The 56991-nt window shown below is 71.9% G+C and carries 52 protein-coding genes (1 of these 52 only partly in view); 27 read left to right on the plus strand and 25 right to left on the minus strand.

Features of this window, described 5'->3' with window-relative positions; all coding sequences use genetic code 11:
* Window positions 1-133: 133 nt before the first annotated feature.
* Window positions 134-1585, minus strand: coding sequence for an aminotransferase class V-fold PLP-dependent enzyme (locus IE247_RS24435; protein ID WP_190125416.1), 1452 nt, complete (start codon window positions 1583-1585; stop codon window positions 134-136).
* Between the two features lie 168 nt (window positions 1586-1753).
* Here IE247_RS24435 and IE247_RS24440 point away from each other — a divergent pair, with 168 nt between their 5' ends.
* On the plus strand, window positions 1754-2770 hold the full coding sequence (locus IE247_RS24440; RefSeq protein ID WP_229869324.1) for a zinc-binding dehydrogenase: 1017 nt from the start codon (window positions 1754-1756) through the stop codon (window positions 2768-2770).
* 41 nt (window positions 2771-2811) lie between these two features.
* Here the strand turns inward: IE247_RS24440 and IE247_RS24445 are convergent, their stop codons facing one another.
* Together IE247_RS24445 and IE247_RS24450 are read right to left on the minus strand one after the other, a co-directional pair.
* A complete protein-coding gene (locus IE247_RS24445; protein ID WP_229869325.1) occupies window positions 2812-4158 on the minus strand; it encodes a cytochrome P450 in 1347 nt (448 codons plus the stop codon).
* A gap of 249 nt (window positions 4159-4407) precedes the next feature.
* Window positions 4408-5802 (minus strand): cytochrome P450, encoded by a 1395-nt coding sequence (locus IE247_RS24450; RefSeq protein ID WP_190125417.1) that lies wholly within the window; start codon window positions 5800-5802, stop codon window positions 4408-4410.
* A 256-nt stretch (window positions 5803-6058) separates the two neighbouring features.
* Between IE247_RS24450 and IE247_RS24455 the strand changes: the two genes are divergently transcribed.
* On the plus strand, window positions 6059-6817 hold the full coding sequence (locus IE247_RS24455; protein ID WP_190125418.1) for a DUF4111 domain-containing protein: 759 nt from the start codon (window positions 6059-6061) through the stop codon (window positions 6815-6817).
* A 70-nt stretch (window positions 6818-6887) separates the two neighbouring features.
* On the opposite strand, the gene IE247_RS24460 is transcribed toward IE247_RS24455, so the two are convergent.
* From IE247_RS24460 to IE247_RS24470, 3 genes are read right to left on the minus strand one after another with little or no spacing between them, the layout of a single operon-like run.
* A complete protein-coding gene (locus IE247_RS24460) occupies window positions 6888-7160 on the minus strand; it encodes a hypothetical protein (RefSeq protein ID WP_190125419.1) in 273 nt (90 codons plus the stop codon).
* On the minus strand, window positions 7157-7780 hold the full coding sequence (locus tag IE247_RS24465) for a sigma-70 family RNA polymerase sigma factor (protein WP_190125420.1): 624 nt from the start codon (window positions 7778-7780) through the stop codon (window positions 7157-7159). Before IE247_RS24465 ends, IE247_RS24460 begins: the two co-directional genes overlap by 4 nt.
* The gene (locus tag IE247_RS24470) at window positions 7777-9342 is read right to left on the minus strand and encodes a sodium:solute symporter family protein (RefSeq protein ID WP_190125421.1); all 1566 of its coding nucleotides are present in this window, start codon (window positions 9340-9342) and stop codon (window positions 7777-7779) included. Before IE247_RS24470 ends, IE247_RS24465 begins: the two co-directional genes overlap by 4 nt.
* A gap of 173 nt (window positions 9343-9515) precedes the next feature.
* On the opposite strand from IE247_RS24470, the gene IE247_RS24475 reads away from it, so the two are divergent.
* The 3 genes from IE247_RS24475 (at window position 9516) to IE247_RS24485 (ending at window position 12281) form a co-directional block, all read left to right on the plus strand.
* On the plus strand, window positions 9516-9785 hold the full coding sequence (locus IE247_RS24475) for a DUF3311 domain-containing protein (protein WP_190125422.1): 270 nt from the start codon (window positions 9516-9518) through the stop codon (window positions 9783-9785).
* 148 nt (window positions 9786-9933) lie between these two features.
* On the plus strand, window positions 9934-12069 hold the full coding sequence (locus tag IE247_RS24480; RefSeq protein ID WP_190125423.1) for a carbon starvation CstA family protein: 2136 nt from the start codon (window positions 9934-9936) through the stop codon (window positions 12067-12069).
* Entirely contained in the window at window positions 12066-12281 is a 216-nt protein-coding gene (locus IE247_RS24485) for a YbdD/YjiX family protein (RefSeq protein WP_190125424.1), read from the plus strand. The genes IE247_RS24480 and IE247_RS24485 overlap by 4 nt, the downstream gene beginning before the upstream one ends.
* A gap of 72 nt (window positions 12282-12353) precedes the next feature.
* Here the strand turns inward: IE247_RS24485 and IE247_RS24490 are convergent, their stop codons facing one another.
* The 3 genes from IE247_RS24490 to tgmA form a co-directional block, all read right to left on the minus strand.
* The gene (locus IE247_RS24490; RefSeq protein WP_190125425.1) at window positions 12354-12809 is read right to left on the minus strand and encodes a lamin tail domain-containing protein; all 456 of its coding nucleotides are present in this window, start codon (window positions 12807-12809) and stop codon (window positions 12354-12356) included.
* Window positions 12810-13000: 191 nt separating this feature from the next.
* Window positions 13001-13936 carry an ATP-grasp ribosomal peptide maturase gene (gene tgmB / locus IE247_RS24495; RefSeq protein ID WP_190125426.1) on the minus strand — a complete coding sequence of 312 codons (936 nt, stop codon included), beginning with the start codon at window positions 13934-13936 and terminating at the stop codon, window positions 13001-13003.
* A gap of 13 nt (window positions 13937-13949) precedes the next feature.
* Window positions 13950-14141 carry a putative ATP-grasp-modified RiPP gene (tgmA, locus tag IE247_RS24500; protein WP_190125427.1) on the minus strand — a complete coding sequence of 64 codons (192 nt, stop codon included), beginning with the start codon at window positions 14139-14141 and terminating at the stop codon, window positions 13950-13952.
* Between the two features lie 483 nt (window positions 14142-14624).
* Here tgmA and IE247_RS24505 point away from each other — a divergent pair, with 483 nt between their 5' ends.
* The gene (locus IE247_RS24505) at window positions 14625-15272 is read left to right on the plus strand and encodes an HD domain-containing protein (protein WP_190125428.1); all 648 of its coding nucleotides are present in this window, start codon (window positions 14625-14627) and stop codon (window positions 15270-15272) included.
* A gap of 55 nt (window positions 15273-15327) precedes the next feature.
* On the opposite strand, the gene IE247_RS24510 is transcribed toward IE247_RS24505, so the two are convergent.
* Genes IE247_RS24510 through IE247_RS24535 form a run of 6 tightly spaced genes read right to left on the minus strand, consistent with a single transcriptional unit; the run spans window position 15328 to window position 23000 of the window.
* The gene (locus tag IE247_RS24510; protein WP_190125429.1) at window positions 15328-16299 is read right to left on the minus strand and encodes a phosphotransferase; all 972 of its coding nucleotides are present in this window, start codon (window positions 16297-16299) and stop codon (window positions 15328-15330) included.
* A 10-nt stretch (window positions 16300-16309) separates the two neighbouring features.
* A complete protein-coding gene (locus IE247_RS24515; RefSeq protein WP_190125430.1) occupies window positions 16310-17011 on the minus strand; it encodes a YoaK family protein in 702 nt (233 codons plus the stop codon).
* Window positions 17012-17069: 58 nt separating this feature from the next.
* On the minus strand, window positions 17070-18338 hold the full coding sequence (locus IE247_RS24520; protein ID WP_190125431.1) for a type III PLP-dependent enzyme: 1269 nt from the start codon (window positions 18336-18338) through the stop codon (window positions 17070-17072).
* Entirely contained in the window at window positions 18335-20083 is a 1749-nt protein-coding gene (locus tag IE247_RS24525; RefSeq protein ID WP_190125432.1) for an IucA/IucC family protein, read from the minus strand. The genes IE247_RS24520 and IE247_RS24525 overlap by 4 nt, the downstream gene beginning before the upstream one ends.
* A complete protein-coding gene (locus IE247_RS24530; protein WP_229869326.1) occupies window positions 20080-21810 on the minus strand; it encodes an IucA/IucC family protein in 1731 nt (576 codons plus the stop codon). Before IE247_RS24530 ends, IE247_RS24525 begins: the two co-directional genes overlap by 4 nt.
* Window positions 21807-23000: an ATP-grasp domain-containing protein gene (locus IE247_RS24535; RefSeq protein ID WP_190125433.1), complete on the minus strand. Its 1194-nt coding sequence runs from the start codon at window positions 22998-23000 to the stop codon at window positions 21807-21809. The genes IE247_RS24530 and IE247_RS24535 overlap by 4 nt, the downstream gene beginning before the upstream one ends.
* Before the next feature lie 308 nt (window positions 23001-23308).
* On the opposite strand from IE247_RS24535, the gene IE247_RS24540 reads away from it, so the two are divergent.
* The 3 genes from IE247_RS24540 to IE247_RS24550 all read left to right on the plus strand — a co-directional run bounded on the left by IE247_RS24540 (window position 23309) and on the right by IE247_RS24550 (window position 25518).
* Entirely contained in the window at window positions 23309-24169 is an 861-nt protein-coding gene (locus IE247_RS24540; RefSeq protein WP_190125434.1) for a (2Fe-2S)-binding protein, read from the plus strand.
* 213 nt (window positions 24170-24382) lie between these two features.
* Entirely contained in the window at window positions 24383-24649 is a 267-nt protein-coding gene (locus IE247_RS24545; protein ID WP_190125435.1) for a DUF6296 family protein, read from the plus strand.
* 137 nt (window positions 24650-24786) lie between these two features.
* Window positions 24787-25518: a DUF2470 domain-containing protein gene (locus tag IE247_RS24550; RefSeq protein ID WP_229869327.1), complete on the plus strand. Its 732-nt coding sequence runs from the start codon at window positions 24787-24789 to the stop codon at window positions 25516-25518.
* 18 nt (window positions 25519-25536) lie between these two features.
* Here IE247_RS24550 and IE247_RS24555 read toward each other — a convergent pair whose 3' ends face one another.
* Window positions 25537-25977, minus strand: coding sequence for an SPW repeat protein (locus IE247_RS24555; protein WP_190125437.1), 441 nt, complete (start codon window positions 25975-25977; stop codon window positions 25537-25539).
* Between the two features lie 461 nt (window positions 25978-26438).
* Between IE247_RS24555 and IE247_RS24560 the strand changes: the two genes are divergently transcribed.
* Entirely contained in the window at window positions 26439-26951 is a 513-nt protein-coding gene (locus IE247_RS24560; RefSeq protein ID WP_190125438.1) for an SRPBCC family protein, read from the plus strand.
* 40 nt (window positions 26952-26991) lie between these two features.
* Window positions 26992-29112, plus strand: coding sequence for an ATP-binding protein (locus IE247_RS24565; RefSeq protein WP_190125439.1), 2121 nt, complete (start codon window positions 26992-26994; stop codon window positions 29110-29112).
* Between the two features lie 64 nt (window positions 29113-29176).
* Here the strand turns inward: IE247_RS24565 and IE247_RS24570 are convergent, their stop codons facing one another.
* From IE247_RS24570 to tdh, 3 genes are read right to left on the minus strand one after another with little or no spacing between them, the layout of a single operon-like run.
* Window positions 29177-30091: a LysR family transcriptional regulator gene (locus IE247_RS24570; protein ID WP_190125440.1), complete on the minus strand. Its 915-nt coding sequence runs from the start codon at window positions 30089-30091 to the stop codon at window positions 29177-29179.
* Between the two features lie 44 nt (window positions 30092-30135).
* Window positions 30136-31317 (minus strand): glycine C-acetyltransferase, encoded by a 1182-nt coding sequence (locus IE247_RS24575; protein WP_190125441.1) that lies wholly within the window; start codon window positions 31315-31317, stop codon window positions 30136-30138.
* A gap of 51 nt (window positions 31318-31368) precedes the next feature.
* A complete protein-coding gene (gene tdh, locus IE247_RS24580; RefSeq protein ID WP_190125442.1) occupies window positions 31369-32397 on the minus strand; it encodes an L-threonine 3-dehydrogenase in 1029 nt (342 codons plus the stop codon).
* A 295-nt stretch (window positions 32398-32692) separates the two neighbouring features.
* Here tdh and IE247_RS24585 point away from each other — a divergent pair, with 295 nt between their 5' ends.
* On the plus strand, window positions 32693-32983 hold the full coding sequence (locus IE247_RS24585) for a hypothetical protein (protein ID WP_190125443.1): 291 nt from the start codon (window positions 32693-32695) through the stop codon (window positions 32981-32983).
* A 5-nt stretch (window positions 32984-32988) separates the two neighbouring features.
* Here IE247_RS24585 and IE247_RS24590 read toward each other — a convergent pair whose 3' ends face one another.
* The 4 genes from IE247_RS24590 to IE247_RS24605 form a co-directional block, all read right to left on the minus strand.
* Window positions 32989-33999, minus strand: a complete 1011-nt coding sequence (locus tag IE247_RS24590) for a DUF6397 family protein (RefSeq protein WP_190125444.1) — start codon at window positions 33997-33999, stop codon at window positions 32989-32991.
* A 132-nt stretch (window positions 34000-34131) separates the two neighbouring features.
* The gene (locus IE247_RS24595; RefSeq protein ID WP_190125445.1) at window positions 34132-34536 is read right to left on the minus strand and encodes a roadblock/LC7 domain-containing protein; all 405 of its coding nucleotides are present in this window, start codon (window positions 34534-34536) and stop codon (window positions 34132-34134) included.
* A gap of 203 nt (window positions 34537-34739) precedes the next feature.
* Window positions 34740-34922, minus strand: a complete 183-nt coding sequence (locus IE247_RS24600) for a tail-anchor membrane protein (RefSeq protein ID WP_190125446.1) — start codon at window positions 34920-34922, stop codon at window positions 34740-34742.
* Window positions 34923-35018: 96 nt separating this feature from the next.
* A complete protein-coding gene (locus IE247_RS24605; protein WP_190125447.1) occupies window positions 35019-36182 on the minus strand; it encodes a fatty acid desaturase family protein in 1164 nt (387 codons plus the stop codon).
* A gap of 278 nt (window positions 36183-36460) precedes the next feature.
* Here IE247_RS24605 and IE247_RS24610 point away from each other — a divergent pair, with 278 nt between their 5' ends.
* From IE247_RS24610 to IE247_RS24680, 15 genes are all read left to right on the plus strand, one after another.
* Window positions 36461-39391 (plus strand): SCO1167/SCO6262 family helicase, encoded by a 2931-nt coding sequence (locus tag IE247_RS24610; RefSeq protein ID WP_190125448.1) that lies wholly within the window; start codon window positions 36461-36463, stop codon window positions 39389-39391.
* Window positions 39388-40740 carry an SWIM zinc finger family protein gene (locus IE247_RS24615; protein ID WP_190125449.1) on the plus strand — a complete coding sequence of 451 codons (1353 nt, stop codon included), beginning with the start codon at window positions 39388-39390 and terminating at the stop codon, window positions 40738-40740. Before IE247_RS24610 ends, IE247_RS24615 begins: the two co-directional genes overlap by 4 nt.
* Before the next feature lie 368 nt (window positions 40741-41108).
* Window positions 41109-42470: an esterase-like activity of phytase family protein gene (locus IE247_RS24620; protein ID WP_190125450.1), complete on the plus strand. Its 1362-nt coding sequence runs from the start codon at window positions 41109-41111 to the stop codon at window positions 42468-42470.
* 368 nt (window positions 42471-42838) lie between these two features.
* Window positions 42839-43441, plus strand: coding sequence for an N-acetylmuramoyl-L-alanine amidase (locus tag IE247_RS24625; RefSeq protein WP_190125451.1), 603 nt, complete (start codon window positions 42839-42841; stop codon window positions 43439-43441).
* A gap of 129 nt (window positions 43442-43570) precedes the next feature.
* Window positions 43571-44827, plus strand: a complete 1257-nt coding sequence (locus tag IE247_RS24630) for a GAF domain-containing protein (protein ID WP_229869328.1) — start codon at window positions 43571-43573, stop codon at window positions 44825-44827.
* A 110-nt stretch (window positions 44828-44937) separates the two neighbouring features.
* The gene (gene exaC, locus IE247_RS24635) at window positions 44938-46461 is read left to right on the plus strand and encodes an acetaldehyde dehydrogenase ExaC (protein ID WP_190125453.1); all 1524 of its coding nucleotides are present in this window, start codon (window positions 44938-44940) and stop codon (window positions 46459-46461) included.
* Window positions 46462-47192: 731 nt separating this feature from the next.
* Complete coding sequence (locus IE247_RS24640; RefSeq protein WP_190125454.1) at window positions 47193-47363, plus strand: hypothetical protein; 171 nt, start codon at window positions 47193-47195, stop codon at window positions 47361-47363.
* Window positions 47360-47746 carry a hypothetical protein gene (locus IE247_RS24645; RefSeq protein WP_190125455.1) on the plus strand — a complete coding sequence of 129 codons (387 nt, stop codon included), beginning with the start codon at window positions 47360-47362 and terminating at the stop codon, window positions 47744-47746. Before IE247_RS24640 ends, IE247_RS24645 begins: the two co-directional genes overlap by 4 nt.
* Window positions 47747-47782: 36 nt before the next feature.
* Window positions 47783-48106, plus strand: a complete 324-nt coding sequence (locus IE247_RS24650; RefSeq protein ID WP_190125456.1) for a hypothetical protein — start codon at window positions 47783-47785, stop codon at window positions 48104-48106.
* A 425-nt stretch (window positions 48107-48531) separates the two neighbouring features.
* Entirely contained in the window at window positions 48532-50547 is a 2016-nt protein-coding gene (locus IE247_RS24655) for an ABC transporter ATP-binding protein (protein WP_190125457.1), read from the plus strand.
* A gap of 123 nt (window positions 50548-50670) precedes the next feature.
* Window positions 50671-50874, plus strand: a complete 204-nt coding sequence (locus tag IE247_RS24660; RefSeq protein ID WP_190125458.1) for a hypothetical protein — start codon at window positions 50671-50673, stop codon at window positions 50872-50874.
* A 357-nt stretch (window positions 50875-51231) separates the two neighbouring features.
* Complete coding sequence (locus IE247_RS24665; RefSeq protein WP_190125459.1) at window positions 51232-52143, plus strand: NUDIX hydrolase; 912 nt, start codon at window positions 51232-51234, stop codon at window positions 52141-52143.
* 57 nt (window positions 52144-52200) lie between these two features.
* A complete protein-coding gene (locus IE247_RS24670) occupies window positions 52201-53874 on the plus strand; it encodes an NUDIX domain-containing protein (protein ID WP_229869329.1) in 1674 nt (557 codons plus the stop codon).
* Between the two features lie 240 nt (window positions 53875-54114).
* Window positions 54115-54354, plus strand: a complete 240-nt coding sequence (locus IE247_RS34485) for a hypothetical protein (RefSeq protein WP_229869330.1) — start codon at window positions 54115-54117, stop codon at window positions 54352-54354.
* A gap of 515 nt (window positions 54355-54869) precedes the next feature.
* On the plus strand, window positions 54870-55187 hold the full coding sequence (locus IE247_RS24680) for a hypothetical protein (RefSeq protein WP_190125460.1): 318 nt from the start codon (window positions 54870-54872) through the stop codon (window positions 55185-55187).
* A gap of 1280 nt (window positions 55188-56467) precedes the next feature.
* On the opposite strand, the gene IE247_RS24685 is transcribed toward IE247_RS24680, so the two are convergent.
* Together IE247_RS24685 and IE247_RS34490 are read right to left on the minus strand one after the other, a co-directional pair.
* Window positions 56468-56788, minus strand: coding sequence for a hypothetical protein (locus IE247_RS24685; protein WP_229869331.1), 321 nt, complete (start codon window positions 56786-56788; stop codon window positions 56468-56470).
* A protein-coding gene (locus tag IE247_RS34490) for a hypothetical protein (RefSeq protein ID WP_229869332.1) crosses the window boundary here: on the minus strand, window positions 56748-56991 show its end. The gene runs 401 nt beyond the window's last position; 244 of the gene's 645 nt are visible here — the last part of the coding sequence; the start codon falls outside the window, past its right edge; the stop codon is at window positions 56748-56750. The genes IE247_RS24685 and IE247_RS34490 overlap by 41 nt, the downstream gene beginning before the upstream one ends.

The following is a 56991-nucleotide window of genomic DNA, read 5'->3' on the forward strand; positions in this document are numbered from 1 at the left end:
GGGTCTGGCGGGGTCTGGTGCGTGCGATCGCAAGGCGGAGGAGGGAGTCGACGCGGAGCGTCGGCGACCGACGACAACGCGGCGAGCGTGCGTGCCAGGGCACGACAGGCAGACGGGACTTTGAAGACACGACCTAGCAGCTGTCCCTCGGCGCGAGACCCTGCGGCGACGGTGTCCGGTCCCGGTAGGTCCGCTCCAGGAACCGCAGCAGGGCGTCCACGTCCCCGGTGTTGGAGGGCAGTCCGACCGAGACCCGGATCGCGCCGGCGGAGGGGAGTCCGAGCCGGGAGAGATAGTCCTCCATGGTCAGCGCCCCCCGGTCACGGCCGGTGCGGCGCAGCGCGTCCGCGCCGATCCCGAAGGCGGCCTCGCCCGCGCCCGGGTTGCAGAAGCAGCCCGTACGCAGGGAGATCCCGGCGGCCGAGCTGTCCCGGGCGACGATCCGCTCGTCCACGACGAGGCCGCGCGCGTCGAGGACGTTGAGGGCCACCGTGCCGCCGCGCCGGGCGGTGGTGCGGGGCCCGTACAGCCGGATCAGCGGCCGGCCGTCGCCGTGCCGGAGCCGGGCGAGGCCCGACAGCAGCCGGGCGGTGAGCCGGGCGACATGGTCGTGGACGGCTTCGACGCCGATGGACTCGATCCAGTCGAGCCCGGTGCGGACCTCCGGAATGGCGTGGAAGTCGAGTGTGCCGTCCTCGAACGCCGCCGCCCCCTCGGCGAGCCGGTGCCACCGGCCCAGGGCGCTGACGACCTGGATGGTGCCGCCGGAGAACCAGGGCCGCCGCAGCAGCGCCAGTGAGCTCTTGCGGGCGATCAGGCATCCGACCCCGGTGGGGTAGCCGAAGACCTTGTACCAGCTCAGTACGGTGAAGTCGGGTCCCCAGCGGCTCAGTCGGAGCGGGTTGGCGGCGGCGAAGGCCGCGGCGTCGAGCAGGACGTGCCAGCCGCGCTCCCGGGCGCGGGCGATCCACTCCGGTGGATGGCGGACCCCGCTGAAATTGCTCTGCGCGGGGAAGGCGAACAGCCCCCGGCCGCCGCGCCGTCCGCGCAGCGCGCGTCCCATCTCCTCCTCGTCGACTCTCATCTCCGCTCCCGCGAGCGGGATGTAGGTGGTCGGCGCGCGGCGGACGCGGGCGAACTCCCGCAGGCCGTTGACGGAGTTGTGGTTGTCGAGGGTGAGCAGCAGTTCGGCCCGGCGGCGGCGGAAGGGATAGCCCTCGCCGACGAGCCGGCAGGCGGCGGTGGCGTTCGCGGTGAAGACGACGGTGTACTCGGCGGGGTCGGCGTCCGCGAAGCTGAGCACCCGCTCCCGGGTCTCGTCGACGAGGGCCGTGGTGGGTGTGGAGGCCGGGCTGTGGGTGTGGGGGTTGCCGAAGACGCCGCCGGTGAGGCGCTCGGTCTGGGCGCGCAGCTGCCGGCGGGCCGGCAGTCCCGCGCCGGTGTGGTCGAGGTATATGTGGCGGGTCTCGTCCAGATAGCCGTACTCGACGGCTCGTATGTGCGCGAATCCGTCCCGGTCGCCGGTGCCTTCGGGGTGGTCCCACGGCAGATGTCGGCTGTCGGTCTCGGTGATGTTCTCGGTCATTCCGTCCCCTGTCCGGCTCCCCCGGTTCCCAGGATGCGGCCGGGCACGGCACCGCTGCAAGAACGCCGTGACACCTGACACCCATGGACCGGACGGTGGGATTCCACGGCGCGGGGCCGGGGTCTCACGCGCTCCCCGGCGCGCGCCGGGGGCGGGAGCGGGGTGAGGATGGCCTTCGGTGGAGAGGTGTCCAGGGAGGTCCGGGTGGAGCAGACCATGAGAGCCGTCGTCCTGTCGGAGCCGGGGCCGCCGGAGAGGCTGGAGGTGCGGGTGCTGCCGGTGCCCGAGCCGGGGCCGGGGTGGGTGCGGATCAAGGTGGAGGCGTTCGGGCTCAACCGTTCGGAGCTTCACACCCGGCTCGGTCTGGCCGAGGGCGTCACCCTTCCGAGGGTGCTGGGCATCGAGGCGGCCGGGACCGTGGACAGCGACCCGGACGGGGTACTGCCGCGGGGGCGGCAGGTCGTCGCGATGATGGGCGGGATGGGCCGTACCTACGACGGCGGGTACGCCGAGTACACGGTCGTGCCGCGTTCGCAGGTGATCCCCTTCGCGTCCGCGCTGCCCTGGGAGACGCTGGGGGCGCTGCCGGAGACCCTTCAGACCGCCTACGGTTCGCTGACCACCGGGCTGGACCTGGCGGCGGGGCAGACGCTGCTGATCCGGGGCGGGACCTCCGCGCTGGGGCTGGCCGCTGCCGCCCTCGCCGGGGATCTCGGCGCGACGGTGCTGGCGACCACCCGCTCCCCGGAGCGCACCGGGGCGCTCGCCGCCCATGGGGTCGACCATCCGCTGGTGGACGACGGCGCGATCGCCGCGAAGGTCCGGGAGATCGTCCCGGCGGGGGTGGACGCGGCGCTGGAGCTGGTGGGGACGCCCACCTTGCCGGACACCCTGGCGGCCACCCGGGTGCACGGCACGGTCTGCTTCACCGGGATGCTCTCCAACCAGTGGATCGTCCACGACTTCTACCCGATCGGGTATCTGCCCAGCGGGGTGCGGCTGACCGCGTACGCCGGGGAGGCGGCCGATCTGCCCGCCGGGGTTCTCCAGCGCACGCTGGACCGTATCGCCGCCGGAGAGCTGTCCCTGGGGCCGGTCCATGTGTACGGGCTGGACGGGATCAGGGACGCCCACCGGGATCTGGAGGAGGGGCGGAGAGCCGGAAAGCTCGTCGTACGTCTGTGAGTCCGCCCCGCGCCCCCGCCCCCGCCCCCGAACGCGCGGTGTCAGCCGGTCCGGCGGGCCTCGACCACCATCGGGACATGGTCGGGGTGGGCCATCGCGGAGGCCGCCTCACGGGTGATGTGGCCGTCGACCGGGCGCAGTCGCCAGCGCGCGAGGATCGTCGCCAGGGCGATGGTGGCCTCGGTCCAGGCGAAGGCGTCGCCGATGCATTTGCGGTTGCCCGCCCCGAAGGGGACGAATGCCTCGCGCGGGACGGCGGCGCGCCGTTCGGGCAGCCAGCGATCGGGTTCAAAACGTTCCGGGTCGCTGTAGAGGGCCGGGTCGCGGTGGACGGCGTAGAGGCTGAAGGCGATCTCGGTTCCGGCGGGGACGCCGAAGCCGCCGAGTTCGACGGGCTGGGTGGTGCGGCGCATCAGGAGGGTGACTCCGTGCAGCCGGATCGCCTCGTCCAGCACCCGGCGGACGGCGGTCAGCCGGGGCACGTGGTCCAGGGTCACCGGCCGCTCCCCCACCACCTCGTCGATCTCGGCGAGCACCTGGCGTTCGGCCTCGGGGTGGCGGGCCAGTTCGTGGAAGACCCAGCTGAGTGTGGAGGCGGTGGTCTCGGTGCCGGCGAAGAGGATGGTGACGAGTTCGTCGCCGACCTCCTCGTCCGTCAGCCCGGCGCCGGTCTCCTCGTCCCGCGCGTCGAGGAGTAACGAGACCAGATCGTGGCGTCCGCTCCAGCCCTCTCGGCGGGTGGCGGCCACCACCTCGTCGATGATGCCCCGCATGCTCTTCCTCGCGCGGTCGAAGTCCCGGTTCGGCCGGATCGGCAGGATGTCGAGGAAGCGCGGCGAGGCCGCCCGTACCAGCACGTTCTTGAGGATGACGGGCAGATCCCGGCGTACCGCCTCGATGGCGGGCCGGCCGAGGTCGCCGGAGAACATCGTCTCGCTCAGGGTGGCGATGGCGTAGTCGCTCATGACGCGTTCTACGGCGATGCGCCGGCCGTCGGTCCAGGATTCGGCGAGGGCGAGTGCGTGACGGCTCATGACCTCCGTGTATCCGGCGATCCGGGTCCGGTGGAACATCGGCTGGATGAGGCGGCGGTGGGTGCGGTGCTGCTCGCCGTTGGCGTTGGCGAGGCCGTTGCCGAAGATCGGGCGGACCCGGTCGTAGAGCCGGCCCTTCTCGAAGGAGCGGGCCTGGGCGACGGTGATCTGGTGGATCAGTTCGGCGGTGGTGGCGAAGTACACGGGCATGGTGCCGAGATCGACGCGGACCAGTGGGCCCGTTCTCCGCAGCGAGGCGAGAAAGCCGAGCGGATCGCGCCCGAGCCTCAGGGTGTGGCCGAGGAACGGCAGCGCACCGGGCGCTCGGGGGATCTGTAGCAGGCCAGCGGGCAACTCGCGTACTCCTCTTCTGCTCTTCCGTGTCGGCCCGTCCGCCCGGTCAACAGCTTCGCGTTCAGGGCGTGTTCAGCGTTCCGTACGGACGGTGACTGATCGAATACGCGGCATCGTACCCATGGGGCACGGCCGTTCCCGGGGTCACACGTTCCCCTCACGTCACCGTCACCGAAGGCCCAAACGCCGCGCGCCGACGGGAGTGGATCTCTCGTCGGCGCGCTGTGGACCGAGGGGGTACGGGTGGGCTCAGCCGAGGAGCGACTTCCACCAGGAGCGCCGCCGGGGCGGCGGGCCGGGCCGCTCGGCGGGGGCGGGATCGGCGGCGGATCGCGGAGTGCCGTCTTCCGCCCGGGGGGCGGCGATCGCGGGGGGCGGCTCGAATCGTACGGGGAGGGACTCCACGCGCTCGGTCAGCCAGGCGGCGCTGGTCTCCAGCTCGGCCTCGGAGACGGCGAGTTCGAGACCGGGGAGCATGGTCAGCAGGGTGTCGATGCCGGTTTCGGCGATGGCGCGGCCGATGTCCTGCCCCGGGCACTCGTGCGGGCCGCTGCTGAAGGACAGGTGCGAGCGGTTGCCGTGGACGGGGGCGGAGAGGTCGGGGCGGATGTCGGGGTCGGTGTTGCCCGCGGCCAGGCCGAGCATGAGCAGATCGCCCGCCTTGATCCGGCGGCCGCCGAGCACGGTGTCGCCGACGGCCCAGCGGCCGGGGATCGTGGAGAGCGGCGGGGCGTCCCAGAGCACCTGTTCCAGCGCGTCGGGCAGGGTCATCTGGCCGCCGGAGAGGCTGGCGCGGAAGCGCCGGTCGGTGAGGACGAGCCGCAGGGTGTTGGCGATCAGGTTGACCGTCGTCTCGTTGGCGGCGACGAGCACGAGCCGCAGATGCTCGACGACCTCGTTCTCGGTGAGGTCGGACTCGTGGCCGATCAGCCGGCTGGCGAGGTCGCGCCCCGGCCGTACCCCCTTGCGCCGGACCAGGGAGCGGAGGGTGTCGACCACGAACTCGTTGCTGACGAGGGCGGTCTCACTGCCCTTCATCAGGTCGAGGGAGGCGTCGACCAGCCGGGGGCCGTTCTCCTCGGGCATGCCCAGCAGCTGGGTCATCACCAGCATGGGCAGCTTCTCGGCGTACTCCGGGATCAGATCCGCGCTGCCCCTCCCGGCGAAGGCGGCGACCAGCTGGCGGGTGTGGCGGGTGACATGGCGGCGCACCCCGTGCCGGTTGAACTGGGCGAGCCCGTCGGTGACGGCGCGGCGGAGTCTGGCGTGCTCGTCGCCGTCAGTGAAGACGCAGAGCGGCTTCCACTGGAGCATCGGCATCAGCGGGGAGTCGGCGGCGACCCGGTCCTCCCGGAACATCGTCCAGAGCCGCGAGTCACGGGTGTACAGCGAGGGCGTGCGCATGACTTCGAGGTTCTCCCGGTGGCCGAGGACCAGCCAGGCGGGCAGATCGCCGTGGATGAGCACCGGCGCGACCGGGCCGTACTCCCGGCGGAGCATCTCGTACAGCGCCCGGGGGTCGTTCTCCGCGACCGGCCCGTAGAGCCTGTGCAGTCCGTCGGGTCCCATGTTGTGCGCGGGGCAGCCGGGCGGCGGCACAGGGGCGGAAGCATCGCGGTGGACATCTGGGCGCGGGGTGGTCACAGGGCCTCCGAAGCCATGGTGAGGAGCGCGCCGCGCGGGCGGACACGGTCGCGGAGATCCCGGCGGGGCGCTCACGGACATCTCTTGCGGCAGGGACCACCGAGCCGCGGTCCCTGCCGCGGTCATACAAGATCCTTGAGCCGCTGGCAGCATATCCCTGTTCCGGCGGGGCCCGACAAGCCGTCAGGCCGCCGCGGCCGGGCGCTGTTTCCCCGTCCTCCCGTCTCCCCGCCCCGGGCTGCCGCACACTGGTGTCATGAAGGATCGGGCGACGCATGATCTCCTCGAACGGTTCACCGGTGGGATCAGGGAGCTGCTGGGGCCGGTCTCGGTGTGGGCCCATGGCTCGCTGGGCGGTGGCGGCTATGTCCAGGGCCGCAGCGATCTCGATCTCATCGCGGTGCTCGCCCGGCCCGTCCCGGTGGCGGAGAGACGGCGGCTGGCCGCCTTCCACCGGCGGCTGGAGCGGGAGGAGCCGCTCGCGGCGAAGCTGCACTGCGGCTATCTCCCGGTCGGCCGGACGGCGGATCCGGCCCGCCGCCATCTCGCCTGGGCCCACCGGGAGCTGTACCTCAGGCCCGTCACCGAGGTGACCCGGTGCGAGCTGCACCGGTTCGGGGTGGTGCTGCACGGCCGGCCGCCCGCCGAAGTGCTGCCGCCGGTGAGCGAGGAGGTGCTCGTGGACTTCGTCGTCCGGGATCTGCGGGGCTACTGGCAGCCCCTGGTACGGAAGCGGAAGCTGTGGCGGCAGGATGTCTGGGTCGATCTGGGCATGCTGACCCTGGCGCGGGCCTCGGTGACGGTCCGGACCGGCGCGCTGATCTCCAAGGCCGAGGCGCTCGATGTCCTTCGCGCCGATCCGGCCGCGCCCGTCGAGGTGGTCGAGGACATCCGGCGGCGGCGGAGCGGCGAGGAGGAGGTGGTCCCGCCCGGGTGGATCGAGCGCAGGGCGGGGCTGACGGCCGCCTTTCTGGGGCCCGCCATCGAGCGGGTCGCCGGGAGCGCGGGGCGCTGATCGCCGTGGTCGCCCGGCCCGGCCGTCCGCCCGGCCGCCTGTCGGTTCAGCGGTTCGGCGGTTCGGCGGTTCAGCCGCGAGGCGGTGCGGTCGCGGCCGGGGGGTGGTCGGGTTCGGGGATGGTGGCGGAGCCGGTGGGGGCGGAGTTGAGCACCCAGAGACCGGTGAGTACGGCGAGGGTGAAGACGGCGGCGACCAGGAGGGTGAGGACCAGCCGGCGGCGGCGTTCGCGCCGCCGCCAGTGGACGCGCGCGGTGTGGTAGGCGTCGGGCGCGGGATGCACCTGCCCGGCCAGGGCGGTCATCGCCTCGGTCAGCCGGCGTTCGGTGTCGGGGCCGGTCATCGGCGGTTCTCCAGCACCTGGGTCAGCGCCGCGATGCCGCGCGCGGTGTGGGTTTTGACCGATCCGGAGGAGATTCCCATGGCGGTGGCGATCTCGCCTTCCTTGAGGCCCATCCAGTGGCGCAGGACGAGTGCCTCGCGCTGCCTGGGGGGCAGTTGCCGAAGGGCGTTGATGAGCGCCCGCTGATCGTCGTGGAGCAGTGCGGTGGACTCGGCGGACACGGCCCATTCGACGGGCGGGGGCTCGGCGTGTTTGCGGACGATCTGGAGGTGGCGTATCCGCATCCGGGTGAGGTTGCAGACGACCGAGCGCAGATACGACTCGGCGCGGTCGGCGTCGCGCAGTTTGCGCCACTTGCGATAGATCTCGTAGTAGGACTCGGCGACGATGTTCTCCGGGTCGTCGGCCCCGAGCAGGGCGGCGAGCCGGAGCATCGAGGTGTAGTGACGCTCGAAGAGACGGGCGAGCGCCGTCTCCCGCTCCTGTTCGACGGGGTCGGTCGGGTCGACAGGGTCGACGGAGTCGGCGGGGGCGGCGGGTTCAGGGGGAGCGGCGAGCGCTTCGGCGGCCCGCGACGGCGGCGGGAACAGCGTGCGGGTGGCGGGTGGTGTCCGTCTCATGGGGAGCTGGTTCCCGTCTGGGGCCGGGGCCGGTGGTCGGTTCGCCGGGCGAGCGAGGTGGTGTCGGGGCCGGTGGGCACACCCCGCCGCCGCAGCAGCGCGGTGCCCGCCACCGCGACGCCCGTGTTGAGCAGCAGCGCGGCGAGCCCCGCGTAGATCTCCACGGTGTGACCGCCGAAGCCCAGCGGGACGACCGGTGAGAAGCCCCGCCGGACGACCATGACCGTACCGAGGAGCATGCCCGCCGCCCACCCCGCGAGCAGCGCCCGGTGGTGCAGTCGGCGAGTGTAGAGGCCTATCGCGACGGCGGGGAATATCTGGAGGATCCATACGCCGCCGAGCAGTTGGAGATTGATCGCGGCCTGGTCGCGCAGCCCGAGGACGAAGGCGATCGCGCCCGCCTTCGCGGTGAGGGAGACGGCCCGGGCTATGCGTACCTGCCGTTTGGGGGTGGCGGTGGGGTGGACGTACTCCACATACACGTTCCGTACGAAGGAGGTCGCCGCCGCCACCGACATCACCGCCGCCGGGACCAGGGCTCCCACCGTGATCGCGCCGAGCACCAGCCCGGTGAGCGGGGCCGGAGCCAGCCGGTCCACCAGCATCGGCACGGCGGACTCGGAGCCGGGGCCGGGTGTGCGCACTCCGGCGGCGACGGCGGCGATCCCCAGCAGGCCGAAGAGGGCGAGCACCGCCGTCCAGGCGGGCAGGCCCACACAGACCCGGCGCAGGGTGGCGGGCCCCCGGGCGGCGAAGGCCGCGGTCAGTACATGCGGGTACATCAGCAGGGCGAGCGCGGAGCCGAGCGCGAGGGTGGCGAAGGCGAGCCGCTGGTCGTCGGCGAGGAGGAGGGAGGCCTGCGGGCCGCCCCGGTCGCCGAGCCGGGCCGCCGCGGCGGCGAAGACCGCGCCGGGGTCGCCGAACCGGTCGAGGACGAGCAGGCCGACGGCGAGCGCGGAGCCGAAGACGGCGACGGCCTTGAGCGCGGAGATGAGGGCGGGGGCGCGCAGCCCGTGCCGGTAGGTGGCGACGGCGAGGCCGGCGAAGAGGACCGCCATCGCGAGGTCGCCGACGAGCGCCGGTGCGGCGTCGAGGCCGCTCGCGGCGAGCACGGCCCGGATGCCGAGGAGCTGGAGCGCCAGATAGGGCATGGTGGCGAGGATGCCGGTGAGCGCCACGGCCAGGGCCAGCGGCGGCGAGCCGTAGCGGGCGCGGACGAAGTCGGCGACGGTGATGTGGCCGCCGGCGCGGGCCACCGACCAGAGCCTGGGCAGCAGGACGAAGGCGAGCGGGCAGACGATGACCGTGTAGGGGACGGCGAAGAAGGCGGGCGCGCCGTTGCCGTACGCGAGCGCGGGGACGGCGGTGAAGGTGTACGCGGTGAACATCGTGCCGCCGAGCAGCAGCCAGGTCCAGCCCGTGCCCAGGCTCCGGTCGGCGAGTGCCCAGCCCTCCAGCGCGGGGAGTCTGTCCCTGGTGTTGAGCCGCCGGGCGCGGGCGGCCAGCAGGGAGGCCGCGCCGACGACGGCGAGGAACGCCGCGACGGCGGCTCCTTCGGTCATGGTCACCGTCCGGGCTGCGGGCTGTGAGCTGGGATGCGTCCCCGCGGGGAAGGGTGAGGGCGCGGGCGTGGAAATCTCCCGCCCCCGTGTGTCAACCAAACCGTGGAGATCGGCAACTCTTCCACAGACCGTCCGGAATCGGGGACCGGGATGGGACGACTTGGGAGGAATCCATGAGAGGGGACGGCCGCCGCGCGGGGTCCGGCGGAGCGGGGAGGGTCCGCCGGGGCACGGCCGGGGTCTGTCTTCTCGCGCCGGTCGTGGCGCTGTTGTGGGTGCCGGGGTACGCGCGGGAGGAGCCCCGGCTGGCGGGGGTGCCGTTCTTCTACTGGTACCAGCTCGCCTGGGTGCCCCTGTGCGCTCTCGGTCTGCTCGCCGCGTATCTGCTGACGCGGCGGGCCGCCGGGCCGGGGCCGCCGCCCGCGCCGGCGCCGGATCCCTGAGCCGACCCCGTACCTCCGTACCTCCGTACCCGGTCCTGGTCCCAGTCCCGGTCCCGGTCCCGTACCCGGTCCTGTCCGAACCGTCCGTCCGTCCGTCCGTCACCAGCCGTTCGTCACCAGCCGTCTGCCGTCTTTCTGAGGAGCCAGTGTGTCCCGGTCATCCACGCCCCTGTCGCGGGCCAATCCGAAAACGATTCTCGTGTGGACTGCGGTCGCCATCGTCGGCGCGGTCTGTTGGGGGGTGCTGGCGCTCGCCCGGGGCGAGGAGATCTCGGCCGTCTGGCTGGTCGGCGCGGCGCTGGGCTCGTACGCCATCGCCTACCGCTTCTACTCCCGTTTCATCGCCAGGCGGGTGCTGCGGCCCGACGACACCCGGGCGACGCCGGCCGAGCGGCTGGAGGACGGCGTCGACTATCAGCCCACCGACCGGCGGGTGCTGCTGGGCCATCACTTCGCGGCCATCGCGGGGGCCGGCCCCCTGGTGGGTCCGGTGCTGGCGGTGCAGATGGGATATCTGCCGGGCACGATCTGGATCGTCTTCGGAGTGATCTTCGCCGGTGCCGTCCAGGACATGGTGGTGCTGTTCCTGTCGATGCGCCGGGACGGCAAGAGCCTGGGGCAGATGGCCCGTGAGGAGATCGGCAAGGTCGGCGGCGCGGCGGCGCTGATCGCCGTCTTCGTCATCATGATCATCCTGCTGGCGGTGCTGGCACTGGTCGTGGTCAGCGCCCTGGCGCATTCGCCCTGGGGCACCTTCTCGGTGGCGATGACCATTCCGATCGCCCTGTTCATGGGCTTCTATCTGCATGTGTTCCGCCCGGGGCGGGTGCTGGAGACCAGTCTGATCGGGGTCGTGCTGTTGTTGCTGGCGATCGTGGGCGGCGGCTGGATCGAGAACTCCTCGCTGGCGGACACCTTCACCCTCAGCCCGACCACCCTCGTCTTCTCGCTCGTGGGGTACGGATTCGTCGCCTCGGTGCTGCCCGTGTGGATGCTGCTCGCGCCGCGCGACTATCTCTCCACCTTTATGAAGATCGGCACCATCGCGCTGCTGGCGCTCGGCGTGCTGTTCGCCGCCCCCATGCTCCAGGCCGACGCCATCACGTCCTTCGCCTCCTCGGGCCAGGGACCGGTCTTCGCGGGGTCGCTCTTCCCCTTCCTGTTCATCACCATCGCCTGCGGCGCGCTCTCCGGCTTCCACGCCCTGGTCTCCTCCGGCACCACGCCGAAGCTGATCGAGAAGGAGTCCCAGGTCCGGATGATCGGCTACGGGGCGATGCTCATGGAGTCGTTCGTCGCCGTGATGGCGCTGATCGCCGCCTCCGTGCTCGACCCCGGTCTGTACTACGCGATGAACGCCCCGGCCGGACTCCTGGGCTCCAGCGTGGAGTCCGCCTCCGCCGCCGTCGCCAATCTGGGCTTCACCATCTCGCCCGAGGAGCTGACGGCGGCGGCCAAGGCGGTGGAGGAGTCCACCCTGGTCGCCCGTACCGGTGGAGCGCCGACCCTGGCGGTCGGCATGTCGCAGATCTTCTCGGACGTCATCGGCGGCGAGGGGATGAAGGCGTTCTGGTACCACTTCGCCATCATGTTCGAGGCGCTGTTCATTCTGACGACCGTCGACGCCGGAACCCGGGTGGGACGGTTCATGCTCCAGGACATGCTGGGCAATGTGTGGAAGCCGCTCGGCCGGGTCAACTGGAAGCCGGGCATCTGGCTCGCGAGCGCGCTGGTGGTGGCCGGCTGGGGGTACTTCCTGTACGCCGGGGCCACCGACCCGCTCGGTGGGATCAACCAGCTCTTCCCGCTCTTCGGCATCGCCAACCAGCTGCTGGCGGCGATCGCGCTGACCGTGGCCACCACCCTGCTCATCAAGACGGGACGGTTCCGCTGGGCCTGGGTGACCGGAATCCCGCTCGCCTTCGTCGTCTCCGTCACCTTCACCGCCAGCTGGCAGAAGGTCTTCTCGCCCGACCCCCGGGTCGGCTTCTTCGCCCAGCGGGAGAAGTTCGCCGACGCCATCGACGCGGGCAAGGTGCTGTCGCCCGCCAAGAGCATGGACGACATGCACACCATCGTCACCAACTCCACCGTGGACGGCGTGCTGATCATTCTCTTCGTGGTGCTGGTGACCACGGTCATCGTCAACGCCGCCGTGGTCTGTGTGCGTGCCAGGCTCTCCCCGACGCCGCCGACGAGCAGCGAGGCCCCCTATGTGGCCTCCAAGCTGGACCTGTCGAAGGCGTCGAAGGAGTCGGAGCCGCTGGCCGGGGTGCGCGAGTGAGCGCCGCGCCCGCCTCCTGGGCGGCCGGGCTGCGCCGGGGGCTGCGCGCGGTCCACTGGTACTTGCGCGAACTCACCGGCGAGAGCGCCTACGACCGGCACTGCGAACGGCACCTGCGGGAGCACCCCGGGGTGCGTCCGCCGACGCCGCGCGAGTTCCAGCGGCTGCTGACGGACCGTGAGGAGGGGCGCACCCGGGCCCGCTGCTGCTGACCCGGCCCCTCATGACGGTGCGCCCGCCCCCTCGCAAAAGGGGCGGGCGCACCGTCGTCACCGGCGGACCGGTCAGCACACCTTGTAGTCGACCTTGGTCGAGTTGTACGAGCAGGTGTCGACCTTGGAGCCCGAGGCCTTCTTCAGGGTGGCGGTGTCCTTGTCGTTGTTCCAGACATAGGCGCGCCGGCCCTGGTACCGGGTGGAGGTGGTGTTCTTCCCCTTGCCGGTGCGTATCGTCACGGTCTTGCCCTTGCCCAGGGTGTAGGAGCCGAAGACGTACTTGTGGTTCGCCTTGTCGCTGACCACCCAGCCCTTGAGGCTGACGGCCGACTTGGTGGTGTTGCGGATCTGTACGTACTCGCCGTTCAGGCTGGAGTTGCTGCGGTTGTCCTTGCCCGGGCTGTCGTAGTAGATCTTGTACAGATGGACCGAGCCCTTGGCGGCCTGGGCGGGCGAGGGCAGCAGGACGAGCCCTCCGAAACACGCCGCGACGGCGGCAGCGGCGATGGAACGCGTGTGACGCATGAGCACCCTTCACATCGAAGGCCGGGCACCCCCCAATGTCGGGCCCGGCTCAAGGGCTCAGCGTATGCCCAAACCATATGCCGATGAGAATTTTTCGTTGAAGTCGCAAGGATTCAGCCGCCCGGCCGGCCTCACCCCGACCTCACCCCCGCCTCACCTCGGACTCCCCAGGCTCCCCGGGCTCCCCCGCCTCACCCCGTCTCGCCGGGCGCGGCCAGCCAGCCGGCGACGGCGTCCGCGATCGGCTGTTCGGTCTCCAGCTCGATGAAGCCGAACTGGCCGCCCTGGTTGCACTCCAGGAACCACCACGTCCCCTCCGCGTCCTCGGCGAAGTCGAACGCTCCGTAGGCGAGCCGGGCCAGCTCCATGTACCGGGCGACGGCCCGCCGCACCCGCGCCGGCGGCTCGACCGGCTCCCAGGTGTGTCCGGTGTCGCCGAACCTCCCGTCCACCTGCCCCGGCTCGGCCGTCTTGCGCGCGGCGAACAGCTCCTCGCCGACGGCCGTGAGCCGGATGTCGGCGCTTTTGGCGATGTACCGCTGAAGCAGCGTCGGACCGGCCGCCACCTCGGAGAAGTCCGCGTCGGACGGTACGAGGGTGGTGGGCAGCGCCATCGGCGGATCGCCCGGCGGCCTGCCCGACACCGCCTTGACCACCACATGCCGGTACTGGTCCGCGAACTGCTGGGCCACTCGCGGATAGGTCGTGACGACCGTGGCCGGCACGGGGAACCCGCTGTGGTGGGCCGTGCGCAACTGCCACGGTTTCAGCCGGGCCCGGGCCGCCGCGCCCCGCTCGTTCATCCAGCGGGCCGCCGTGCAGTCCAGCATCCCGTACAGCGCCTGGCCGGTCTCGGCGGAGAGCCAGGGGGACGGTTCGGGGGCATGGGCGGCCGGCTCGCCGGGCCTGCGCACCCAGATGGAGCGCAGGCCGTCCATGCTCACCACGCGACCGCCCGTCGAGAGATAGCCGCGGAACTCGCCCCGGACGTACTCCGCGGAGAGCGCACCCTCGCCGGGGAGGTCGCCGGGGTCGAAGCGGACGAGGGGAGCGCCTCTCCTGTGGAGCTGCGCCACCACCATGTCCGCTGTCACATCCTGCTCGCAGGTCAGGATCAGTACGGTCATCGTTCTCGGCGCGTCAGTCGTCGAAGTGGGTGGCGGAGCCGGCGGTGGAGGTGGTGGTACCGACCGCCGCCAGCAGCGCTCTGTCCAGGATCGCCGGACGCCCGTCGGGCAGGACGTTCAGCTGGAGGGTGGAGTCGTACGAGTACTGGTCGATCACAGGCGCCGACTCGGCCGGTCGTGCGTAGTTCCACGCGAACGGTTTCATGCTTTCTCCCTGGCCCACACGGGACTGTCCGGGGCCACTGCGTGGCCACATGAGAGCAATACGAGGATTGGATGTAGTCGATTCATCACATACCGTCATATTGCCAAAAAGTACGTGCCAGTCGGACGTCCCCGATCCGAGCAGCTGTATTTCCACACCGCTAACACATCCGCGCGCGCGGGCCGTTGACGTTCCCTGACACCTATGAAGACGTTCGGCGAGGCAATTCCGTGCACTGGGGCGGTAGGTGATGTCGGTCACCATCAGCCACAGGGGTCCCAGTGGTCACGTTTGTACCGGCGTTCACCCACACCTCCCATCACGCCGTGAACACGGAGTGATACCGCGTTCCTTGTCAGTGATCCGGCCGGCATCCGGTCGCACACACATGGACACGGATACCGGGGTCATGGCCGCCGCCGGTGGAACCCGGCAGGATCGGCGCCCTCGGGGAAATCGTACGAGGAAAGGCTGTGAATACCCATGACGAGCGACCTTCCGCCGATCGCGGGTGTGTCCGTTCCGGACACCACGCTCGCACAGGAGGCGACCGAGCTGGTGCGGGACACGACGAGCCCGCTGATCTACGACCATTCCCGGCGGGTCTACTTCTTCGGCGCGCTGCGGGGCCGTGACCAGGGGCTGTCCTTCGACGCGGAGCTGCTCTACATCGGCGCCATGTTCCATGACCTGGGGCTCGGCGAGCGTTTCCGCGGCAGCGGGCGGCGCTTCGAGGTGGACGGCGCGGACGAGGCGCGGCGCTTTCTGCGGAGCCGGGGGGTGCCCGAGGACTCCGTCCGCAGGGTGTGGACCGCCATCGCGCTGCACACCACCCCCGGTATTCCCGAGTTCATGGAGCCTGAAGTGGCTCTGGTCACCGCGGGAGTCGAGTACGACGTGCTCGGAATCGGTTTTGACAGCGTCTCGGACACGGACCGTGCGGCAATCGTCACGCTGCATCCGCGCCCCGACTTCAAGCGGCGCATCCTCCGGGCGTTCACCGAGGGAATCAGCCCCAAACCGGAGACCACATTCGGCAATGTGAAGGCGGATGTCCTCGAACACTATGTGTCCGGTTTCGAACGAGGGGATTTCGTACGGACGATCCTGGAGTCGCCGTGGTCCGAATGACGGACCGGGTGAGGGCCGCCTGCTCGCGGTTTTGTACCGCAACCGCCGGGGGTGCTCATCCCTCCGTCAGGCGTTTCAGGATGCCGGTGAAACCCGACCACGCCAGTTCGGTGTCCGGGCTCCTGCCGTGGGGAGAGCGGAACAGACCGAGAAAGAAGGTGAGGTCCTCCAGGTCCCAGCGCAGCCGGTAGAGGGCGAGAGCGGCGGGGTCGGGGATTCTCCCGGTCAGTTCCGTGTGGCGGTCGAGGGCGCCGGGTTCCCCGGCGAGATGCCACAGATCGCGCTCGGGCGCCGCCAGACCCACGGTGTCCCAGTCGACCAGCAGACCCCGGCCGTGCCGCCACAGCAGATTGCCGGGGTGCGGCTCGCCGTGGGTCACCACGCGCTCCGCGCCGCCGCGCGCCACCCGCTCCAGCAGCCCGTCGAACCTCTCCAGGGCGCGGTGCGGGGCGGCGCGCGCGAGCAGGGACCTGGCGGGCTCGGCGAAGGGGCCTCCCGTCCAGGGGCGTCCGGTCTCGCGCAGCGCCGTCTCCAGCCGCGCCCGGGCCGGGAGTTCCGGCGGGGGCGAGGGCACCCCTGGGGGCGGCGCGGCGCCGTGCAGCGCGGCCAGCATCTCCAGGGTCGCGGTCCGCCGCTCCGGCGACGGCGGGTCGCCGAAGGATCCCGCGACGCCCTCTTCGAGCGGGAAGACGCTGACGGCGTGCCGGCCGTCCGGGAGGAGGCGCAGGCAGTGGCCGGCGGCGGTCGGCAGGGGCGCGACGACGAAGCCGAGGCCCTGTCCCGCGAGGGCGACGGCGGTGTCCAGGGCCCGGGTGAGGCCCCGGCGGGCGGCTTCGACACCCGTTCCGCAGTGTTCCTTGTCGGCGAGGTCCGCGACGGTGACGAACCACCGGCCGGGGCCGCGCGCGATCCAGTGGTGGTCGCCGAAGCCGACGGGCGCGTAGGCCAGCTCGGCGGGGTCGATGTCCCAGTCGCGCAGGGCCCGGCGCACGGCCGGGTCGTCGATCTCCGGGGGCTGTTCCCTCATACGGGCGACGCTACCCGGCGGGGCCGGGGCCGGGCGCTCGGTTTTCGTGCCGCCGACGGAGGACCGCGCGGGCGAGGGCGGTGGTCAGCACGGTCGCCGCCACCGCGAGGAGCAGGGCGGCCCCGGGGATCCCCGCGCGGAGCAGCGCCGCGCCGAGGAGTCCGCCGGTGAACATCGCGGCGACGGCGGCGGCCCTGCGGAGCCGTCCGGCGGTGTCGGTGAGGACCCGGGTGTCCGAGGCGAGGGGTGCGAGCAGTCCGGTGAGGGCGCGGGTGGCGACGGTGGTGGTGAGGTCGGGTACGGCGGCGCGCAGGGTGGTGACATTGCGCAGGCCCATGGCGGTGGCGACCAGCACGGTGACCGCGCCCCGGGGTACGGCCGCGAGGGCGAGCGCCCCCGCGAGCCCCAGCAGCGCGGCCTCCGCGGCCAGGCCCGCCGTGAACCAGCGGTCCCGGCCGCGCGGTTCGAGGCTCGACTCCAGCCGGGCCCCGAGCACCGCGCCGGCCGTGAAGCCGCAGAGCGAGAGGGCCGGGGGCGCCAGGGAGAGTCCGCCCTCCCCGGCGACGGCGAAGCCGAGGAGGAGCAGATTGCCGGTCTGGACGGCGGTGAACACCGGGCCCAGCACGAGGAAGCTGACGGCTTCGACGACGCCGGTGGTCAGGGTGAGCACCACCATGGCCTCGGTGAGACCCGCGCCGGGCTTCGGCTCCACTGTTCCCTCGGCTCTCCGTCGGCCCCCTCCGGCGAACGGTATCGGGAGGTCCCGGTGGTCACGGCGCGCCGCCGGGCCGTGTCGTCCGGTCGGACAGGAAGTGGAATCCGGGCCTGGGGTGCATCAGGAAGTCGTGGTGCGAGATGTTCCAGGCGTACGCCCCCGCCATGGCGAACAGCACCCGGTCCCCGGCGCGCAGTCCGCCGGGCACGGGGACCGAGCGGGCGAGTACGTCCTTGGGGGTGCACAGCTGTCCGACGAGGGTGACCGGTCCGTCCGCGGTCTTCGGCCGGGGCCAGGGGTGGGGCCAGTCGGCGACGGGGAGCACGGCGCACGGCTGGTCGTGGCCCTTGGTGGCGGGGGTGCGCAGATGGTGGGTGCCGCCGCGGACGACGGCGAAGTCCTCGCCGTGGCTGTGCTTCACATCGAGCACCTCGGTGGCGTACCAGCCGCTGTAGACGGTCAGCGCCCGGCCCGGTTCGATGCGCAGGAGGGGGCGGCCGGGGCAGTCCTCGCGGAGCCGGGCGAGGCCCCGGCCGTAGGCGCGCCAGTCGAAGGTCTCGTCGGGGCGGGCGTAGTCGACGGCCATGCCGCCGCCGATGTTCACCTCGCGCAGTTCGACGCCGTGGCGGGCGGCGAGCGCCGCCGACCAGCGGAGGACCGAGGCGGCGACGGTGAGCTGGCGTTCGGCGGTGAGGCCGCTGGCGAGATGGGCGTGGACGCCGAGGAACTCCAGCCGGGGGCGGCTGCCGTCGGTGAGGGTGCGCAGCACGGCGTCGGCCTCGGCCGGGTCGATGCCGAAGGGCGCGGGGCGGCCTCCCATCGCCAGCGCGCTGCCGTGCAGCAGTCCGTCCTCGACGGCGAGGTTGAAGCGGAGGAGCACCTGGGCCCGGGTGCCCGTGCGGGCGGTGAGGGCGGCGAGGACGGCCAGTTCGTGGGCGCTCTCCACATGGAAGCGGGCCACGCCCAGGCGCAGGGCGGAGGCGATCTCGTCGGGGGTCTTGCCCGGTCCGGAGAAGGCGAGGGGGCGGCCGGGGACGGCATGCGCGACATGGGCGAGTTCGCCGCCGGAGGAGACCTCGTAGCCGTCGACGTGGTCGAGGAGGGCGGTGAGGATCTCCGGTTCGGGGTTGGCCTTGGCCGCGTAGTACAGCTCGACCCCGTCGGGGAGGGCGGCGCGGACGGCCCGGGCGTGCTCGCGCAGTGCGTCGAGGTCGTACAGATAGGCGGGAAGCGCCCCGGATTCCAGTGATCGGGCGAGCCGGTGGACTCCGGGCGGGGGCAGCGGCGGGGCCGGGGGCGAGGGCGGGGCGGGGGGCGGGGTCATCGGGGGCTCCGGTCGGCTTCGGCGCGGGTCGCTTCGGTGAGCATGTCCTCGGCGAGCGGGGACGGCAGCCGTACGTATCCGGCGTGCCGGTCGGCCGACCGGTCCCAGCGGGCGAGGAGGTTGGCCTTGGCGGGCAGCGGCACCCCGGCGAGCAGGGCCCTGAGCCGGGGCGGGTGGCCGCTGGTCTCCGCGTACTCCTCGATGGCGCGGCGTACCCGGGCCCAGAGGGCGGGCTCGGTCTGCGGGTGGAGATCGGCGAGGGCGGCGAGGAGTTCGGCGATGTGGTTGACGAGCAGGCAGTACACGACGCGGTCCCAGCCGTGCCGGGCGTCGTAGGTGAGGGGTCCGGCGACGTCGGCGGGGAGGGCGGCGAGGGCCTGTTCGTGGTGGTCGGGGACGAGTTTGGTGCCTTCCAGGTCGCGGAAGAGGATCTGGGCGGGGCGGCCGTCGGGGCCGACGCCGACGATGACGTTCTGGAGGTGGGGTTCGAGGACCAGTCCGTGGTCGAAGTAGGCGGCGAGCACGGGCGGTACGAGGAGGGCGAGGTAGGCGCGCCACCAGTCGAGCGCGTCGGCCGGGTCCCGGCCGGCGAGGTGGGAGATGTGTCCGGGGCCGGTGGGGTACTCGTCGGCGACGGCCGCGGCGAGCAGTGGGGTGACGCCGGGGGCGAGCCGTCCGCCGAGGCCTTCGCGGACGATGACTCCGAAGCCTTCCAGGAGTCCGATGTCGGGGCGGCCGTCGGGGCCGGGGACGGCGATGCTGCGGTAGGCGGGCTCGCGGAGCATTCCGGTGCCGGGGAAGCGGGCGGCGAGGTCGGCGAGGGCGGGGGCGAGGATGCGGGTGAGGGCGACCGCGCCGGAGAGTTCGTAGTGGGCGTTCTTCCGGACGCAGTTGGTGATCCGGACGTTCAGGCTGAATTTGAGGAAGGTGTCGCCGTCGTAGAGGGTGCGGACGGAGGCGGTGGGGGTGAAGATCCGGTCGCCGGGGCCCAGGTCGAGGATGTCGCCGCGCTCCAGGGCGGCGCGCAGCGCGGGCCGGTCGGAGAGCTGTTCGTACTGCCAGGGGTGGGCGGGGAGCAGCCGGTAGCCGTCGGGCACCGGGCGCATCCGGTCGAGCGGCGCGGTGGCGAGGGGTTCGGCGCGCTCCTCCGCGATGAGTTCCTCGCGTACGGCGAGGAGGCGCAGCGGGAAGGCGGCCCGGGCCTCGGGGGCGTACGCGGACCAGGTGGCGGGGTCCGAGCTGTGGGCCTTGGGGGTGGGGTGGAAGCGGTGGCCGAGGACGAGGGACTGTTCGGAGGCGAGGTAGGCGGCGAGGGGGTCGGTGTCGTCGCGGCCGGGGCCGCCGTGGGCGGCGAGGGCGGCGGTGACGCCCTGGTGGCTGGCGGCGATCTGGGGGAGGAACTCGTCGTTGCGGGCCCCGGTGCGCAGGGACAGCTCGGCGTGGGTGTAGGCGGCGAGCCGTCGCCAGTCGACCTCGGTCCAGCCGTCCGCGCACTGTTCGGTGACGGGTCCGGTGAAGCGGTGCGAGCCGAGGAGGGAGGTGCGGCGCAGGCCGACGCGGAGCAGGACGCCCCGGCGGGGCAGCCGGAGCATCAGCCGGCCGCCGCTGACGGCGGTCTGGTGCTCGGGTCCGGAGACTTCGCGGAGCAGGCAGTTGAGGAGGGTGTGGGCGACGGCCTCGTCGGCGGTGGGGAGTCCGGCGGGCGGGCCGGCCGCGGTGGGGCGGTCGGGTGTGGTGCTGGTCATCGGTCCTGCCTCCCCGGCGCCAGGTAGTTGGGGCCGGTGGCGTAGTGCTTGTTGATGTCCAAAGCCCCTGATCTCTCCTTGGCCAGCAGGGTGCCCGCGGTGACCATGGCCTTGATGGGCAGGTGTGCCGCGTCCAGGACATGGGTGCGCAGCAGGGCTCCGCGTGCGGTGTCGAGTCGGTCCGCCGCCTCGGTGAGCCGGTCGCGTACGAGGTCGAGAAGTGGTCCGAGGGGGGTGTGTCCCCGGCGGGCGAGGCCGAAGGCGTAGGCCCCGGCGCAGAGATGGACGGTGATGGTGGTGAACAGGTCGAGTACCGGTTGGTCGGTGTCGTGGAGTATGCGCCGGTCGTCGAAGGTCTCGGGGCCGGTGCCGAGGGTGGCGCGGAGGCGGGCGGTGTTGACGCGCGGGCCGTCGTTGTCCTTGAACAGCAGTCGCAGCCGGGTCCGGCCGGCGGGCCGGTCGAGGAGCAGGGAGATGTTCTGCTGGTGGGATTCGAGGGCGATGCCGTGGCCGAAGAGGGTGGTCTGCCAGTCGAAGAGCAGGGTGAGCAGGGAGTCCAGGAGGGCGAGCGGGTCGCCGCCGTGGAAGCGGGCGGCGAGGTGGTCGACGATGAGCCGGCCGTCCGGGGCGGGGGCGAGCAGGGCCGCCAGGGGGACGACGGCGGTGTTCTCCAGTCCGGCGGGGAGGCGGCGGCAGAGGACGGCGAGGAGTTCGTGTCCGGCGTGGGCGTACCGGGTCTCGTCGGCGTGCAGGATCGTGTCCCGGAAGCGGGGCTCGCCCGCGATCACCCGTTCCAGCAGCCGCTGGCCCGCCGCGCCGTCGGTGAGGGTGCCGGGTTTGACGGTGCGCCGGTTGAGGCGGCCCAGCGCGGAGGTGGCGAGGGGCAGTTTGAGGTGGATCGCGGGGTCGGCGGTGAGGGCGACAGTCCGCATGGAGAGGGTGGGCACGGCTTCCGGCCCGGGCTGTTCCAGGAGTTCGGCGCGGTCTTCGAGCCCGGTGGAGCGCAGGGCCTCGCGCAGGGCGTCGCGCGCGGTCAGCGGGTGGACGGGGAGCGCGAAGCGGCCGTCGTCCGGGCGGGGTGAGGGAAGGACGGCGGGGTCCCAGCCGTGCGCGGTGACGGCGTCGGGGGGCAGCAGCAGCCAGCGCAGCGGGAAGCGGGGGTGGAATTCGGGTGCGTACGCGGTGAGATCGGCCTCGGTGAGGCCGGGTCTGCTGTGCGCGGTGGGGTAGACGGGATGGTCGAGGCGGGCGGCGAGGGTGTCGAAGGCGAGCGCGGCGTGCGGGCCGGTCCAGTGGGCCGGATCGGGTCCGTGGCGGGCGGTGAGCTCCGCGCTGGTCTCGTGGTGGGTCTCGGCGTGCAGCCGGTGGGCGGTGAGGGTCTGCCGGCACTCGGCCGCGAAGGCGTCGAAGCCGGGGCGGTCCCCGGGGTCGGCGAGTGCGCCCAGCGCGGCGACGACCGTGTCGGTGGTGGTCAGTTCGGCGCCGTCGGACTCGCGTCGCAGCAGGGGCAGCCGGGCCTCGGTGTCGCACTGGAAGCCGGGGGCGACATGGCTGACGGGCAGCAGCCAGGCGTCGTCGTCCCCGGGGGCGGCGAGGCGCAGCCAGGGGCCGTCGGGGCCCTGCCAGGGGGTGCTGCGGCTGCGGAGTCCGACGACGTCCTCCCGGACCAGGGCGCTGAGCACCTTCAGGAGCAGGCTTCGCTCTTGGTCCGCGCAGGTCACCGTCACGGTGTGATCTCCCAGCTGAGCCCGGCGAGGAAGTCCTCCACGACCCGGTCCACGGACGTCTGGTCCGTGCCGGTGGCGCGGATGATGCCGAGGAAGTCGCGGTTGGTGTGGTAGAGGTCGTGCCGCTCGCCTGTGAAGCGCGTCGGACGGTAGGTGAGTCTCACACCGTCGATTGTCAGATCGGCGGGTCCCGGTGCTGCGCTCAGGGTGCCCGCTCGGTCGGCGAGCGGGTAGACGAGCCGGGCCGCGCCGTCGCTCCGGGCGTTCAGATCGGCCGGAAGCGGTTCACCGAGATGGGTGCGGAGGATGTGTTCGAAGAGCGGTATGCCGAGGAGTTCGGCGAGGAGCAGATCGCACTGGTCGCCGATGGCCCGGTAGTTGACCTCGATGAGGCGTACGCGTTCCTGGTGCACGACGAATTCGGTGTGGCAGGCGCCGAGGCCGACGCCGAGGGCGTCGAGCTGGGCGAGGACCTGGGCGACGACGGGTTCGGGGTGGGCCGGGACGAACGCCATGCGTTCCTCGATGAAGTACGGCAGGGGGGACAGCTCGGTGTGGAATCCGCCCAGCACATGGAGGCGTTCTCCGTCGCCGAGGGTCTCCAGGGTGTGGAGTTCGCCGGGGAGGTACTCCTCGGCGACGAGGGCGGCCCCCGGCCGGCGGGCCCGGATGCGGGCGCAGTGTTCGAGGAGTTCGCGGGGGTTTTCGACGAGGACCACGTCCTCGCTGGCCACTCCCTCGCGGGGCTTGAGCACACAGGGGAGGGGGAGGTCGGGGGTGAGCAGCTCCCCGGGGTCCTGATGGGCCGCCAGTTCCACCGAGCGCACGGGGTCGGCGGCGAGATGACGGCGCATTTGCGCCTTGTCCTTGGTGCGCAGGGTGGCGTGCCAGTTCTTGGCGGGGAGGCCGAAGTATCCGGCGGCCAGGGCGGTCTGCGTCTGGAGGTGGTCGCTGTTGCTGAAGACGGCGTCCGGCCGCCGGTGGGCGGAGACGGCGGTGATGACCGCGTGGTGGTCGCGGACGTCGCACTCCAGTATCTCGGCGTCCGGGTACGTGTCCCGGTAGCGGTCGCGATGGGCTTCGGGCCGGTCCGTCAACAGGGTGACATCGAGCCCGAGCCGGCGTGCGGCGGGGAGGAAACCCTCGGTGACCGAATCGGTGGGATTGAGGGCGAGCACATACATCTGCATGGGTGAAATACTTCCGCGCGCACATTCGCTGGGGAGGGGACAGTCGGGAACAAGTCAGGGCCGAGTATGACGGCCTGACCTGCGGACACAGGATGAACCCCCTGGTCGCAGCAGTTCCGGGGGCTCCGGATGACCACGATGGAGCTTAGGTTAGGCATCCCTAATTTTGCCAATTCGCAGCGCCACGCCCCCAGTTAACGATCTGGTCCGAAGATGCGGTTAAGGTGAGCCTTACCTTCCCCTCTCCGTCCCGCCTCCTTGACTTTCTCTCCCGCCCCTCCCTTCGTACGCTTCTTTGAGGAGTCCCCGTGACCCTGGCCCCGGCGCTTGCACCTGCCGGAGCTGCGCTGAGCTGCTCCACCCTGCTCGCTTCCTCCTACCGGCGGCTCGCCCGGCTGTGCGAGGCGCTCGACGTGGTGGTGGCCGAGCCCCATACGCCCGCCGGCCAGGGCTGGGTCGACGGCGCGGAGCTGGCCTGCCGGCCCGAGCTGCTCAACGCCTTCCTCGACGCCGAGGACCGCCGCATCCGGGACCGGTACGCGCACACGGCCCGGCCCCATGTGGTCGCCTCCCGCGCGCTGCACGGCTTCCTCTGGTCGGCGGCCCTGCTGATGAGTGGTCCGTGGTACCTGGAGCGGCGGGTGCCCCGGCTCCGCCCCGACCAGATCAGGCTCAGCCGTACGAGGGACGCCTACGCGGTGATGCCCGGCGCCTTCTCCTGCCTGCCCGACGATCCGGCGGCCGGACTTCCGGGGGTGCGGGTGCTGGCCGACGAGGAGTCCCTGCGCGCCGAGTTGCGCGCGGCGGTCGCCGACCACGTACGCCCGGTGCTGGCGGCGGCCGGTCCCCGGCTGCGGCGGGGGCCCCGGGCGCTGTGGGGCATGGTGACGGACGATCTGATCTCCGGGATCTGGTACGTCGGCCGGATGCTCGGCGAGGAGGACCGGGCCGTGCGGGAGGCCGGCGAACTGCTGCCGAAGGCCGTCGGACCGTACCCCGGCGGTGCCGCGTTCCGCAGGCTGGAGGGGGGCGACGGCCGGTCGCACCCCACCCGCGACCGGATGGGCTGCTGCCTCTACTACACGATCCGCCCGGCCGAGGCCTGCGCCACCTGCCCCCGTACGAGTGACGCGGAGCGGGTGCGCCGGCTGGAGGGAACCACTCCGTGATCCGGCGGGCGTCCCGGGCCGGCCCACGGGACGCATCGCCCCGGCGAGGCGGACCCGGCGGGGCGGACCCGGCGGGGCGGACCGACCGGGCGAGGCCGACCCGGCGGGGCGGATCCCGGCCACCTCCCGCCCTTCCCCAGGCGACGGGGGCGGGCCTGGGGAAGGATGGGAGGAGGCGGCATCCAGCCCCTCGGGCAGCTGTCGGGAGAACCCATGGAGTACTCGGAGAGCTACGAGCTGACCTTCCAGGGATCCGGTGCGGAGGACGACGTGGTGCTCGTCCGGCGGACCGGGAGAGCGGGGGCCGGGGGGTATCCGGTCTACGAGGACGACACCGGCATCGTCCGCGCGGAGATCAGCGACCGGGGCGAGGTCCGCATGCTGGCCAGCGGGGGCCATCAGGCCCCGGGGCTGCCGGTCTCGGTGCGGCCCGTCGACGATCCGGTGCCCGGTCCCGACGACGCGGCGCCCGGCGCCTGAGGCGGCCGGGGCTCCCGTACCGCCGGACGTGACCGGATCCCACACGGCCCGGGCTTGGCGATGACAGCCCCGGGAGGTTAGGTTAGGCAAACCTAATTACCGCTGCCGTCTCGATGTACGGAGATGTGGAGACCCGGATGCGCCGCCTGTTCAACGCCCCTCCCCCGCAACCGTCCAGCGCGGAACGGATCCGGTCGATCCTGATGGCGGCCGACTCCATGACGGTGGTCACCGACGAGGGCCGCACCGAGGTCTCGCGGCTCGAAGGCACCGGCGTCACGGAACACATCCATCTGCACCCGGCGATGTCACGGGAGTGGGACGGCGAGAGCGCCGCCGCCGGGGAGGGTCCGATACGCGCCACCCTGGAGTTCACCGACGTCGCCCCCACCCCGGTGCGCGACCGGGTGCGCGCCCGGGTGCTGCTCGCGGGGTGGCTGCTGCCGAACGAGCGGCACGAGTCGCCCGAGGGCAGCCGCTGCATGGAGTTCTCCCACGCGGTCCTGGACCGGGGCGGGGAACGCGTCACGGTCGGCCTCGACGATCTGATGAACGCCGAGACCGATCCGCTGGCCACCTGCGAGGCCGGGATGCTCACCCATCTGCTCGACGACCACAGCGACATCGTCGGCCTGCTGCTGCGGCTGGTGAAGCCGCGGGTGACCCAGGAGGTGCGGCGCGCGCTGCCGCTCGCCATCGACCGCTACGGGATCACCCTGCGGCTGGAGGGGACCGACGCCCACGAGGACGCGCGGCTGCCCTTCCCCGTCCCGGTCAGGGACGTCGACGAGGCGGGGGAACGCATTCACGCGCTGCTCAGCACGGCCCGCCACCGGTCGCCGAGGAGCTGGCTGCTGAGCGATTCATGACGCTCCGCCCGGGTCGGTTCATCTGGCGGCGCGGCCGCTTCTCATCGCCGCCGCCGTGCAGACCAGCCCCAGCAGGAAGGTGAGACCGCCGAGGACCGCGTTGGTCCAGATGACCCCCTTGTCGGGACCGCTGCCCACGATCCACGGCGCCACCACCAGCCATGCGCCCATGACGCACATGGCCCAGCTCAGGCCGTACATCCGGGCGGGGGTGACGGTGAATCCGAGCGCCAGCACGACGATCGCGACCCCCATGATCAGATTGTGGGTCGCCAGCGCGGGCTGACTGGCCGAGAAATGGACGATCCACGGGGAGATCGCGCACGCCAGGCCGACCAGGAACACCGGGCCGTCCACGAGCGCCACATCACGCCCTCCCAGCACACGGGCGTAGCGGTCCCGCATCTCCGTGATGTCGGGGTGCCCCGCCAGATCCTCCCTGTGTGAGACGCCGGCCATACGACTCGCCTCCTTCAGCGCTCTGTACGTTTGACCGAAGCGCGCGGCCGAGCCACGCCCTTACATTCTGCGCTTATCTTTTCTTTATCGGAAGTCAATTCGGAACCCTAGATTCCGCCGATTCTCCGAGCCTGACGGCTCGCAGGCGCTCATATGAACCGCACACACATCTGCTCGCAGGCGCGCCCTCTCCTTGCCCGCGGGCAAGCCCGCATCCTTGCCCGCATCCTTGCCCGCATTCGACGGCGGAACCCGATCGCGGCCCGACCGGATCCGGCCGGGCGGCGCCCGCGGGGGACGCCTCGCCCATACCGGCGGGTAATGTGTGCCTCCCCCTCCCGGGCCCCGACCGGCCCTTCTCCGGCCGGAGCGGGCAAGGAGGCGTGCCGCGCGAGGAGTTGAACGCCGTCGCGCGGGCAAGGGTCCGCGCAAGCCCGTACTCAAGGAACGGAGTCGTCCCCATGCCACGCACCCTGGCCGTCTCGGACAGCATCGTGATCCAGGCCCACCCTTCCGCCATTTACGAGCAGGTCAGCAATCCCGCCCTGATGGGCCGCTGGAGTCCGGAGAATCTGGGCGCGACGGTGCGCGGCGAGGCGCGGGGCGCCCATGTGGGCATGGAGTTCGACGGCCACAACAAACGGGGCGGGCTGCGCTGGACCACCCGCTGCACGGTGACGGCCGCGATACCGGGGCAGCGCTTCGCGTTCCGTGTGCACGCGATCGGCCGCCGCCGGCCGCTGCTGCGCGGGCGGATCGCCACCTGGGAGTACCGCTTCGACGCGATCGACGGCGGGACCCGGGTGACCGAGACCTGGCGGGACGACCGGCGGAGCTGGCCGGACGCGCTGGCCAACGCCTTCGACCGGCTGGCGACCCGCGGGCACACCTTCGCCGACTACCAGCGGGGCAACATACGCCGGACGCTGCGCAATCTGAAGGAGGCGATGGAGTCCGCGTCAACCTCTCGCTGAGGTTGACGCGGACGGCGCTCCGATGGGCGAGACTGGCCGCGTGTTGGGCAACCTTCCCAAGGAGACGACCAGTTTCGTCGGACGGGGCCGGGAGCTGTCCCGGCTCGACCGGGAGCTCGAACGCCATCGGCTGATCACACTCGTCGGCAGCGGCGGCGTGGGCAAGTCGAGGCTGGCGCTGCGCGCGGCGAGAGCGGCGGGCGGTGCCGGGAGCTTCCGGGACGGAGTGGCCTGGGCCGATCTGTCCCCGCTGCACGGGGACCGGCTGCTGCTGTCGACCGTGTCGGACGCCTGCGATCTCTCCGACCACACCCCCCGGATGCCGGTGGACGCGCTGTGCGAGTGGCTCATGGAGAAGGAGCTGCTGCTCGTGCTCGACTCCTGCGAGCACCTCACCGGCCCCTGCCGGGCCATGGTGGGCGACCTGCTGACGACCGTGCCCGGGCTGACGGTACTGACCACGAGCAGACAGCCGCTCGGGATGGACGGCGAGCGGCTGGTCGAGGTCGGCCCCCTGCGGGGGGACGGGCCGGACGCGCTGGAGCTGTTCCGGCAGCGCGTGGCGGCCGCCGCCGCGGACCGGGGGACCCTCTTCCCCGAGGAGCGGGAGGAGGGCGACGGCCGCGGCGGGCGGGCGGACGCGGTGTGGGAGGGGGCGGGCCAGGACGCGGCCGCCCGCTGGATCTGCCACCGCCTTGAGGGCATCCCCCTGGCGCTGGAGCTGGCCGCCGCCCAGGCCGGGCGCAGCGGTGTCCCCGATGTCGCCGAACGGCTCGGCTCCCGCCTCGATGTGCTCCGGGCGGCCGACGGCGCCGCGGTACGGCCGGAGCGGCACCGGACGATGCTTACCACGATCGGGTGGAGTCATGAGCTGTGCGCACCGCTCGAACGGCTGCTCTGGGCGCGGCTCTCCGTCTTCCGGGGCGACTTCGAGGAGGCGACGGCCCGGGCCGTGTGCGCCGGCGGCCCGCTGGGGACCGAGCGGGTCGGCCCGCTGCTCGACCGTCTGGTGGCGGCTTCGGTGCTCACCTCGGTCAAGTCGGAGGGCGGCAGCGGCATCCGTTACCGCATGCTCGACACCATCCGGGAGTACGGCGGGCTCTGGCTGCGCGCGCTGCGCGAGGAGCGCGCGGTGGCCGACCGGCACGCCGAGCACTTTCTCGCCTTCGCGGCCCGCGCCGACGCGGAGTGGCTCGGTCCGGAACAGGCCCACTGGTACCGCAGGGTCGGCGACGTCCACACCGATCTGTGCACGGCCCTCGACCATCTGCTGGCCGTCGCCCCGGACCGGGCGCTGCGGCTGACGGGCCTGGTCGGCTTCTTCTGGAGCTGCTGCGGCCATCTGCACGAGGCCCGCGACTATCTGGAGCAGGCGCTGGCCGCCCATCCGGACGACGGTCCCCATCGCACCCGGGGGCTGTGGGCGCTCGGGGTGGCGATGACCCTCCAGGGCGAGTACGAGAAGGCCCGGCGTATCAGCGACGCGTGCGCCCGGTCCGCGAGCCGGGACGAGGATGTGCGGGGCACGCTCGCGGCCGCGTATCTCGGCGGACTGATAGCCCTGCTGACGGGCCGTGCGCTGGAGGCCGACCGGGTGGCGGCAAAGGCGCTGGGCGCGGCGGCGGCCGGGCCCTTCGACTCGGCCGACAGGCTCCGCTGCCATCTGGTGCGGGTCTTCGCGCTGACCGGGCTCGGCAGACTGCCGGAGGCGAGGGAGCGGGCGCTCTTCCTGCGGCGGGGCTGTGTGGAGCGCGGCGAGTCCTGGACCCGGGCCTATCTGGACTACCAGCTCAGCCTGATCGCGCTCTTCGCCGGGGAGCCGCTCGACGCGGCCGAGCACGCGCGGGCCATGCTCGCGGGCAAGAGCGGCATCGGCGACAGCTTCGGCATCGCGCTGGGGCTGGATCTGCTGGCGGCGGCGATCGCGGCGGCGGGCGACGGGGAGCGGGCGGGGCAGGTGTACGGAACGGGCCAGGCGTTCTGGAGCACCGTCGGGCATCCGCAGCGCGGCACCCCGGAGCTGGCCACCGTGCGGGAGCAGTGCGAACGGGCGGCGCGGGCGGTGGTGGGCGACACCGTCTACGAGACCGCGTATCTGCGGGGCGCCACCACCGATCTGGAGTCCGGCCTCAAGGCGGCCATGATCCCGCCCTCCGGCTGACCGGGGGCCGCCCAGGGCCCGGGCCCGGCGGGCGCGGGGACGGTCAGACGGGCGCCGGGGACGGTCAGACGGCGGCGTTCGCCGACGCGGCCTCGGCCAGGGCCTGGAGCACCGGGCTGATCAGCGGGTGCCGCTCCGCGCCCCGGCGCACCGCGGCGAACACCCGTCGGGTCGCCGCCGGGCCGGACACCGGCCGTACCACCGCGTGCCGGGGTTCCACGTCGCGCAGGGCGGAGCGCGGCACCAGCGCGACTCCCGCGCCCGCGCCCGCGAGCGCGACGACGGCACGGAAGTCGTCCGAGGAGTGCACCAGCCTGGGCTGGAAACCGGCCAGCTCACAGGCGAGCAGCACCATGTCGTGGCAGGGGTTTCCGGGGTAGGGGCCGATCCAGTCGCTGTCGGCCAGCTCGGCGAGCGCGACCCGCCCGGCGGCCGCGAGCGGGTGGCTCTCGTGGAGGACGGCGTCGAACGGCTCCGCGTACAGCGGTACCCGGGACAGCCGCCGGCCGTCGTCGCCGGGCGCTCCCCGGTACTCGACCGCCACCGCGAGATCCGCCTCGCCGTCGAGGACGAGCGGCAGGCTCTCGTCGCCCTCGGCGTCCCGCACCCGGACCCGGATGCCCGGGTGGCCGGTCGCGAGCAGGGCCATCGCGGGGGCGACGACCTCGGCGATGCCGGTGGCGAAAGCGGCCACCGTCACCTCGCCGGCCGTGCCGCCCGCGTACTCGGCGAGTTCCGCCTCCGCCCGCTCCAGCTGGGCCAGCACCGCGTGGGTGTGGGTGAGCAGGATCTCCCCGGCCGCGGTGGGCCGGACTCCCCTGCCGCTGCGGATCAGCAGGGTGTGCCCGGTCTCCTGCTCCAGCGTGCTCAGCTGCTGGGAGACGGCGGAGGGGGTGAGGTAGAGCGCGGAGGCCGCGGCGGTCACCGTACGGTGGTCCGCCACGGCCCGCAGAATGCGCAGCCGTCTGGGGTCGATCACCAGGTCATTCTGTCAGCCCGGCCGCCCGCTCCCGTCGCCCGGCCTCAGCCCTTGAGCTGCTCGCGCGCGTCGATGAACGCGGCGACGGCCCGCTCCACGTCCTGGGCGGAGTGCGCGGCCGAGAGCTGGACCCGGATCCGGGCCTGGCCCATCGGGACGACCGGGTAGGAGAAGCCGATCACATAGACGCCGCGCTCCAGCAGCAGCTCGGCCATGCGTCCCGCCTCCGCCGCGTCGCCGATCATGACGGGGGCGATGGGGTGGTCGCCGGGCAGGATCTCGAAGCCCGCCTCGGTCATCCGGGTGCGGAACAGCTCGGTGTTGGCCCTGAGCCGCTCGCGCAGCTCCCCGGCCGACTCCAGCAGATCGAGCACCTTGAGGGAGGCGGCGGCGATCACCGGGGCGAGGGAGTTGGAGAAGAGGTAGGGGCGGGAGCGCTGGCGGAGCAGGGCGACGATCTCGGCGCGGGCGGCGACATAGCCTCCGGACGCGCCGCCGAGGGCCTTGCCGAGCGTGCCGGTGATGATGTCCACCCGGTCCATGACGCCTGCCAGCTCGGGGGTGCCCCGGCCGCCGGGGCCGACGAAGCCGACGGCGTGCGAGTCGTCGACCATGACCATCGCGTCGTAGCGGTCGGCGAGATCGCAGATCTCGGCGAGGGGGGCGACATAGCCGTCCATGGAGAAGACGCCGTCGGTGACGATGAGCCGGCGGCGGGCGTCCCGCGTCTCCTTCAGGCGGCGCTCCAGATCGGCGAGGTCGCGGTTGGCGTACCGGTGGCGGGCGGCCTTGGAGAGCCGGATTCCGTCGATGATGGAGGCGTGGTTGAGGGCGTCGGAGATGACCGCGTCCTCGGGGCCGAGGAGGGTCTCGAAGACACCGCCGTTGGCGTCGAAGCAGGAGGAGTAGAGGATGGTGTCCTCCTGGCCGAGGAAGGACGACAGCCTCGCCTCCAGCTCCTTGTGCACATCCTGGGTGCCGCAGATGAACCGCACGGAGGCCATGCCGTAGCCCCAGCGGTCCAGCGCCTCCTTGGCGGCCGTGACGACCTCGGGGTGGTCGGCGAGGCCGAGGTAGTTGTTGGCGCAGAAGTTGAGCACCTCGCCGGAGGCGACGGAGACCGTGGCGCTCTGCGGTGTGCTGATGACCCGCTCCGGCTTGTGCAGGCCGGCGGCGCGGATCTCGTCCAGGGTGGTGCGGAGGTCGTCGCGGACTGACGCGAACATGAAGGGTGCTCCCTCGGGTGTGACTGCGGTCTGGTGGTCGGGGGCCTCGGGTCAGCGGGTCCAGTCGAGGATGATCTTGCCGCTGCGGGCGGTGGCGGCCTCGTCGAACGCGGCCTCGAAGTCCCGGAAGCCATAGCTGCCGGTGATCACGGGGGTGAGGTCGAGTCCCGCTTCCAGCAGGACCGTCATGGCGTACCAGGTCTCGTACATCTCGCGGCCGTAGATGCCCTTGACCGTGATCATCGAGGTGACGATCTTCGCCCAGTCGACGGCGAACTCCTGCGCCGGCAGCCCCAGCATCGCGATGCGCCCGCCGTGGGTCATGTTGTCGACCATGTCGCGCATCGCCTCGGGGCGGCCCGACATCTCCAGGCCGACGTCGAAGCCCTCCTTGAGCCCCAGCTGCCGCTGGGCCTCGTCGATGCCGTGGGCGGAGACGTTCAGCGCGAGGGTGGCCCCGGCCTTGCGGGCCAGTTCGAGACGGGACTCGCTGACATCGGTGATCACCACATTGCGCGCTCCCGCGTGCCGCGCCACGGCCGCGGCCATGATGCCGATGGGACCGGCGCCGGTGATGAGCACGTCCTCGCCGACGAGGGGGAAGGTGAGCGCGGTGTGGACCGCGTTGCCGAACGGGTCGAAGATCGCGGCGATGTCCAGATCCACCTGGGTGCGGTGCACCCACACATTGGACGCGGGCAGTGCGACGTACTCGGCGAACGCGCCGTCGCGGCCGACGCCGAGGCCCACCGTGCTGCGGCACAGATGACGGCGTCCGGCGAGGCAGTTGCGGCACTTGCCGCAGACGAGATGGCCCTCGCCGCTGACCGTGTCGCCGACCTCGATGTCCTGGACGTCCGAACCGACGGCGGCCACTTCGCCGACGAACTCGTGTCCGAGCACGCGCGGAGTGGTGACCGCCTGCCGCGCCCAGGCGTCCCAGGAGCGGATGTGCAGGTCGGTGCCGCAGATCCCGGTACGGAGCACCTTGATCAGCACATCGCCCGGGCCGGTCTCCGGCTCCGGCACGTCCTGGAGCCAGAGACCGGGCTCGGCGTGCTGCTTGACAAGTGCCTTCATCGGGGCGGCTCCAGGCATGTGGGGATGGATCACAGGAAATGCGGTCGAACGAGATGATCACACCAATGACGGCAAAATATGTCAGCGTCAACGAATGGACCGGGACCAATCTGCCCAGCGCGGCCCGCCGGAGTCCATCGAGGATTTCTTAAGCGGGCCAACAGCGGAGCTTCACAGGCGGCGCGGCGGGGCGCGCCGGGCGGTACGGGACGGGCCCGGGGCCCCCGCCGGGGGCTGATTCCGGGGGCCGGGCACTTCGGTCGCACATTCGGCCCCGCGGTGCGAGCCTGGGAGGATGAGCTGGGCATCGTGGACGACCACAGGTGTGTACTCCGGGCGCGGCGGAGTCCTCACCGACGAGGTCGGCGCACTGACCGGGGACCTCACCGTGCACACCACCTGGGCCGACGGCGAGGCGAGGGTCGCGGTGCAGTACAGCGGCGCTTCCGACTGGTTCACCATGTCGGGCAGCCCCACGCCCTGCGAATCCGAGGAAGCCAGCCGGACCCTCCACCAGGCCGTGGTGGAGGCCGTGGCGCACGGCGGCGGCGCGACCGTCCCCGCCGTGCCGCGCGAGCCCGCCTGAGCCCGTCAGGAATCCCGGCGGGGCGGCCGGGCGGCGTGTCTCGGCCCCCTCGGCCACAGCCGCTTGAACAGCGAGCGCCCGCGCGACCGGCGACGCGCCGTGGCCACCCGGCCGACCGGGGCGTGCTCCGGCCCGCCCACCGGGACGGAGACGGCCGGAGCGGGCACGGCCGGGACGGAGACGGCCGGGACGGTCGCGCGGCCCACCCCCAGGACTCCGACGGGCCCGTGGACCACTCCCGCTCCTCGGCCCGTGGCCGGACCGGCCCCGAGCCCGGAGCGGCCGAGTCTGGCCTCCCGTACCGCCAGGGCGAGGCTCATCCGGTGCCGGAGGATCTCGCTCGGGTGATCGGCCAGCCGCAGCCGGTCGACCACGGCCTGGGCCGCCGGTGACAGCGGCCGCACCGGGACGAGTCCGGGCCGCAGCAGACGGAGTGTCTCGCGCTCACCGGGGTCGGTCACCACCTGGGCGACCGTGTCCGGGTCGAGCACGGCGGCGACGGCCGCGGCCCGCTCCCACGGATCGCGCGCCTCTCGCAGCAGCAGCTCCAGCAGCCGGCCCCGCCAGGTGCGGGCGCGCCGGTCCTCCCCTTCGTCGAGCATCGCCCGCTGGGCGGGCGGTGTCCTGCCGCTGAGCAGATCGGGGTGGTCGGCGGCGAAGTCCTCAAGCTCCTCGACGAGATAGAGCCAGACGACCGCGTGATAGCGGTTGAGATAGAAAGCGACCGGGGCGAAGTGGCCCGTGCGGGCGAGCCGGGTGAAACGCCCCGGGCTGATGGCGAGCAGCCGCGCCCCTTCCCCGGTGCCCGCGGTCCGCACCCGCTCCCGCAGCTCCTTCGGGAACCCCGGAGCGCCGCGCAGTCGCTCGATCTCCGCCCGGGCGACTCGCGCGGGCCCGTCGGCCGCCCGGGACACGGCCCGGATGTGCCCGAGCCGGACCGCGAGATCGAACTCGGACTGCTTCAGCTCCAGCAGCCGGGCGGCTCCCACCGCGGTCAGCACTTCCCGTACCGTCATGATCGTCTCCCCCGTGCGTCATGAGTACTCTCAGTGACGACGATAGCCCGCTGCGGCGACATCCCGCCGGGCCTGTGGACAACCTGTCCGCGCAGACCCGACGGACTGGGAGGGGAGTGGAGTTCTCGCAGGTCAGGGGCGAGAGATACCGGGTTGCCTGGCCGCGACGCCCAAGTGTTCCCCGACCCGGTTGACCATCAGGGTCATCTCGTAGGCGATCTGGCCGATGTCTGCCTCGGCCTCGCTCAGCACACAGAGGCAGCTTCCCTCGCCCGCCGCCGTGACGAAGAGCAGCGCCTCGTCGAACTCGACCATGGTCTGACGCGCCCTGCCGGCGCGGAAGTGCCGCCCGGAGCCCCGGGCCAGGGAGTGCAGCCCGGAGGAGACCGCGGCGAGGTGCTCGGCGTCCTCCCTGGCGAGTCCGGTGCTCGCCCCTGTGACCAGCCCGTCGTTGGACAGCACCAGTGCGTGCCTGATGTGCTCGATCCGCTTGGTCAGATCATCGAGCAGCCAGTCGAGTCCTTTGTCCAGTGGCATGGTCGGTCCCTCCCCGCTCATACGTTCCCCGTGTTGCGGTAAGCCTTTCGCACCGGGGACGGCAGGGCAAGGTGCAACCGGTCCGCCGAATCACATGGCGGCACAGGTACATTCGAGAGGCATATTCAATTTCCCCGGAGCCTCGACGGCCGCCCTTTCCCGCGGGGAACGCGGAGATATGACGACCCCGGAACAGCCCGGTTTCAGCGGCCCAGCTCCTTGCGGGAGGCCTTGCGCAGCCGACGCCGCTGCGTGGGGTCGAGCGCCAGATACGCCACCGCGGGAACACCCAGGACGATCAGCAGAGCCGCCCAGAACGGAATCACCGTCATCAGCAGCAGCCCGACGGCCACTCCCCCGATGACGATCTTTGTACGTGTCGACATCTCGACGCCTCCTTGTGCGGCCTTCGCCTATTCCTGCCGTGAAACGCGCGGGTGCACCGCACAGTTCCACTATGCGCTCCGTACCCCCTCCACGCGTCATCCCCGTCCGTCCGCCCTCAGCGGTTCGCCGACTTCGCGCAGATGCCCCAGCGCCTGCCGATAGGACTCGACGAGCCCGGTCTCGTGGTAGGCGAGGGAGAGCGCCCGGCAGTGGGCGCGCACCAGAGGCTGCGCGAGGCGCAGGTGCGGGCGGGGCATGCTGGGGAAGAGATGGTGCTCGATCTGGTAGTTCAGCCCGCCCAGAAGCCAGTCCGTGACCGGGCCGCCCCGGACGTTGCGCGAGGTCAGCACCTGCCGGCGTAGATGTCCCCAGCTCTTGCCGCGCTCCTCGTCGGGCATCTCCATCCCCTTGTGGTTCGGCGCGAAGGCCATGCCCAGATGGAGCCCGAGCAGCATCTGATGGATCAGGGCGAAGACCAGGGCCCGCACCGGCGGCATCGCGGCGAGCAGCAGGGTGACGTACCCGGCGACATGGGCGATGAGCAGCAGCCCCTCCAGCGAGCGGGCACGGCGGGACGGACGGGGCCCTTCGCCCGACGGGGCCGAGAAGACGGCCCGGAAGCCGTAGATCTTGAGCGCGAGTCCTTCGAGAGTGGTCAGCGGGAAGAAGAGCCAGGCCTGGTGGCGGGTGAGCAGGCCCCGGAATCCGGCGCGCCCCACGGCCTGCCGCTGGGTGAAGACGAGAATGTCGGCCGCGACATCGGGGTCTTTGTCGACATGGTTGGGGTTGGCGTGGTGCCGGTTGTGCTTGTCGTTCCACCACTCCTGACTCATCCCCAGCAGCAGATTGGCGTGCAGAAGCTGGATGATCCGGCCGGTGCGCCGGTCCGCAGTGATCTGGGAGTGCCCGGCGTCATGGGCGAAGAAGGCGGTACGGGTGGAGAACAGCGCCAGCGGGGGTGCGAGCGACAGCGCCCACCAGGAGCCGCCGGCGAGGACCGTGCCCGTGACCACGGCGGCCAGGGCGAGCAGATTGAGGAGGATGCCCCTGGCGTACCAGTCGGTGCGGCGTTCGAGCAGCCCCTGTTCCCTGACGATCCGCAGCAGCGGCGCGAACTCGGACCCGGTCCTGCCCCCGGAGGGCGACGCGGGCGCGCCGACGGACGGGTGCGCGTCGGCCGGCGGGGGCGCGTCGGCGCCGGATCCCGGAGAGGCCGCCACGGACGACTGGCCCGTGGGAGGGGCGGTGGCCTGGGGCATGGAGGTCTCCGGTCTTCGGGGTCGCGCAGGGCCCTGTGCGACTGCGCTGACCTGAGAAAACGTAGGCAAGCACGACCTCACCGGACCATGGCGCCATCCCCCGGACCGGGTGGGGGGCAGCCCGCCCGGCCGACTGGTGCTGGCCACACCTCCCGGCGGGGACAAGGATGCGAGTGAGGAGGGTCACCTGATCACGAGAGGCGATTCGGCCATCGCATCGGGTACCCTCGGCGACTCCCACCTGTGCGCTAGTCAAATTTGAGGAATGCGTCATCGCTGTGCACCCACCCTCCGCGGCAACGCCCTCCCGTGTCTCCTTCGACTCCCTCTCCCCCGACGTCCCCCTCTTCCACGCCGACGCCGTCTTCCTTCCCGGCGACCCGGCCCGCACCGGGCGCGTCGCCTTCTGGCACCCCGACGCCGACACCGCGCCCGACACCCTGACGGTCGTCGGGGACGATCTGCGCCCGCGCACCGTGCCCGCGCTGCTGCTGCCCGTCTCCGCCGCGCTGCCGCTCCTGACCAGGATGCGCGCCGCGGCGGACGCCTCCCCCTCCATCGCCTTCTGGGGAGCCGCGGCCGTGCTCTCCCTGCGGCTCGTGGCGCGCGGGCTGCTGCTGCCCGGACTCACCGCCACCGATCACGACTCCTGGCGGATCGGACCGCTGACCCCCGAGGACCTTGACGGGATCCGCGCCCTCGCCGCGTCGATGCCGCCCACCGCCCACGCCACCCCGCTGGAGACACCGCCGGACGCCGTCGCCTCCGACGTACCGGACGTGCCCGGCGTGCCCGACGTGCCCGGCGTACCCCTGCTGCCGGACCCGGAGCGGCTGCTGCGCTCGTTCCTCGACGCGATCGCGGACTCGATGCCCCGCACCCCGGCCGCGCGGGCCGCCGCGGGCGGCCCGGCGTTCGCCGCGCGGGAGCCGCAGCGGATGCCCGAGCGGCGCGCCTGGGCGGCGGACGTCGCCGCCGGGCACGACGCCGGTGTACGCCTCTCCCTGCGCGTCGAACTCGTGGGCGGCGGAGCGGGCGACACCGACGAGGAGAACGAGGGCGGCGGAGAACCGTCGTTCCGCGCCGTCCTCCAGATGCACAGCGTCAGCGACCCGGCCGTCGTCGCGGACGCGGCCGACGTGTGGGCGGGCGGCGACCGGCCGGGCGACGCCTTCGGCCCCAGGGCCCGGATGGACGCGCTGCTGGCGCTGCGCCGCGCCGCCCGGGCGTGGCCCCCTCTCACCCCGCTGTTGCAGGCCGCCGTTCCCGACGCGCTCGACCTCGCGGACGAGGAGGTCGCCGAACTCCTCGGCGAGGCGGCCAAGGCGCTCGCGGCCGGCGGCGTCCAAGTGCACTGGCCGAAGGAACTGGCCCACCGTCTCACCGCCCGGGCCGTGATCGGCCCGCCCGACGACGGCGCGGACGGCGGCGAGTCGGGGGTGCCCTCCTTCCTGTCCGCCGACGCCCTCCTCGCCTTCGACTGGAGGTTCGCCCTGGGCGACCGTCAGCTGACCCGCGAGGAGCTGGATCTGCTCGCCGAGGCGAACCGGCCGCTGGTGCGGCTGCGCGACCAATGGGTGCTCATCGACCCCCAGGAGGCCCGCCGCGCCCGCGAGAGCCAGGACCGGAAGCTGACCCCGATCGACGCGCTCGGAGCCGTACTGACCGGCACGGCCGAGGTCGACGGCCGTCCGGTGGCGGTGCACGCCTCCGGCTGGGTGGCCCGGCTGCGCGACCGCCTCGCCGACCCCGAGGGCGGGACCCAGGAGATCGCACAGCCCGCGGCGCTCACCGCGACCCTGCGCGACTACCAGCTGCGCGGACTGAACTGGCTCAACCGGATGACGTCGCTGGGCCTCGGCGGCTGTCTCGCCGACGACATGGGCCTCGGCAAGACGATCACGCTGATCGCCCTCCATCTGCACCGGCAGACCGACCCGTCGGCGGCCGGGCCCACCCTGGTGGTCTGCCCCACCTCGCTGATGGGCAACTGGCAGCGGGAGATCGAGAAGTTCGCCCCCGGCACCCCGGTCCGGCGCTTCCACGGATCGTCGCGCGAACTCGGGAACCTGGCCGACGGGGAGTTCGTTCTCACCACGTACGGCACGATGAGGCTCGACGCCGAGAGACTCGCCCGGACGGCGTGGGGCATGGTCGTCGCCGACGAGGCACAGCACGTCAAGAACCCTTATTCGGCGACCGCCCGCAGGCTGCGCACCCTCGGGGCCAAGGCGCGGGTCGCGTTGAGCGGCACCCCCGTGGAGAACAACCTGTCCGAGCTGTGGGCCATCCTCGACTGGACCACGCCCGGACTCCTCGGCCCACTCGGCACATTCCGCTCGCGGTACGCGCGGGCGGTGGAAGGAGGCGAAGATCCCGCCGCCGCCCGGCGGCTCTCCTCACTGGTCCGGCCGTTCCTGCTGCGCCGGCACAAGTCCGACCCGGGCATCGCTCCCGAACTGCCGCCGAAGACGGAGACCGACCGCGCCGTCTCCCTCACCGCCGAACAGACCGGTCTCTACGAGGCGGTGGTGCGCGAGACGCTGGCCGCGATCTCCGAGGCCGACGGCATGGAGCGGCGCGGCCTGGTGATGAAGCTGCTCACCGCGCTCAAACAGATCTGCAACCATCCGGCCCAGTATCTGAAGGAGGAACAGCCGAGGATCGCGGACCGCTCGGGCAAACTGGAACTGCTGGACGAGCTCCTGGACACCATCCTCGCCGAGGGCGCCGCCGTTCTGGTCTTCACCCAGTATGTGCAGATGGCCCGGCTGCTGGAGCGGCACCTCGCCGCCCGGGGGGTGCCGACGCAGTTCCTCCACGGCGGTACGCCGGTCGCGGAGCGCGAGGCGATGGTGGGCCGCTTCCAGAACGGTGACGTTCCGGTCTTCCTGCTGTCGCTCAAGGCGGCCGGCACCGGTCTCAATCTGACCCGGGCGGAGCATGTCGTGCACTTCGACCGCTGGTGGAACCCGGCCGTCGAGGCGCAGGCCACCGACCGGGCCTACCGCATCGGGCAGACTCAGCCGGTTCAGGTCCACCGGCTGATCGCCGAGGGGACCATCGAGGACCGGATCGCCGACATGCTCACGCGCAAGCGGGAGCTGGCCGACGCGGTCCTCGGATCCGGCGAGGCCGCGCTGACCGAACTGACCGACGCCGAACTGGCGGATCTGGTGGAGCTGCGAGGGGGCGGCGCGACGCGATGAACGACAACGACGAGTACGACGACACGTACGACAGCGACAGCGACGGCGATGAGGAGGCCGGGGGCGGGGCCCGCGACGGCCGGGACGAGGTGCGGACCTTTGTCGCGAGCCCGCCCGTCCGGGGTCGCGGCTTCGCCCAGAGCTGGTGGGGCCAGACCTGGATCAAGGCCCTGGAGGACACGGCGCTCGACGGCGAGCAGCTCCAGAAGGGCCGTCGGCAGGCCAGGGCGGGCGCGGTCGGCGCGGTGTCGGTACGCCCCGGGCGGGTCACCGCGGTCGTACGGGACCGCGACGGCACCGGCCGGCGCTGCGATGTGCTGCTCACCGAGCTGACCGACGCCGGGTGGGACCGGTTCCTGGACATGGCGGTCGACCGGTCGGGCCATATCGCCGCCCTGCTGGACCGGGAGATGCCGCCTCATCTGGTCGAGGACGCGGCCTCGGCCGGGGTCGAACTCCTCCCCGGCGTGGGCGATCTGGAGCCCGAGTGCGACTGCGGGGCATGGGATCTGTGCCCGCACACCGCGGCCCTGTGCTACGAGGTGGCGAGGCTGCTGGACCAGGACCCGTTCGTACTGCTGCTGATGCGGGGACGCGGGGAGCGCCGTCTGCTGGACGAACTCCAGCTGCGCAGCGTGGCACGGGCCTCGGCCGGCGCCGCGCCGGACGAGGAGCCGGAAGCGGCTTCCCCGAGGGTGCGGGCCGATGAGGCGTTCGCGGCGCGGGAGATCCTCCCGCCGCTGCCCGCTCCCCCGCCGCCGCTCCAGGAGCCGGGGCAGCCGCCCGTCCTGGACACCGGGACCGCGCCGGCTCCGGGGATCGATCCGGACGCGCTGGAGTTCCTGGCCGCCGACGCCGCCGCGCGCGCCCACCGCCTGCTCTCGGAAGCACTCGCTCCGGGCCATGGCGACCAGCCGGTGGAGCAGGTGCTGACGCCTGACCAGGACGCGGTGCGGATGGCCGCCGCCGTCCCGGGACCGGTGATCGCCGGGCGTCTCGCCGCCGCGACCGGCCGGGGACGCACCGCGCTGGATCTCGCGGTTCGGGCCTGGCGATCGGGCGGTACGAGCGCGCTCGCCGTCCTGGACGGGGAGTGGACGCCCGGCCCGGAGGCGCTCGCCCGGGCGTCGTCGGTGCTGGACGCCGCCTGGGAGGAGACGGACCGGCCCCGGCTGCGCGCGTCCGCGCCGGGCCGCTGGACGGTGACCGGATCCGATGCTCAGCTGCGGCTCGGCGAGGACGGCCGCTGGTGGCCGTACCGCAAGGAGCGGGGTCACTGGTCGCCCTCGGGTCCGGGTGCCCACGACCCGGCGGCGGCTCTGGCGGAGGCCCTGGGCGAGAGCGGCTGACCGGCCGGGCCCCAGGCGGGCGTCCGGGGCAGGCGTCCGGTACGAGGCGCGAGAACCTCGTACCGGACGCCGGGAGTCCCGGGCATGGGTTCAACGCGAGGTCCCGACAGCCTCACCAGGCAGCGCGTGTACCGGCCGAAACAGCGAAACCGCCTCCGGTCCCCCGGCGCGTCCGGCAGTGTACGTCCCGACGCCGGACGGCGTCCGGACGGAAGAGCCGCCCGGACCGCCCCGGCCGACGCCGCTCCGGTTCGATCCGGTCTGATCCGGTCTGATCCGGTCCAGTTCAGTCCGGTTTCAGTCTGGTTCGGTTCGATCCGGTTCGATCCGGTCCGCCGGAGCAACCGCCCGCCTGCCAAGGAGGCCCGTTGTCCCCCCACACCCAGCCGTCCCGCGCACTGCGCCGTACCCTCGCCGTGGGTCTGCCGATCACCCTGGTCGCGGCCATGGCCGTCGCCGGGACGGCCGTCGGCGCCCCGGCTCCCGCGGGCAAGGCCGAGAAGCCCGCGCGTGTCGTGGGCTCCGCCGTCCTCGACGAGATCCCCCTCGCGGAGTTCAGCAACTCGCTGCTGCCCGGCTCCGTCTCCAACGACCGGGGCGTCCACCTCGGCGTCGGCAGCGACCTCTACCCCGCCGGCCGCAAGGGCGAGTTCTGGGCGCTGACCGACCGCGGTCCCAATGGCCAGATCAGGGTCGACGGCAAGAAGCGCCGCACCTTCGCCGTGCCGGAGTTCGACCCGGCCCTGGTGAAGATCCGGGTCTCCGGCGACCGGGTCAGGGTGCTCACCGCCGTTCCGCTGACCACCGCCTCCGGCAAGCCGGTCACCGGGCTGCCGAACCAGGCCTCCCGCGACGAGGCCCCGTACTCGTACGACGCGGGAACCCCGCTCGACCGCAACCCCAGCGGACTGGACACCGAGGGGATGGTGCGAGCGGACGGCGGCTCGTTCTGGCTCTCCGACGAGTACGGGCCCTCACTGATCCATGTCTCCCCGCGCGGCCGCGTACTCGCCCGCTATGTTCCGCAGGGTCTGAAGCTGACGGGCGCGGACTATCCGGTGATCGAGGCCTTGCCGTCGATCCTGCTGAATCGCAAGCTCAACCGGGGCTTCGAAGGGCTGGCCGTACTCCCGGGCGGCGATCTGGTCGCCGCGGTGCAGAGCCCGCTGGCAGTGCCCGACCAGGCGGCGGGCGAGGCATCCCGCAATGCCCGGCTGATCCGGTTCTCCCCCGAGAAGCAGACGGTGACGGCGGAGTACGCCTATCGGTTCGACGCGGTGGGCGTGGTCGATCCGGGCGAGACCGACACCTCGGAGCTGAAGATCTCCTCGCTCGTCGCCCTCGACGACGACACCCTCCTGGTGCAGGAGCGCACGGACAGATCGTCCCGGCTCCAGCGGGTCACCCTCCCGCCGGGCGCGGGCATTCTGGGCGGCCGCTGGGACGATCCGTCGACCTCCCCCAGCTATGAGCAGCTCGACGATCCCTCGGCGGCGGGCGTCCCGGTGCTGGGCAAGTCCCTTCTCGTCGACTTCGGAAAGGTGGCGGGGGTGCCCGGAAAGATCGAGGGCGTCGCCGTGGTCGGGAAACGGACTCTCGCGCTCATCAACGACAACGACTTCGGGATGACGGACGGCCCCGGGGCCTTCGATCCGAACGGACGGCTCGTGGACAGCGGTGTCAACACCCATGTGGTGCAGGTACGGCTACCGGAACGGCTGACCGACTGACCCACTCGGGCGGGCATGCGCCCACCTCCCCGAAGCCGCCCGGATCCCGAGCCCCGGGCGGCTTCTCCGTACCACAGCCACGACCCTCCTGTACCGGTTTACGGCGAATCACCACCCCGCAGCCCGGCACCTCGTACGGTGGGTTCCCGCCCGCACCGATCCGCACCTCTGTACTCCCCGCACCCCGCACCCCGCACCCCGCACCCCGCACCCCGCACCGACGGTGCACCGCCCGGGACGGCGCACCGTCGACAGCGACATCCCCGGCCAACCACCGTCGACAGGAGATCCTCTCGGTGACCCCGCTCTCCGGCGGAGGATCCCCGTACGCACCTCCCCGCTTCTGACACGCCACCAGGAGAGGACCCATGGACCGCAGAACACTCCTCGGCGGCGCCGCGCTGGCGGCGGTCACCGGCGCGCTGCTGCCGACCGCAGCCCGGGCCGCCGCCGCCACCGGCTCGTCGCCCCCGCCCCGGGCGGACACCGACCACCCCTCCGCGCGGTGGATGCCCGCCTCCGCGTCCAATCTCACCGCCGCCGACCGGCCCTCGTCCCACCGGATCGACTTCGTCGTCATCCATGTCACCCAGGAGACCTTCGCCGACACGGTGAAGATCTTCCAGAACCCGGCGAGAAAGGTGTCCGCGCACTATGTGGTCCGCTCGGTGGACGGCCATGTGGCGCAGTGCGTACGAGAGCGCGACATCGGCTGGCACGCGGGCAACTGGGACTACAACACCCGCTCCGTCGGCGTCGAGCACGAGGGCTGGGTGGACAGACCCGCCTACTTCACCCATGCCCTCTACGAACGGTCGGCGGCCCTCACCGCCTCCGTGTGCGACCGCTACGGCATCCCCAAGGACCGCGCGCACATCATCGGCCACCACGAGGTCCCCGGCGCCACCCACAGTGATCCGGGGCCGCACTGGGACTGGACGCGATACATCCGACTCGTCAACTTCGCCTGACGGAAAACACAGAAAGCAGAAAAAGCAGAAAAAGTACGGAAAGCAGCGTGGAAAGCCTCTCTTACGGCGAGGCAGTCGTTCTTGTCGCGCCCGGTCGACTCGGTCACGATGGACTCCAGGGAGGCCGAGTTGACCGACCCATGGGTGGCCCTGGAGCCGGGCGAGGACCCGGACGAGCGGATCACCGTGCTGCGCAGAGCACACGACACCTATCTGACCGAGGGCCGGTTCGAGCCTCCCGTACGCCCTGTGGTGGCCGAATCCTGGCGGCGTTCGGCCCGTGCCCGGGTCAGCCCGGACGGCACCCCGGGCGTCGAGCTGGACGAGGGCGCGATCACCGCGTACCGCGAAGGGCATCCGCTGGCGCGGGCGATGCCCCTGGTGCGGGAGTTGACGGACGCGTACGCCAGGGACGGCGGCCATCTGGTGGCCGTCTGCGACGCCGAGGGACGGCTGCTGTGGGTGGAGGGGCCGCTCGCCGCCCGCCGCGCGGCGAGCCGGATGAACTTCGTGCCGGGCGCCCGCTGGGCCGAGACGGTCGCCGGCACGAACGCCCCCGGCACGGCGATCGCCGTGGACCGGCCCGTCCAGATCTTCGCCGCCGAGCACTTCAGCCGTCCCGTGCAGGCATGGACCTGCGCGGCGGCCCCGATCCACGATCCCGCCAGCGGCCGGGTGCTGGGCGCGGTGGACATCACCGGCGGGAACGGGCTCGCGCATCCGCACAGCCTCGCCTTCGTCGGGGCCGTGGCGCGGGCCGCCGAGTCCCAGTTGGCACTGCTCGCGCCGCCGCCCGCCCCGGACGGCGTCCGGCTCTCCGCCCTGGGCCGGGACGAGGCCCTGCTGGTGACCGACGGCCGCAAGACACGGCTGAGCCGCAGACACAGCGAGATCCTGGTCCTGCTCGCCCACCACCCCGAGGGCATCGGCGGCGACGAACTGCTCATCGAGCTGTACGAGGACGAGTCGGTCACCCCGGTGACCCTGCGGGCCGAACTGCACCGGCTGCGCGCCCTGCTGGGCCCCGATGTGCTCCGCTCACGCCCCTACCGCATCGCCGCCCCCCGCGTCGACGCCGACTTCGGCACGGTGACCCGGCGGCTGGCGTCGGGCGCGGTCACGGGCGCGATGAGCGCCTACACCGGGCCGCTGCTGCCCGCCTCCCGCGCGCCCTCCGTCGTACGGCTGCGCCGCAGACTCGCCGACCAGCTCCGGGCCGCCCTGCTGGCGCGCGCCGATCCTGGGCTGCTGGCCGACTGGGCGTACAGCCCCTGGGGCGAGGAGGATCTGCCGGTGTGGCGGGCGCTCGCCGCCGTACTGCCCTCGCCGCAGCGGCCCGCCGCGCTGGCCAGGGTCCGCGAACTGGACGGCTGGCAGCGGCGGTGACGGCCCGCCGGACGTCAACAGGCGCGCAACGCGCTCGCAACGTCCTGCCTCCTAGCCTCCCGATGACCGTCGTCCCGAGGTGGCGGCGGCGTCACCGGGAGGTTGTGGAGATGACCCGATACGCGGCACCGGGAAGCGACGGCTCGATCGTCTCGTACCAGCCCCGCTACGACCACTGGATCGGCGGACAGTACGTACCCCCGGCCCGGGGCGCCTACTTCGAGAACCCGAGCCCGGTCAACGGCCGCCCGTTCACCGAGATCGCCCGGGGCACCGCCGAGGACGTGGAACGCGCCCTGGACGCCGCCCACGCCGCCGCACCCGGCTGGGGCCGGGTCTCCGCCGGTGAGCGCGGCGGGATCCTGCTGAAGATCGCGGACCGTATGGAGGCCAACCTCGAAGCGCTCGCGGTCGCCGAGAGCTGGGAGAACGGCAAGCCGGTACGGGAGACTCTGGCCGCCGACATCCCGCTGGCGATCGACCACTTCCGGTACTTCGCGGGGGTGCTGCGCGCCCAGGAGGGAGGACTCAGCCAGCTCGACGACGACACCGTCGCGTACCACTTCCACGAGCCGCTGGGCGTCGTCGCCCAGATCATCCCGTGGAACTTCCCCATCCTCATGGCCACCTGGAAGCTCGCCCCCGCCCTCGCGGCCGGCAACGCCGTGGTCCTCAAGCCCGCCGAGCAGACCCCTGCCTCCATCCACTTCTGGCTCGGCCTCGTCGCCGACCTCCTCCCCGACGGCGTACTCAACATCGTCAACGGCTTCGGCGTCGAGGCCGGCAAACCCCTGGCCTCCAGCCCGCGCGTCGCCAAGATCGCCTTCACCGGGGAGACCACGACCGGGCGGCTGATCATGCAGTACGCCTCCGAGAACATCAAACCGGTCTCCCTCGAACTCGGCGGCAAGTCACCCAACATCTTCTTCGACGACGTCTCCGCCTCCGCCGACGACTTCCTCGACAAGGCCCTCGAAGGCTTCACCATGTTCGCCCTCAACCAGGGCGAGGTCTGCACCTGTCCCTCGCGCGCCCTGATCCAGCGCGGCCACTACGGCGCCTTCCTGGAAGCGGGCGTCGCCCGCACCGAACAGATCGTTCCCGGCCACCCCCTGGACACCGACACCATGATCGGCGCACAGGCCTCCAACGACCAGCTTCAGAAGATCCTCTCCTACCTCGACATCGGCCAGCAGGAAGGCGCGAAGATCCTCACCGGCGGTCAACGCATCGAGCACGACGGCGACATGGCCGGCGGCTACTACGTCCAGCCGACCGTCCTTGAGGGAGACAACCGCATGCGCGTCTTCCAGGAAGAGATCTTCGGCCCCGTCGTCGCCGTCACCTCCTTCTCCGACTTCGACGACGCCATCAAGATCGCCAACGACACCCTGTACGGCCTGGGCGCGGGCGTCTGGACCCGCGACATCAACACCGCCTACCGCGCGGGCCGGGCCATCCAGGCAGGCCGCGTCTGGACGAACTGCTACCACGCCTATCCGGCGCACGCGGCGTTCGGCGGGTACAAGCAGTCGGGGATCGGCCGCGAGAACCACCGGATGATGCTGGATCACTATCAGCAGACAAAAAACTTGCTCGTGTCGTATTCGCCGAAGAAGCTGGGCTTCTTCTAGACACCGAAAATGGGCGCCTGGCCAGGGAGTTTCCCTACCAGGCGCCCTTCGTGATGCGTTTCTACGCGGTGAGTCGAAATTTAGTGTTACTCCCGGTTTCTCTCACCCGAATCCCACTTCGCAGTGACAGAAGAGGACCTGGATCTCTGCCCGGCGCGGCGGAGATCCTAGGGTTGGCGAGTTCGAGGGCGTGTTCGTCCAGAGTGAGGGCGGCTTCGCGGGCCCTGTTCCAGGTGCTGCCGTAGGCGGAGGCGTCGATGTAGTCGCCTTTGGCGTTGCGGAAGATGCGGACGAGTATGAGTGGGATGGGTACGGGTCGGGTGGCTTTGGCGGCACGTCGTTTGAGGGAGTGGATTTCGCGGACGGAGCCGTCGTCCGTCCATTCCTTTCCGGCGGTGACGACGCCGCCCTTGAGCCCCATCCTGCGGCCGGGAGGCGGCACTGGGCTTTGCGGAGATGGATGACTTCGGCGGGGCGCATGGCGGCGTAGTGCATGCAGCCGAAGAAGGCGTACAGATGAGGGCCTCGGCCCGGGAGTTCCGCAATCTGCATCACCGGTACCGGGAGATCCTTCCCGGCGGGCGTTTTGGCGGCTACGACCGCCGGGCCGCCGACCTGCTGGTCGCCTCAGGGCGGCGGGACGCCCAGGACGACTGCCCCGGACGCGCGCCGCCACCGCGGCCTGACCGGCTGCACCCCCCTGTTCACGAACCACCGAGGAGAACCATGCGATGGACCGCAGCACCGTCACGATCATGTACATGAACCCGGAGCGCGACGGCGGCCCGGAGCAGGCGCCCGGGGGTACTCCCGGACGCCGGCTGCGCGCCCACCGGGAGATCCTCGCCCCGCGTCTGCGCCGGAAGATCAGCCCGCTCGACCGCTGGGAACCGGTGGCATGATCACCCCTGCCACGACCGGCACCGCGCGGGCGATGCGCTCGCCGCCGCCTACGCGGAGCTGGAACCGCCGCCAGCAGCAGCCCGGTCTGCCGCCGCCCGGCGCGCATCCGGGCGGAGCCGGGCTGGAGTTCCCGTTCCCTGCCCGCGGAACGCTCGCGGACGCCATCGGCTGGTTCACCGAACTCCACGACGCGGGCACCGCGGACGGCGACATGACCGGCACCGGGCGCGCCGCGTTCGGAATCGGGCTGTGCCACCGCCATGGCGGACGCCCTCAGCAGGCCACGGCGCATCTCTTCGAAGCCCAGAGGCTGTGGGAGCGGAAGGGAGCGAGTTCCCGCTCGGCACCGGGCTCGCGGCGCTCGCCGGCGGGGAGACGATAGACGATCCTGGAGACGGGAGGCGCCCCCACCTGGGCCATGGTGCTGTTCGCACGCGCCGGTGAACTGCTCCCCGGGCAGATGCGGTTCGACACGGCCCGTGCGCTCGCCGGCCACGGCCACGCCCAGGTCCTGTCCAAAGACCACGCCGCAGGCCGGGTCGAGCTGGCCTCGGCGCTGGGCCGGTTCGAGTCGATGGACTGGGTGGGGTGGCAGCAGCGGGTGCGTGAACTGCTCGTCCACGCCGACGAAGCCGTCGGCGACGATGCCGGTGCCCGGGCCAACCGGGACGCGGCATCCGCCCTGCCCGGGGCCGAGCCGCAGGACAAGAGCCTCCTTGTCGCGCTCGCCCCGGTCCTGTGACACACCCGCCCGCGACGACCGGAGCCGTCTCGACGGCGCTGCTTGCATCCCTTCCGCCACAGGGCTATCGGCCCCGGCGATTCGGCCACCGCGGCCCCGGCACAGCCCCGGGTCCAGTCCGGGTCGGTGGCCGCTACAGCCTCGGGAATTCGCTTGTTCATGCGGTTCCCGCCCCGGCTGAAAGACCTGTTTTCGAGACGGCAGTTCGGATCGTTGTCCCGGATACCGCAGCACCAACCACGCGAGTTCCGCTGTTCCGTCTGCCGCCCGGACCCGTACCCTCCGGGCGGCCGGTCGTCCCGCGCGTCCGCGCGGCGACAGAGAAGGAGAACACCGATGGTGTCCATGACCTGTACGAGAGCTCCCCGGACAGTGGGGTGCCGGTGCGCGGGACGAGTCCGCCTCCCGTTGACGGGGAGGCGCGGATGACCGGGGCGCGGAGCGGCAGCGGACAGGCCGGCGGGGGGCGTGTCCCGCCGCCGCGGACGGTGCCCGGCGGGCTGGAGCTCCCCCCGGCGCGGGTGCCGGCCGGGCCCGCCGACGGCGAGGACATCACCGATGGTCTGGAGACGGCCTATTGGGCGGTTCACGACGGGGCGTCGGCGAAGGCGAGTGTGCGGGAGATCCTCGGCCGGCTGCCGCAGATCGTCCGGCAGGTCGGGGCGCTGGCCTGGCGGGCCGACCGCCGCAGCACCGTGCTGGTGGTCGTCCTGCAGCTCGCGTCGGCGGCCATGGCCGCCTTCGGGCTGGTCGCCTCGGTCGGTGTTCTGCGCGAGCTGTTCGGGTCCGGACCGACCCCCGACCGGATCCGCGCGGCCCTCCCCCAGCTGCTCCTCGTCGCCGGTCTGCTGTCGCTTCGGGCCTTACTGGAGGCCGGGGTCGCCACTGCGGAGGCGAAGCTGACGCCGTCGATCCGGGTCGCTCTGGAGTCGGAGTTCTACACCCTGGCCGCGCAGGTGCGGCTGGAGGCCGTCGAGGACCCCGACTGGCACGACACCGTCCACCGCGCCTCCGACCGGGGTCTCTTCTACGCGCGGCAGATCGTCGGCAACGTCGTCGCGCTCGCCGCCGCGGCCCTGGACATTCTCGGCACCGCGAGTGTCCTCGCCGTGCTCCACCCGGTGCTGATCCTCATGCTGCCGCTGTCCGTCCTCCCGGTCGGTGCGGCCGCCGTACGGTCCGCGCGGGACCGCTTCCACTCCTACATGCGGTGGAATGCGATGCAGCGACGGCTGAGGGTTTTCACGTGGCTGCTGCTCGATCAGGACTCCGCGGCCGAACTGCGGTCGACCACCGCGCAGCCGGCTCTGCTGGCCGAGCACCGCCGCGTCGCGGGACGGGTCGCGGCCGAGGACACGCGGCTCGGGCTGAGCGCGGCGAGGATCGGTCTCGCCGGACGGGCCGCCGGCGGTCTGGGTGCCGGACTCACGTACGCGGCACTGTGCCTGATGCTGCTGGACGGCTGGATTCCGCTCGCTGTGGGAGCCGGGGCCGTGCTGGCCATCCAGACCGGCCGCGCGTCCTTGACGACGTTCGTCAATCTCGCTCATCTCGTGTTCGAGAACGCCCTGTGGGTGTCGGACCTTCTGGCGGTGCAGGCGCACTGCCGCACCCTCCTGCCCCGCGCGGGGGGCCGTCCGGCCCCGCGGGTGGTGGAGGAGATCCGGCTCGACGAGGTCACCTTCACCTATCCCGGTAAGGACGCCCCGGCGCTCGACGGCGTGACCCTGACCCTGAAGGCCGGCGAGACGGTGGCGTTCGTCGGGGTCAACGGCTCCGGCAAGTCGACCTGCGCGAAACTCCTCGCTGGCCTCTATGATCCCGCTGCGGGCACGGTCCGGTGGAACGGCGCCGACGCGCAGGAATTCGACGGCGTCTCGCTCCAGCAGCGGGTCGCCATGGTCCTCCAGCAACCCGCCCACTTCCCCTTCACCGCGCTCGCGAACATCACCGTCTCGCGCGGCACCATCACCGACGCCGACCCCGAGGCCGCCCACCGCGCGGCCACCGCCTCCGGTGCGGACCAGGTCATCGCCACCCTCCCCGACACCTGGACCACGCTGCTGTCCAAACGCTTCCGCGGCGGACAGCAACTGTCCGCCGGGCAGTGGGCGAAGATCGCCGTGGCCCGGGGAATCTACAAGGACGCGCCCGTCCTCCTCCTCGACGAGCCGACCGCCAGCATGGACCCCAAGGCGGAGCACGCCGTCTACCAGTCCGTCCTCCAAGGACCCCGGCGGCCCGGGCAGATCACCGTCCTCATCTCCCACCGCCTCGCCTCCGTCACCGACTGCGACCGCATCTACGTCTTCGACAGCGGAAAGATCACCGAATCCGGCACCCACCAGGAACTCATGGAGAAGCGAGGCGAGTACGCCGAAATGTTCACTCTCCAGGCCTCCGGATACCACGAAGCGCCGACCGGGACGGAGGGGTCGTGACCCCACCCCGGGCCACCGGTGCCCGCCGAGGCCGGGCGCCCTCCGGGAAGAAAGCCGGCCAGTGATGCGACAGACCGCATACGCCGGAGATCGCAGCAGGATCACAGTGAAGGAGTTTTGAGTATGCAGATCGACCCAGCGGTGGACCGGGCAATCCTCCGGGCCGTCGGCCACAGCCTCCCGGCGACCCCGCAAGAGCGCGCATCCGTCGCCAGCCTGAATATCAGAAACACCGAAACAGTTTCCCGCCTAGAGCTTTTCCCCTCCCTCCAACGGCTCATCATAACCGGCTGGGATCCGGTCTCGATGCAGCATTTCCGGCTTTGAGGAAAATCAGCGTGCCGCCTGACGGCATCGCAAGAGCTGGAATGGAAGCTCACCGTCCGGCTCCATTCAGCGGGAACGCGGATCTCCTGCTACAGGGATTCACAGGGGCAGGGGTACAGGCTCTGCCGACCTGGCCTCGGTCTGACGGACTCTCCCCAATACGTACACCCGCTCGTCTTCGCCGAAGAAATCCACGCCCTCTTGGCTGGGGATCCTTCAGCAGCACACCACTACTTCGAGAGTCCGCCACGGTTCATCTGATCTGAGACCGTGTCCGAGAGGTACCAGGTCGCGTCGGAAAAGGCCGATCCGTGACCACACCCCGTCCGCACTCCCACGATCTGAAAGCGGTATTCCGTGTCCGATGAGTCCCTTGAACCTCTTGGCACCGCAGTGCTGCTGGTCAATCCGGCCGGTCAGTATCTGCTGCACCTGCGCGACGCCAACAAGCCGTGGATCTGCGACCCTGGGACCTGGAGTGTTCCAGGGGGCAATCGCGAGCCCGGGGAATCGTCGCGGCAGGCCGCCGAGCGCGAACTGCTCGAAGAGACCGGCCTGACCGTCCCGGACCTGGCGCCGTTCACCGTCGTCGACTCCCTCGCGCCCAACGGCCGGACCAAGGGCCGCATCCAGGTCTATCTCGGAGCCTGGGACGGCGACGCCGACGCGCTGCCCGTGACCGAGGGGATCATGTATCGCTGGTTCGACACGGCGACGATGAGGTATCTGACGATGTGTCCGTGGACCAAGTGGGCCATCGATCTTCACCGGGCCCAGCAGCCTGAACCGGTCCCGCAGAGCGTCGCCACTGCGGCGCCCGCCCCGGTGAACCTGACCCGCCCGCACATTGTCGGCGTCCACCTCTATCTGGAGCGGGACGGGCGCGTGCTGCTGGGGCTGCGTCACCCGGACTCGCCGTTCGCCGGGTCGGTCCATCATTTTCTGGCCGGGCATTGCGAGCAGGAGCCGGCGACCGGCGCGATGGTGCGCGAGGCGTGGGAGGAGGCGGGCCTGCGGATCCGGCCCGGGGACCTCGACCTCGTCCACGTCGTGCACTGCCCCGACCAGTTGGGCGGCCTGCCGCGTGTGCAGCTCGTCTACCAGGCCCGTGTCTGGGAGGGAGAGGCGGTGGTCCGTGAACCGGACCGGTGTGTCAGCTGGGACTGGTGGCCCCTGGACGCACTGCCCGAACCGATCGTGCCCTACACCCACGCCGCGATCGAGGGAATCCGAGCCGGCCGCCTCTCGACCGAACTCGGCTGGCCCTGACCACCATCCGACCCCGGCCATCCCTCACTCCCCATTTTCTCCCCAGGCGGTGCATCCATGACTCAGGCCCCTTCACCGGCGAACGCCTCCACTTTGATCCACAACCGTCGAGGGGAGTATCTGCTGCATCTTCGCGACCAGCGGCCCGGCATCTGGGAGCCGGGAGCGTGGTCCCTCCTGGGGGGCGGCCGTGAACCCGGTGACCGGGACCTGGAGGACACTGCCCGCAGGGAACTGCGGGAGGAAGCCGGTCTCGTACTCGGCCGCCTCACACCATTCGCCGTCGAGTACGCCACCGGGACCGACGGCGGCACTGTGCCCATTCAGATCTTCACCGCAGAGTGGGAGGGCGATCCTGACACACTGCCGCTGACCGAGGGGGTGATGCTGAGATGGTTCACCCCGGACGTCATGGACCGGCTGCGTATGAGCGCCACGACGCTCGACCTGGTCCGCCGCCACGCCGCCCGCCCCGGCACACCAGCACCGGGGGCGGTGTCCGGTACTGGCCGGCCCGACGGACGGGAGCCGGAGTCCGCCGTCCGCGAAGTCTGGACCGCCTACGGGGCACATCACCTCCGGCGCGGCACACCGGTCGAGGACGTGGCCCGACTGCGCTGGGGCTACGCGGAGAACGGTCCCGGCGCGGAGGTGCTGGGGGATCTGTCCGGACTGAGGGTGCTCGACCTCGGCTCCGGGACCGGCCGGCACGCGGCCCATCTCGCGCGCCTCGGCGCCCGGGTCGACGCCGTCGAAGCCTCCCCGACCCAGCACGAACGCTCCGCCGCCCACTACGGCGCACTCCCGGGTCTGCGGCTGATCCACGCCGACGCCGTCACCCACCTGAGCGGCGAGAGCGAGCCGTACGACCTCGTCTGCGCCGTCCACGCCCTGTCCTACATCGACCCGCACCGTCTGTTGCCCGCCCTCGCCACGGCGCTCCGCCCGGGCGGGCGGCTGGTGTTCTCCGTCCTCCACACGAACTCCGCCGGGAACCCACCGTCCGAGGAGGTCCGGGCCCGGCCTCAGATCCTCCCGCTGGCCGGCGGCGGCGAACTCACGACGCCCATGTGGGCCCTGACCCCAGCCCGGTGGCAAGCCCTGCTCGCCGAACACGGCCTCGTCACCGACGCCGCCGACGTCCTCACCGCACCGGAAGAGGACGACCCCCTCTCCTGCACCCTCATTCAGGCCCGCCGCCCGGCCCCGGTCACCTCCCGCCCCCGCACCGACCGCCCGCCTGTGGCGCACGCGCCCCTCAGCGTCGGCATCATCCTCAACAGCCCCGAGGGCGTCCTCCTCGGCCGCCACCGAAACGGCACGTACGAACTGCCCGGAGGATCGGTCGAACCAGGCGAATCCCTGACCCGGACGGTGGTCCGCGAGCTCGCTGAGGAAACCGGCATCACCGCCCGCCAGGACGACGTCGTCCTGCTCGGAATGCTCATGGACACCGTCCAGGGCGTTGTACGGATGACGGTCGCCGCCGTGGTGACAGCCTGGGAAGGCCAACCCGCAGACCAGCCCGGCGAACCGGTCGGCGACTGGCGCCGGCACCCTCTCAACGCCCTGCCCGACGGAATCTTCGTCCCCAGCGCCCAGTGCCTCACCCTCTGGAACCCAGGCCTCCCCATCGACCACCCACCGGCCCACCCCTACCCGATGCACAGCCCGCCCGCCCCGCCGAGGGAAGCAGCCAGCCCCACGGCCGTCACCGGGGAGGGCCCGTGATCATCTGGATCAACGGCACCTTCGGCAGCGGCAAAACCACGCTCGCCACCGAGCTGCACCGCGCCCTGCCCGGGTCGGCGATCGCCGACCCGGAAAGCCATCGGCGACCTCCTGCGCACCACCCTCCACGGCCACGCCCACAGCGCCAGGGACTACCAGGACCTACCATCCTGGCGACACCTCACCAGCGTCTTCGTCACCGACCTCGCCCGCCACACCGGCGGCCCGGTCATCGTGCCCATGACCGTCCTCAACCCCGCCTACGCCGCCGAGCTCTTCACACCGCTGCGCCGCACCGGTGCCGGTTTCCGGCATCTTGTCCTCCACGCCGCGCCGGCGGCCCTCATGCAGCGGATCGAGGCGAGCTGGGAGTTTCCCGGTGACCCGGTGCGCAGTGAGGCCGTCCGCGCTCACCACCGCCGGCGTGTGGCCGACTACACCGGGCCGCCGCCGACTGGCTGCACGCGGACGGCCATGTGATCGACACCAGCACTCTCACGCCCGGGCAGACCCTCCAGGACGCCCTTCAAGACCTTCACACCACGACCGGCTGACCCCGGACCCGAACACAGAGCAGACTCATGACCACCACCACGGCACCCGCCACCCGGCCGGATGCCCGGCCCCGCCAACAGGCCGGAACAAGGCCCCCGCCCGAGGCCGCGACAGTCTGTCCGGAGCACGGCCTTGAAGACACCCCCGGGTCGGGGAACGAACCGGCCGGAGCAGCGGTGGTGTTCACCCCGCCGCACCAGCACGACGATCAGATGCGTATGCGGCACGCCCACACGGTCGCGGCGCGAAACCTCAGCGTGAGGCCGGCGGGCCGTGAGTTGTGGGCTGGCAGGGCCGCACGCTCAGTCGCCGGGCCGACTCCTCCTGACTCCGCCTGGTCTGCGCCCCGAAGGAGAAGAGCGGCGGCCGGTTGTGGGAGGGGACCGTCCTGGCCGGCACGCAGGTGCCCCGGCCGGTTTCCCCGGCCCCGACTCCACGACGTGCTGGACTGGACTGCGGACGGCCACGCCTACCGGGCCGAGCCGACCGAATTCATCCCGGTCTCCACCGTGACCACCAGCACTCCGGCGCTCGCCCACGATGTGGAGCTGCCCGGATCCTGGTGGGCGGGTCTGAAGTCTGCGCTCCACGTCCTCGCCCGGGTGCCGACCGATCGCGAGTCCGTATGCCAGGGGTGGATCGACTGCGACTCCCGCCACTTCCTCGACATCGACCCCATCCGGATCACCGCCTGGACCACAGGGTCACACCGACTTGCACTGGGCGAACGTCACCGCCGCGCCTCTTCGTGTCCATGACTGGGAAAACTGGGGCCGTTTGCCGGTCGGGTACGACATCGGTCTCCTCCATGCGTACTCCTTGGCCGTGCCCAGCGTCGCCGCCCGGATCCGCGAGGAGTTCGCCGACGTCCTCGACACCCCGACAGGGCGTGCCGGGGAACTCATCGCACTCGCCCAGCGGACGACCCCCGCGCGGGCGGGGACGACACTTCCTGACCTGGGGTGTTGTCGCGTGATCATGCTGTTTTCGTTTACATGTTTCACGACCGTTCCCGGATTCTGCTGGTGGGTCAGCGTCAAGTGCTGCTGGGCTCTGGTAGCACCGTATTCGTCGGTATGGAGGTTGCGTCGGCGGATGTCTGTACTGACCGCGCGGTGAGTTCTCTCGGTGCGTCGGGGGCTTGCTCGCGTCGGTGATGGCGTTTGTGGGGTTCGGGTTGTGCTTGCACCAGCACCGGTTCTGCCCGGTCCGGTACGCCCGGCGGACCTCCGCCTCAGCTTCGTCCGTACGCCCGAACAGGCCGAGGGCGCTGGCGCGGTACTCCGGCAGGGTCTGCTCGACAGCTTGGAGCGCGGCGAAGGCGAGCACGATGCTGCCGCAGCCGGGTCCGCGTCCAGCTCGCCCGGATCCACCGAGCCCCGGGAGCCCGTGCCGGGTGCGCTCGCTGCCGGCCGCCAGCGACGCCCGGACCTCGACGGCGACGGCGACGGGCACCGGCCCGGCTTCCATGATGGCCACCTCGGTCCGGCACCGGCCACACACCTCGAACAGCCCGGCCGACCCGGCTGTCGAGCCACCCCGCGCGGGCGGGGACGACGCTCCTGCGCCAGGACGCCGCGCTGCGGTAAGAGGAGCCCGCCCGTATGAGCGGTTCAGCCGCCGATGATGTGCAGGGCGGTGATGACGAGGACGTTGCGGCTCACGTAGTAGACGACGAATCCGGCGGCGGTGGCCGCCTTCTGTCTTTCTCACGGCCGCTCTTCGCCGAGGTGGAGCCGTGTCCGTCCTGGTTCCCCGCGAGCTGGGCCATCCCCGCCTCCCAGCAGTCCCGGCCCAGCGCGAGGCCTGCCGCTCGCTGGTACGAGAATCGGGTCGCCACGCTCACGCCGACCGGGCCGTGATCAATCTCAGCGGCACTTCTGTACCTCAACTACTCACACCGGGAAAGGCCAGTGAGTTCAGGGGAACTGAAGGTTTCTCGTTGGGCACCCGGGGGTCTGGTGTCCTGATTCCCGGGTGCGGCCCCTTGGGTTGGTTGTGGCCCCGCACCGGGGGTGCGTGCATCCTGGAATCGCTCTCATGCTTCGTCGCCGTGCATGAGGTGGCCGTCGGTCAGCCGCCAGTAATGCTGGTGGTCGGTCCATCGCCAGGTCTCGTCGGCAGCGATCGCCTGCGTGATCCATTCGTGGAGTTGCGGGAGGGCCTGCGCTCGTAGAACAGCGCGGGTGGCTGCACGTTCAGTGGCATCGACAGGGTGGACGTCAATGCTGAAGCCGACCATGTCCGGATGGATGCCACGGCCGTAGTTGCGGGGGTTCGGAGCAACCCATGCTGCTCCCAGGACGATGGTCCCGCTGTCATGTCCGGTGAGGAATGCCAGGTCCGTGACTCGGCTCATGTAGGGGCCCAGGCACTCGTTGATGTCGGTGGTCGTTAGTGGCCAGGCACGGTGCCGGGGCAGTCTTCGATTTCGTGCAGACATGGCAAGCAGAATGACAGAAGGCCACTGCCGACGCTCGGGCATTTGTTCGGCGGCCTGCTCCAAGCAACGCCCGTGCGGAGTCCGCGCAGTGCATCGCGGTCTTTTCGCCGAACCCGAAG

Source organism: Streptomyces inusitatus, assembly GCF_014651115.1.
Taxonomy (GTDB): Bacteria; Actinomycetota; Actinomycetes; order Streptomycetales; family Streptomycetaceae; genus Streptomyces; species Streptomyces amakusaensis.

Excerpts from the sequence above, each read along its gene's own strand:
- IE247_RS24435 (WP_190125416.1), bottom strand. The coding sequence starts at position 1,585 with ATGACCGAGAACATCACCGAGACCGACAGCCGACATCTGCCGTGGGAC.
- IE247_RS24440 (WP_229869324.1), top strand. The coding sequence starts at position 1,754 with ATGGCCTTCGGTGGAGAGGTGTCCAGGGAGGTCCGGGTGGAGCAGACC.
- IE247_RS24455 (WP_190125418.1), top strand. The coding sequence starts at position 6,059 with ATGAAGGATCGGGCGACGCATGATCTCCTCGAACGGTTCACCGGTGGG.
- IE247_RS24460 (WP_190125419.1), bottom strand. The coding sequence starts at position 7,160 with ATGACCGGCCCCGACACCGAACGCCGGCTGACCGAGGCGATGACCGCC.
- IE247_RS24465 (WP_190125420.1), bottom strand. The coding sequence starts at position 7,780 with ATGAGACGGACACCACCCGCCACCCGCACGCTGTTCCCGCCGCCGTCG.
- IE247_RS24470 (WP_190125421.1), bottom strand. The coding sequence starts at position 9,342 with ATGACCGAAGGAGCCGCCGTCGCGGCGTTCCTCGCCGTCGTCGGCGCG.
- IE247_RS24475 (WP_190125422.1), top strand. The coding sequence starts at position 9,516 with ATGAGAGGGGACGGCCGCCGCGCGGGGTCCGGCGGAGCGGGGAGGGTC.
- IE247_RS24490 (WP_190125425.1), bottom strand. The coding sequence starts at position 12,809 with ATGCGTCACACGCGTTCCATCGCCGCTGCCGCCGTCGCGGCGTGTTTC.
- tgmB (WP_190125426.1), bottom strand. The coding sequence starts at position 13,936 with ATGACCGTACTGATCCTGACCTGCGAGCAGGATGTGACAGCGGACATG.
- tgmA (WP_190125427.1), bottom strand. The coding sequence starts at position 14,141 with ATGAAACCGTTCGCGTGGAACTACGCACGACCGGCCGAGTCGGCGCCT.
- IE247_RS24505 (WP_190125428.1), top strand. The coding sequence starts at position 14,625 with ATGACGAGCGACCTTCCGCCGATCGCGGGTGTGTCCGTTCCGGACACC.
- IE247_RS24510 (WP_190125429.1), bottom strand. The coding sequence starts at position 16,299 with ATGAGGGAACAGCCCCCGGAGATCGACGACCCGGCCGTGCGCCGGGCC.
- IE247_RS24520 (WP_190125431.1), bottom strand. The coding sequence starts at position 18,338 with ATGACCCCGCCCCCCGCCCCGCCCTCGCCCCCGGCCCCGCCGCTGCCC.
- IE247_RS24525 (WP_190125432.1), bottom strand. The coding sequence starts at position 20,083 with ATGACCAGCACCACACCCGACCGCCCCACCGCGGCCGGCCCGCCCGCC.
- IE247_RS24535 (WP_190125433.1), bottom strand. The coding sequence starts at position 23,000 with ATGCAGATGTATGTGCTCGCCCTCAATCCCACCGATTCGGTCACCGAG.
- IE247_RS24545 (WP_190125435.1), top strand. The coding sequence starts at position 24,383 with ATGGAGTACTCGGAGAGCTACGAGCTGACCTTCCAGGGATCCGGTGCG.
- IE247_RS24550 (WP_229869327.1), top strand. The coding sequence starts at position 24,787 with ATGCGCCGCCTGTTCAACGCCCCTCCCCCGCAACCGTCCAGCGCGGAA.
- IE247_RS24555 (WP_190125437.1), bottom strand. The coding sequence starts at position 25,977 with ATGGCCGGCGTCTCACACAGGGAGGATCTGGCGGGGCACCCCGACATC.
- IE247_RS24560 (WP_190125438.1), top strand. The coding sequence starts at position 26,439 with ATGCCACGCACCCTGGCCGTCTCGGACAGCATCGTGATCCAGGCCCAC.
- IE247_RS24575 (WP_190125441.1), bottom strand. The coding sequence starts at position 31,317 with ATGTTCGCGTCAGTCCGCGACGACCTCCGCACCACCCTGGACGAGATC.
- tdh (WP_190125442.1), bottom strand. The coding sequence starts at position 32,397 with ATGAAGGCACTTGTCAAGCAGCACGCCGAGCCCGGTCTCTGGCTCCAG.
- IE247_RS24585 (WP_190125443.1), top strand. The coding sequence starts at position 32,693 with ATGAGCTGGGCATCGTGGACGACCACAGGTGTGTACTCCGGGCGCGGC.
- IE247_RS24590 (WP_190125444.1), bottom strand. The coding sequence starts at position 33,999 with ATGACGGTACGGGAAGTGCTGACCGCGGTGGGAGCCGCCCGGCTGCTG.
- IE247_RS24595 (WP_190125445.1), bottom strand. The coding sequence starts at position 34,536 with ATGCCACTGGACAAAGGACTCGACTGGCTGCTCGATGATCTGACCAAG.
- IE247_RS24600 (WP_190125446.1), bottom strand. The coding sequence starts at position 34,922 with ATGTCGACACGTACAAAGATCGTCATCGGGGGAGTGGCCGTCGGGCTG.
- IE247_RS24605 (WP_190125447.1), bottom strand. The coding sequence starts at position 36,182 with ATGCCCCAGGCCACCGCCCCTCCCACGGGCCAGTCGTCCGTGGCGGCC.
- IE247_RS24615 (WP_190125449.1), top strand. The coding sequence starts at position 39,388 with ATGAACGACAACGACGAGTACGACGACACGTACGACAGCGACAGCGAC.
- IE247_RS24625 (WP_190125451.1), top strand. The coding sequence starts at position 42,839 with ATGGACCGCAGAACACTCCTCGGCGGCGCCGCGCTGGCGGCGGTCACC.
- exaC (WP_190125453.1), top strand. The coding sequence starts at position 44,938 with ATGACCCGATACGCGGCACCGGGAAGCGACGGCTCGATCGTCTCGTAC.
- IE247_RS24640 (WP_190125454.1), top strand. The coding sequence starts at position 47,193 with ATGGACCGCAGCACCGTCACGATCATGTACATGAACCCGGAGCGCGAC.
- IE247_RS24645 (WP_190125455.1), top strand. The coding sequence starts at position 47,360 with ATGATCACCCCTGCCACGACCGGCACCGCGCGGGCGATGCGCTCGCCG.
- IE247_RS24650 (WP_190125456.1), top strand. The coding sequence starts at position 47,783 with ATGGTGCTGTTCGCACGCGCCGGTGAACTGCTCCCCGGGCAGATGCGG.
- IE247_RS24655 (WP_190125457.1), top strand. The coding sequence starts at position 48,532 with ATGACCGGGGCGCGGAGCGGCAGCGGACAGGCCGGCGGGGGGCGTGTC.
- IE247_RS24660 (WP_190125458.1), top strand. The coding sequence starts at position 50,671 with ATGCAGATCGACCCAGCGGTGGACCGGGCAATCCTCCGGGCCGTCGGC.
- IE247_RS24670 (WP_229869329.1), top strand. The coding sequence starts at position 52,201 with ATGACTCAGGCCCCTTCACCGGCGAACGCCTCCACTTTGATCCACAAC.
- IE247_RS34485 (WP_229869330.1), top strand. The coding sequence starts at position 54,115 with ATGACCGTCCTCAACCCCGCCTACGCCGCCGAGCTCTTCACACCGCTG.
- IE247_RS24685 (WP_229869331.1), bottom strand. The coding sequence starts at position 56,788 with ATGAGCCGAGTCACGGACCTGGCATTCCTCACCGGACATGACAGCGGG.